At 74.1% G+C, this 55816-nt stretch carries 55 protein-coding genes and 1 pseudogene (1 of these 56 cut by a window edge); 25 read left to right on the forward strand and 31 right to left on the reverse strand.

Features of this window, described 5'->3' with window-relative positions; all coding sequences use genetic code 11:
* On the forward strand, window positions 1–957 hold a 957-nt coding region (locus tag JWP64_RS11805), incomplete at its 5' end, for a DUF58 domain-containing protein (protein ID WP_297495814.1).
* Complete coding sequence (locus tag JWP64_RS11810) at window positions 954–3221, forward strand: transglutaminaseTgpA domain-containing protein (protein WP_297495816.1); 2268 nt, start codon at window positions 954–956, stop codon at window positions 3219–3221. The genes JWP64_RS11805 and JWP64_RS11810, both read left to right, overlap by 4 nt.
* Before the next feature lie 190 nt (window positions 3222–3411).
* Here JWP64_RS11810 and JWP64_RS11815 read toward each other — a convergent pair whose 3' ends face one another.
* Together JWP64_RS11815 and JWP64_RS11820 are read right to left on the reverse strand one after the other, a co-directional pair.
* A complete protein-coding gene (locus JWP64_RS11815) occupies window positions 3412–3801 on the reverse strand; it encodes a DUF3040 domain-containing protein (RefSeq protein ID WP_297495990.1) in 390 nt (129 codons plus the stop codon).
* 528 nt (window positions 3802–4329) lie between these two features.
* A complete protein-coding gene (locus tag JWP64_RS11820) occupies window positions 4330–5091 on the reverse strand; it encodes a methyltransferase (RefSeq protein WP_297495818.1) in 762 nt (253 codons plus the stop codon).
* 43 nt (window positions 5092–5134) lie between these two features.
* On the opposite strand from JWP64_RS11820, the gene JWP64_RS11825 reads away from it, so the two are divergent.
* A complete protein-coding gene (locus tag JWP64_RS11825) occupies window positions 5135–6079 on the forward strand; it encodes a ParA family protein (protein ID WP_297495991.1) in 945 nt (314 codons plus the stop codon).
* A gap of 16 nt (window positions 6080–6095) precedes the next feature.
* Here JWP64_RS11825 and JWP64_RS11830 read toward each other — a convergent pair whose 3' ends face one another.
* Window positions 6096–6503 carry an SAV_6107 family HEPN domain-containing protein gene (locus JWP64_RS11830; protein WP_297495820.1) on the reverse strand — a complete coding sequence of 136 codons (408 nt, stop codon included), beginning with the start codon at window positions 6501–6503 and terminating at the stop codon, window positions 6096–6098.
* A 104-nt stretch (window positions 6504–6607) separates the two neighbouring features.
* Window positions 6608–6922, reverse strand: a complete 315-nt coding sequence (locus tag JWP64_RS11835) for a hypothetical protein (protein ID WP_297495821.1) — start codon at window positions 6920–6922, stop codon at window positions 6608–6610.
* Window positions 6923–7207: 285 nt separating this feature from the next.
* Here JWP64_RS11835 and JWP64_RS11840 point away from each other — a divergent pair, with 285 nt between their 5' ends.
* Window positions 7208–7795 carry a GNAT family N-acetyltransferase gene (locus JWP64_RS11840; RefSeq protein ID WP_297495822.1) on the forward strand — a complete coding sequence of 196 codons (588 nt, stop codon included), beginning with the start codon at window positions 7208–7210 and terminating at the stop codon, window positions 7793–7795.
* Window positions 7796–8093: 298 nt separating this feature from the next.
* Window positions 8094–8807: a DUF3153 domain-containing protein gene (locus tag JWP64_RS11845; protein WP_297495824.1), complete on the forward strand. Its 714-nt coding sequence runs from the start codon at window positions 8094–8096 to the stop codon at window positions 8805–8807.
* Between the two features lie 47 nt (window positions 8808–8854).
* On the opposite strand, the gene JWP64_RS11850 is transcribed toward JWP64_RS11845, so the two are convergent.
* Window positions 8855–9763 (reverse strand): methylenetetrahydrofolate reductase, encoded by a 909-nt coding sequence (locus tag JWP64_RS11850; protein WP_297495826.1) that lies wholly within the window; start codon window positions 9761–9763, stop codon window positions 8855–8857.
* 167 nt (window positions 9764–9930) lie between these two features.
* On the opposite strand from JWP64_RS11850, the gene JWP64_RS11855 reads away from it, so the two are divergent.
* From JWP64_RS11855 to JWP64_RS11870, 4 genes are read left to right on the forward strand one after another with little or no spacing between them, the layout of a single operon-like run.
* A complete protein-coding gene (locus JWP64_RS11855) occupies window positions 9931–10983 on the forward strand; it encodes a polyprenyl synthetase family protein (protein WP_297495992.1) in 1053 nt (350 codons plus the stop codon).
* Window positions 10980–12581, forward strand: coding sequence for a phytoene desaturase family protein (gene crtI / locus JWP64_RS11860; protein ID WP_297495828.1), 1602 nt, complete (start codon window positions 10980–10982; stop codon window positions 12579–12581). The genes JWP64_RS11855 and crtI overlap by 4 nt, the downstream gene beginning before the upstream one ends.
* Window positions 12578–14248: a polyprenol phosphomannose-dependent alpha 1,6 mannosyltransferase MptB gene (gene mptB, locus JWP64_RS11865; RefSeq protein WP_297495830.1), complete on the forward strand. Its 1671-nt coding sequence runs from the start codon at window positions 12578–12580 to the stop codon at window positions 14246–14248. The genes crtI and mptB overlap by 4 nt, the downstream gene beginning before the upstream one ends.
* Complete coding sequence (locus tag JWP64_RS11870; protein ID WP_297495832.1) at window positions 14229–15185, forward strand: phytoene/squalene synthase family protein; 957 nt, start codon at window positions 14229–14231, stop codon at window positions 15183–15185. Before mptB ends, JWP64_RS11870 begins: the two co-directional genes overlap by 20 nt.
* A gap of 18 nt (window positions 15186–15203) precedes the next feature.
* Here the strand turns inward: JWP64_RS11870 and JWP64_RS11875 are convergent, their stop codons facing one another.
* Window positions 15204–15575 (reverse strand): Rv2175c family DNA-binding protein, encoded by a 372-nt coding sequence (locus JWP64_RS11875; RefSeq protein ID WP_297495834.1) that lies wholly within the window; start codon window positions 15573–15575, stop codon window positions 15204–15206.
* 79 nt (window positions 15576–15654) lie between these two features.
* Here JWP64_RS11875 and pknB point away from each other — a divergent pair, with 79 nt between their 5' ends.
* Entirely contained in the window at window positions 15655–17409 is a 1755-nt protein-coding gene (pknB, locus tag JWP64_RS11880) for a Stk1 family PASTA domain-containing Ser/Thr kinase (RefSeq protein ID WP_297495835.1), read from the forward strand.
* A 6-nt stretch (window positions 17410–17415) separates the two neighbouring features.
* On the opposite strand, the gene JWP64_RS11885 is transcribed toward pknB, so the two are convergent.
* Together JWP64_RS11885 and JWP64_RS11890 are read right to left on the reverse strand one after the other, a co-directional pair.
* On the reverse strand, window positions 17416–18819 hold the full coding sequence (locus JWP64_RS11885; RefSeq protein ID WP_297495837.1) for a class II 3-deoxy-7-phosphoheptulonate synthase: 1404 nt from the start codon (window positions 18817–18819) through the stop codon (window positions 17416–17418).
* A gap of 203 nt (window positions 18820–19022) precedes the next feature.
* Complete coding sequence (locus JWP64_RS11890) at window positions 19023–19511, reverse strand: polyadenylate-specific 3'-exoribonuclease AS (RefSeq protein ID WP_297495839.1); 489 nt, start codon at window positions 19509–19511, stop codon at window positions 19023–19025.
* 390 nt (window positions 19512–19901) lie between these two features.
* On the opposite strand from JWP64_RS11890, the pseudogene JWP64_RS31480 reads away from it, so the two are divergent.
* A pseudogene (locus JWP64_RS31480) lies at window positions 19902–20612 on the forward strand (hypothetical protein); the annotation flags it as partial.
* Between the two features lie 330 nt (window positions 20613–20942).
* Here the strand turns inward: JWP64_RS31480 and JWP64_RS11905 are convergent.
* Window positions 20943–21680: a lysophospholipid acyltransferase family protein gene (locus JWP64_RS11905; RefSeq protein WP_297495843.1), complete on the reverse strand. Its 738-nt coding sequence runs from the start codon at window positions 21678–21680 to the stop codon at window positions 20943–20945.
* A 256-nt stretch (window positions 21681–21936) separates the two neighbouring features.
* Between JWP64_RS11905 and JWP64_RS11910 the strand changes: the two genes are divergently transcribed.
* The gene (locus tag JWP64_RS11910) at window positions 21937–22566 is read left to right on the forward strand and encodes a hypothetical protein (RefSeq protein ID WP_297495845.1); all 630 of its coding nucleotides are present in this window, start codon (window positions 21937–21939) and stop codon (window positions 22564–22566) included.
* A gap of 11 nt (window positions 22567–22577) precedes the next feature.
* Here JWP64_RS11910 and JWP64_RS11915 read toward each other — a convergent pair whose 3' ends face one another.
* Genes JWP64_RS11915 through JWP64_RS11940 form a run of 6 tightly spaced genes read right to left on the reverse strand, consistent with a single transcriptional unit; the run spans window position 22578 to window position 26958 of the window.
* Window positions 22578–23549: an ROK family glucokinase gene (locus JWP64_RS11915; RefSeq protein WP_297495993.1), complete on the reverse strand. Its 972-nt coding sequence runs from the start codon at window positions 23547–23549 to the stop codon at window positions 22578–22580.
* 28 nt (window positions 23550–23577) lie between these two features.
* On the reverse strand, window positions 23578–23922 hold the full coding sequence (locus JWP64_RS11920) for a hypothetical protein (RefSeq protein WP_297495847.1): 345 nt from the start codon (window positions 23920–23922) through the stop codon (window positions 23578–23580).
* A complete protein-coding gene (locus JWP64_RS11925) occupies window positions 23919–25175 on the reverse strand; it encodes an ArsA family ATPase (protein WP_297495849.1) in 1257 nt (418 codons plus the stop codon). Before JWP64_RS11925 ends, JWP64_RS11920 begins: the two co-directional genes overlap by 4 nt.
* A gap of 56 nt (window positions 25176–25231) precedes the next feature.
* Window positions 25232–25672 (reverse strand): SRPBCC family protein, encoded by a 441-nt coding sequence (locus JWP64_RS11930; RefSeq protein WP_297495851.1) that lies wholly within the window; start codon window positions 25670–25672, stop codon window positions 25232–25234.
* Between the two features lie 54 nt (window positions 25673–25726).
* Window positions 25727–26515, reverse strand: coding sequence for a metallophosphoesterase (locus JWP64_RS11935; RefSeq protein ID WP_297495852.1), 789 nt, complete (start codon window positions 26513–26515; stop codon window positions 25727–25729).
* A 26-nt stretch (window positions 26516–26541) separates the two neighbouring features.
* Window positions 26542–26958, reverse strand: coding sequence for a polyketide cyclase / dehydrase and lipid transport (locus tag JWP64_RS11940; RefSeq protein WP_297495854.1), 417 nt, complete (start codon window positions 26956–26958; stop codon window positions 26542–26544).
* A 167-nt stretch (window positions 26959–27125) separates the two neighbouring features.
* On the opposite strand from JWP64_RS11940, the gene JWP64_RS11945 reads away from it, so the two are divergent.
* Window positions 27126–28967 carry a long-chain fatty acid--CoA ligase gene (locus JWP64_RS11945; protein WP_297495856.1) on the forward strand — a complete coding sequence of 614 codons (1842 nt, stop codon included), beginning with the start codon at window positions 27126–27128 and terminating at the stop codon, window positions 28965–28967.
* Between the two features lie 63 nt (window positions 28968–29030).
* Here the strand turns inward: JWP64_RS11945 and JWP64_RS11950 are convergent, their stop codons facing one another.
* The 4 genes from JWP64_RS11950 to JWP64_RS11965 form a co-directional block, all read right to left on the reverse strand.
* Window positions 29031–30173 (reverse strand): glycosyltransferase family 4 protein, encoded by a 1143-nt coding sequence (locus tag JWP64_RS11950; protein WP_297495858.1) that lies wholly within the window; start codon window positions 30171–30173, stop codon window positions 29031–29033.
* Window positions 30174–30300: 127 nt separating this feature from the next.
* A complete protein-coding gene (locus JWP64_RS11955; RefSeq protein ID WP_297495860.1) occupies window positions 30301–31299 on the reverse strand; it encodes an NlpC/P60 family protein in 999 nt (332 codons plus the stop codon).
* Between the two features lie 454 nt (window positions 31300–31753).
* Window positions 31754–32023, reverse strand: a complete 270-nt coding sequence (locus JWP64_RS11960; RefSeq protein ID WP_297495862.1) for a hypothetical protein — start codon at window positions 32021–32023, stop codon at window positions 31754–31756.
* Window positions 32024–32148: 125 nt separating this feature from the next.
* Window positions 32149–33528 carry an NYN domain-containing protein gene (locus tag JWP64_RS11965; protein ID WP_297495863.1) on the reverse strand — a complete coding sequence of 460 codons (1380 nt, stop codon included), beginning with the start codon at window positions 33526–33528 and terminating at the stop codon, window positions 32149–32151.
* Between the two features lie 73 nt (window positions 33529–33601).
* On the opposite strand from JWP64_RS11965, the gene JWP64_RS11970 reads away from it, so the two are divergent.
* From JWP64_RS11970 to JWP64_RS11980, 3 genes are read left to right on the forward strand one after another with little or no spacing between them, the layout of a single operon-like run.
* Window positions 33602–34099 carry a hypothetical protein gene (locus JWP64_RS11970; protein ID WP_297495865.1) on the forward strand — a complete coding sequence of 166 codons (498 nt, stop codon included), beginning with the start codon at window positions 33602–33604 and terminating at the stop codon, window positions 34097–34099.
* A gap of 46 nt (window positions 34100–34145) precedes the next feature.
* The gene (locus JWP64_RS11975) at window positions 34146–35981 is read left to right on the forward strand and encodes a DEDD exonuclease domain-containing protein (protein WP_297495866.1); all 1836 of its coding nucleotides are present in this window, start codon (window positions 34146–34148) and stop codon (window positions 35979–35981) included.
* 48 nt (window positions 35982–36029) lie between these two features.
* Window positions 36030–36308, forward strand: coding sequence for an Lrp/AsnC ligand binding domain-containing protein (locus tag JWP64_RS11980; protein WP_297495868.1), 279 nt, complete (start codon window positions 36030–36032; stop codon window positions 36306–36308).
* A gap of 97 nt (window positions 36309–36405) precedes the next feature.
* Here the strand turns inward: JWP64_RS11980 and trpD are convergent, their stop codons facing one another.
* The gene (trpD, locus tag JWP64_RS11985; RefSeq protein ID WP_297495870.1) at window positions 36406–37461 is read right to left on the reverse strand and encodes an anthranilate phosphoribosyltransferase; all 1056 of its coding nucleotides are present in this window, start codon (window positions 37459–37461) and stop codon (window positions 36406–36408) included.
* Between the two features lie 2 nt (window positions 37462–37463).
* Window positions 37464–37814 carry a hypothetical protein gene (locus JWP64_RS11990; RefSeq protein WP_297495994.1) on the reverse strand — a complete coding sequence of 117 codons (351 nt, stop codon included), beginning with the start codon at window positions 37812–37814 and terminating at the stop codon, window positions 37464–37466.
* A 251-nt stretch (window positions 37815–38065) separates the two neighbouring features.
* On the opposite strand from JWP64_RS11990, the gene JWP64_RS11995 reads away from it, so the two are divergent.
* The 5 genes from JWP64_RS11995 to JWP64_RS12015 all read left to right on the forward strand — a co-directional run bounded on the left by JWP64_RS11995 (window position 38066) and on the right by JWP64_RS12015 (window position 42962).
* Window positions 38066–38668 (forward strand): heme-copper oxidase subunit III, encoded by a 603-nt coding sequence (locus tag JWP64_RS11995; RefSeq protein ID WP_297495872.1) that lies wholly within the window; start codon window positions 38066–38068, stop codon window positions 38666–38668.
* Window positions 38669–38722: 54 nt separating this feature from the next.
* A complete protein-coding gene (locus JWP64_RS12000) occupies window positions 38723–39583 on the forward strand; it encodes a cytochrome c (protein ID WP_297495874.1) in 861 nt (286 codons plus the stop codon).
* Entirely contained in the window at window positions 39580–40707 is a 1128-nt protein-coding gene (locus tag JWP64_RS12005) for a ubiquinol-cytochrome c reductase iron-sulfur subunit (protein WP_297495875.1), read from the forward strand. The genes JWP64_RS12000 and JWP64_RS12005 overlap by 4 nt, the downstream gene beginning before the upstream one ends.
* Entirely contained in the window at window positions 40704–42392 is a 1689-nt protein-coding gene (locus tag JWP64_RS12010; protein WP_297495877.1) for a cytochrome bc complex cytochrome b subunit, read from the forward strand. Before JWP64_RS12005 ends, JWP64_RS12010 begins: the two co-directional genes overlap by 4 nt.
* 291 nt (window positions 42393–42683) lie before the next feature.
* On the forward strand, window positions 42684–42962 hold the full coding sequence (locus tag JWP64_RS12015; protein ID WP_297495879.1) for a hypothetical protein: 279 nt from the start codon (window positions 42684–42686) through the stop codon (window positions 42960–42962).
* A gap of 87 nt (window positions 42963–43049) precedes the next feature.
* Here the strand turns inward: JWP64_RS12015 and JWP64_RS12020 are convergent, their stop codons facing one another.
* The 3 genes from JWP64_RS12020 to JWP64_RS12030 form a co-directional block, all read right to left on the reverse strand.
* A complete protein-coding gene (locus tag JWP64_RS12020; RefSeq protein WP_297495881.1) occupies window positions 43050–44441 on the reverse strand; it encodes an FAD-dependent oxidoreductase in 1392 nt (463 codons plus the stop codon).
* Between the two features lie 141 nt (window positions 44442–44582).
* Complete coding sequence (locus tag JWP64_RS12025) at window positions 44583–45488, reverse strand: PaaI family thioesterase (RefSeq protein ID WP_297495882.1); 906 nt, start codon at window positions 45486–45488, stop codon at window positions 44583–44585.
* A 52-nt stretch (window positions 45489–45540) separates the two neighbouring features.
* A complete protein-coding gene (locus tag JWP64_RS12030; RefSeq protein ID WP_297495884.1) occupies window positions 45541–46509 on the reverse strand; it encodes a helix-turn-helix domain-containing protein in 969 nt (322 codons plus the stop codon).
* 85 nt (window positions 46510–46594) lie between these two features.
* Here JWP64_RS12030 and JWP64_RS12035 point away from each other — a divergent pair, with 85 nt between their 5' ends.
* On the forward strand, window positions 46595–46828 hold the full coding sequence (locus JWP64_RS12035; protein WP_297495886.1) for a hypothetical protein: 234 nt from the start codon (window positions 46595–46597) through the stop codon (window positions 46826–46828).
* Window positions 46829–46973: 145 nt separating this feature from the next.
* Here JWP64_RS12035 and JWP64_RS12040 read toward each other — a convergent pair whose 3' ends face one another.
* From JWP64_RS12040 to pcaB, 6 genes are all read right to left on the reverse strand, one after another.
* A complete protein-coding gene (locus JWP64_RS12040; RefSeq protein WP_297495888.1) occupies window positions 46974–47474 on the reverse strand; it encodes a crosslink repair DNA glycosylase YcaQ family protein in 501 nt (166 codons plus the stop codon).
* Between the two features lie 34 nt (window positions 47475–47508).
* Window positions 47509–47730, reverse strand: a complete 222-nt coding sequence (locus JWP64_RS12045; protein ID WP_297495890.1) for a hypothetical protein — start codon at window positions 47728–47730, stop codon at window positions 47509–47511.
* A gap of 562 nt (window positions 47731–48292) precedes the next feature.
* Complete coding sequence (locus JWP64_RS12050) at window positions 48293–49591, reverse strand: LLM class flavin-dependent oxidoreductase (RefSeq protein ID WP_297495892.1); 1299 nt, start codon at window positions 49589–49591, stop codon at window positions 48293–48295.
* Complete coding sequence (locus tag JWP64_RS12055; protein WP_297495894.1) at window positions 49588–50739, reverse strand: LLM class flavin-dependent oxidoreductase; 1152 nt, start codon at window positions 50737–50739, stop codon at window positions 49588–49590. The genes JWP64_RS12050 and JWP64_RS12055 overlap by 4 nt, the downstream gene beginning before the upstream one ends.
* Window positions 50736–51194: a nuclear transport factor 2 family protein gene (locus JWP64_RS12060; protein WP_297495896.1), complete on the reverse strand. Its 459-nt coding sequence runs from the start codon at window positions 51192–51194 to the stop codon at window positions 50736–50738. The genes JWP64_RS12055 and JWP64_RS12060 overlap by 4 nt, the downstream gene beginning before the upstream one ends.
* Window positions 51191–52321 (reverse strand): 3-carboxy-cis,cis-muconate cycloisomerase, encoded by a 1131-nt coding sequence (gene pcaB, locus JWP64_RS12065; RefSeq protein WP_297495898.1) that lies wholly within the window; start codon window positions 52319–52321, stop codon window positions 51191–51193. The genes JWP64_RS12060 and pcaB overlap by 4 nt, the downstream gene beginning before the upstream one ends.
* Before the next feature lie 44 nt (window positions 52322–52365).
* Between pcaB and JWP64_RS12070 the strand changes: the two genes are divergently transcribed.
* From JWP64_RS12070 to JWP64_RS12080, 3 genes are all read left to right on the forward strand, one after another.
* Window positions 52366–53013, forward strand: coding sequence for an HAD hydrolase-like protein (locus JWP64_RS12070; protein WP_297495899.1), 648 nt, complete (start codon window positions 52366–52368; stop codon window positions 53011–53013).
* 108 nt (window positions 53014–53121) lie between these two features.
* A complete protein-coding gene (locus JWP64_RS12075; protein WP_297495901.1) occupies window positions 53122–53880 on the forward strand; it encodes a CoA transferase subunit A in 759 nt (252 codons plus the stop codon).
* Window positions 53881–53950: 70 nt separating this feature from the next.
* Window positions 53951–54577, forward strand: a complete 627-nt coding sequence (locus JWP64_RS12080) for a 3-oxoacid CoA-transferase subunit B (RefSeq protein ID WP_297495903.1) — start codon at window positions 53951–53953, stop codon at window positions 54575–54577.
* 76 nt (window positions 54578–54653) lie between these two features.
* Here JWP64_RS12080 and JWP64_RS12085 read toward each other — a convergent pair whose 3' ends face one another.
* Window positions 54654–55816, reverse strand: the 3' portion of a protein-coding gene (locus JWP64_RS12085) for a cytochrome P450 (RefSeq protein ID WP_297495904.1). 43 nt of this gene lie beyond the right edge of the window; the window shows 1163 of its 1206 coding nt (coding positions 44–1206); the start codon falls outside the window, past its right edge; it ends in the stop codon at window positions 54654–54656.

Genomic DNA, 55816 nt, shown 5'->3' on the forward strand with positions numbered 1-55816 from the left:
CCGGTGCCCGGGGCGCTGCGGCTCGCGGACGCGGTCCCGGACGCCGCCGGCGCGGCCCGGGGTGCCCCGCCCTGCTTCACGGTGCACCGCCTCGGCTCCGCCGGCGCCACCGTCACCTATCCCCTGCGGCCCCCGCTCCGCGGCGCGCACCGGATCGGCCCGCTGGCCTGCCGCGCCACGGACGCGCTCGGCCTCGTCGAGCTGACGAGTGAGCTCCTGCCCGCGGACCGGCTGCTCGTGCTGCCCCGGGTCGCCGTGCTGTGCGGGGTGCCCGCGGCGCTCGGCGGCGGGGAGGGCACGCCCGGGGCCGCCGTCGCCCATCAGGGCCAGGGCTCCCCGGACGTGCTGATCCGCGGCTACCGGCAGGGTGACGAGCTGCGCCGGGTGCACTGGAAGAGCACGGCCCGGCACGACGAGCTGATGGTCCGGCTCGAGGAACGCCCGTGGCGCGGCGGCATCACGGTCCTGCTGGACCGCCGGGGCGACGCGCACCGCGGGCACGGCCCGGGGTCGAGCCTGGAGTTCGCGGTCAGCATGGCGGCGAGCATCGGCGTGCACCTGATCCGCCGCGGCGAGCCGGTCGAGCTGGTCACCGAGAACGGCACGTCGCTCAAGGCGTCGGACGGCGTCGACGCGCTGCTCGACGGGCTCGCGGTCCTGCGTCCGGTCTCGTCGCCGTCGCTGGCCGGGCCGCCGCTCGCCACGGCGGACGACCTCGTCGCGATCCTGGGCGCGCTCGCGCCGGGGGACGCGCAGACCCTCGCGGAGCGCCGGCCGGCGGGCGGCTACGCGATCCTCCTGGACGTCGCGACGTGGGACCGGGGCAGCCCGACCGCCGCCGCCTCGGCGGCGGTGCTGCGCCGGATGGGCTGGCACGTCGCCGTGGTGGCCGCGGGCACCGGCGTCGAGCGGGCGTGGGACGCGGTCGTCGCCGCGGAGCGGGTGCGGGTCTCGTGACAGCCCCCACCGCCGTCCGGCCGGACGCGCCCGCACCGCCTCCGGCACCGGGGCGGCCGGCCTGGCGCTGGATCTCGCCGGTCGGCGCCGGTGCTGCCGTGCTGCTGGCCGGGGCCCCGGTGTCCGCGGTCGTGCAGGGCGGGACGTGGCTCGGGTACGCCGTCGCCGCCGTCGGCCTGGTCGTCGTGCTCGGGACCGCGGCACAGCGGCTGGCTGGGGCCGCGGTGCTGATCGCCCAGGTCCTGGGCCTGCTCGAACTGCTCACGCTGCTCTTCACGGACAGCGCGTTCCCCGGCCCCGGCGCGTTCGCCTCGGCCGGGGACCTCCTCGCCGAGGCCGGGAGCACGATCGACACCGGCACCGCGCCCGTCGCCGGGACCCCCGGGATCCTGCTCCTGACCACCGCCGCGTTCGGCCTGCTCGCCGTCGCCGTGCACGGCATCGCCGTGTCCGCGGACGCCCCCGCCGCCGGTGGCGTGCCCCTGCTCTGCGTCTTCGCGGTCCCCACCGCGCTGGCCGACCAGCTGCTCCCCTGGTGGGCGGTGATCGCGGCCGCCGCCGGGTTCGGGGTCCTGCTCGTCGCCCGGGACGGCGGGCGTCGGCACGCGCCGGCCGGGGCGGTCGTCGTCGCGGTCGCGGCCGTGGTCGCGCTCCTGGCCGGCTCGACGGTGACGCTGGTCGGCACCGGTGGCCGCTTCACCGGCAACGGAGCCGGCGGGGGCGGCGGCTCGATCGGGCTCAACCCGTTCACGTCGCTGCGCGGGCAGCTCACCCAGTCCGACCCGGTCGAGCTGTTCCGGGTCACCGGGCTCCCCGGGGCCACCTACCTGCGCGCCCTCACGCTCCGGGAGTACGTGCCGGACACCGGCTGGCAGGCGTCGGCGCCCCAGCCGGGCGTGCCGGTCGCCGGGCCCCTCTCGCCGAACGCCCCGCCCGGGGATCCCGTGACGGTCGACGTCGAGAACCTCGGTTTCCGGGACTACTGGCTGCCGGTCTACGGGACACCGCGGTCCGTGACGGGCGTCGACGAGGACCGGTGGGCCTACGACCAGAGCAGCGGCACGGCCTACAGCTCCCGCCCCCGCGAGGAGGCCTCGTGGCAGCAGCAGGCCGTGCTGCCCAGCCCGAGCGCCGAACAGCTGCGCGCCGCGTCCGGCCCCAACGTCGTCGACCGCGCGTACCTCGACACCGCCGGGGTCGACCCCCGGGTGTCGGCGCTCGCGGCGCAGGTCACCCGCGGCGCCGGGACGGAGTTCGACAAGGCCATCTCCCTCGTCGACTTCTTCACCGGCCCGGACACCCGGTTCCGCTACAGCCTGCAGACGGCCCCCGGCAGCGGGGACGACGCACTGGTGGACTTCCTGACCGTCGGCAAGGCCGGGTACTGCGAGCAGTACGCGTCCGCGATGGCCGTCATGCTGCGGGCCGTGGACGTGCCCGCGCGCGTCGCCGTCGGGTTCACGGCCGGGACCGACACCGCCGACGGCCGCACGGTGACCACGCGGGACGCGCACGCCTGGGTCGAGGCCTGGTTCCCCGGCTACGGGTGGACGCTGTTCGACCCGACGCCGCTGACGGACGGCCGCACGGTGATCCCGCCGTACGTGCAGGAGGCGCAGGACGCCCAGAACGCCGCCGCGCAGGACGGCCAGGCCCAGGAGCTGCAGGAGGATCCGCTCCCGGCGGCGTCGGACCCGGCCCGGGCGGAACCCACGCCCCCGGTCGACACGCCGACCCCGGAGCCGACGGCCGCGCAGGACACCGGCAGCGGCACGCTGGGCGCCGTCGCGCTGACACTGCTGGTGGCGCTGATCGTCCTGGGGTTGCTGGGCGGGCCGGTGCTCGCGCGGAGGGTCCTGCGGAGACGCCGTCTCGCGGCCGTGGCCGCGGGCGGTCCGGGCGCGGCGGCCGCGGCCTGGGCCGAGATCCTGGCCGGGTCCCGGGACCGGGGCTACCCGCTCCCGCGGAGCGACACGGTGCGCACCGCGGCGCGCAGGCTGGTCCGGGAGCACGAGTTCGACGACGGCGCCCAGGACTCGTTGCGCGACGTCGTCCGTGGGGTGGAGGCGAGCTGGTACGGCGGCGCGCACCCGGATGCCGGCGAGCTGACGGACGCGGTGCGGGCCGTGTGCGCGGCGATCGGCGGGACGAGGGCGAGCCTGCGGCAGCGACTCCTCCCGGCGTCCGTCCTGGAGGGGATCAAGGAGCTGGGCGCGGCGCGGCGCGCAGGGTCGCGCGAGCGGGAGACGTCGGGCGCGGGCTGAGGGCTCGCGCTTCCGCGTGGGCTGGTGCCGCCGGGCCTCGACCCGGCGGGGACCCGCCGCCGCGGGCCGTCGGACCGGCGCGTCGGCGCACGAAAGAGCCGCGGCCCCGAGGGGGCCGCGGCTCGTCCGGTCTGTCGCTGGGTGTCTGTCGCTGGGTGCCCTCGGTCTCAGCCGTTCCGGGGCAGCCCGGTCACTCCTGCTCGAAGCGCTTGCGGAAGCGCTCCTCCATCCGGCCGGTGAAACGGTTCTTGTCCGGCTCCGCCGGGGTCTCGGAGCTCGCCGACCCCTTGTCGCCCGCGCCGCGGTAGCTGATCGCGAGCATCGTCCCGCCCAGCATCAGCAGGAAGCCGATCACGCTGACGATGGGGAACGGACCGAACTCGCGCAGCGCCGTCACGGCGACGCCGACGACGAGCAGCACCAGGCCCGCGGTGAAGACCGCGAGGCCCTGGATCCGCCGGCGCCGGCTCGGTTTGCGCAGCCGTCCACCACGCACGGTGGAGGCGAACTTGGGGTCCTCGGCGTAGAGAGCACGCTCGATCTGTTCGAGCAGGCGCTGCTCGTGCTCGGAGAGGGGCATGACGTCCTCCGGCACAACGGTCACTGTGTGCCTCGCCGTCCTTGGTGCCGGAACGACGCGACGAGCGCCCGGATTGGGCGTCTGCCACGAGGATACGAGCCGAACGCCTGGTCCACTACCCGCACGCCTGATCCCGTAGGGCTGATCTTCGAACGGCCGGTGTCGCGCGACGGCCTGACGACGCCCGGACGGAGTTCCCGCGGCGGGCGCGGACGGCCGTTCGGCGCTCGTCGATCACGTCCGGGCCGCCTTCCGGGCATCGATCCGGCACCCGGAGCAACCCGGATCGACCTCTTCGGGGTCCGCGAGGGCCGTTCGTGGCCCGCCCGGCCCGCGCTCTCGTCCGAGATCGTGATCACGTGGGCGCGGTGCGACGTGACCGGACTCACCGACGCTCCGTCCAGGTCGTCCGTGGCGCACGCCGGGGACGTCGGACGGGCGCGCCCAGGACGGCGTGCGGGACGTCCTCCTCGGCGCGCCGCACGGGACCGATGACGGTACCGACCGCCGCGCCCACCACGACCGCGGTCAGCCGCCCGCGCGCCGGGCGAGGACGTGCAGCCGGGCCGCGACCTCGCGCAGCGCGGGCACCGTCGACGCGAGGTCCTCGAGCTCGTCGACCGTCCGCTGCGTGGCCGCCCCTCCGTCCTGCACGGCGCCGGGGAGGTAGCCGGTGAGGACGTCGTCGCCCTGCAGGATCTCCACCCGGAGCTCGCCGGTCGCCTCGAGGAGCGCACCCAGGGCCGGGCCGTCGAAACGGCGGCGCAGGACGTCGTCCGGCCCGAAGCGACCGTCCGGGTCCGTGAGCACCGCCCGGGCCTCGGCCAATCGGCCCAGGAGCACCCGGCCCAGCACCGCGGAGTTGCGGGAGGCCGCGAGGATCGACACGGCGGCGCCCGGAGCGGCCACCGCGATCAGCGAGGCGACGGCGCGGGCCGGGTCGTCGACCACTTCGAGCAGCCCGTGCCCGAGCACGAGGTCCGCGTCGGGGGGCACCAGGTCGGTGAGCTGGTCCACGTCGCCCTGCATCGGCGTCACCAGCGGGTGCACGCCCGCGTCCCGCGCCCGGCGTTCGAGCGCCGCCAGCGCGTTCGGGCTGGTGTCCACCACCGTGACCGCGCAGCCGGCCGCCGCGAGCGGGACCGCCCACGAGCCGCTGCCCCCGCCCACGTCCACGACGCGGGGCGGCTGCCCGGGCCGGGCCGCCCGGACCCGGGCCACCTCGGCATCCAGGACACGGTGCACCGCGCCGCCGGTCGTTCCGGACCGTTGCTCTGCCGCCGTACTCACACGCGCAGCGTAGTGCCGGGCGGGAGAAGGTAGGTTGATCGCCGTGCAGGTCGTCGCCACTCTCAGCCTCAAGGGCGGGGTCGGGAAGACCACTGTCGCGCTCGGACTCGCCGGGGCTGCCCTGCAGAACGGGTTGCGCACCCTCGTCGTCGACCTGGATCCGCAGGCCAACGCCACCATCGCGCTCGACGCCGCGCCGACCACCGCGACCATCGCCGACGTGCTCGACGAGCCGCGGATGTCCGTCCTGCGCGAGGCGATCGTGCCCAGCGCGTGGGGCGAGGGCCTCGATGTGCTCGTCGGCGCCGAGCAGAACGAGCGGCACAACCATCCGGACCCGGGGACCAAGCAGCTCGGCCGGCTGGTGCGGGCGCTCCAACGACTCGAGGAACCCGGCTGGGGCGGCATCGACGACCTGCCCGCGGAGCCCTACCAGCTGGTGATCATCGACTGCCCGCCCTCCCTCGGGCAGCTCACCCGCAGCGCGCTCACCGCGGCGGACCGGGCCATCCTGGTCACCGACCCCACGATGTTCGCGGTCTCCGGGGTCCAGCGGGCCTTCGACGCCGTGCAGACCGAGCGGGAGCGCGGCAACCCGGAACTCCAGCCGCTCGGCGTGCTGATCAACCGGGTCCGCCCGCGCAACGCCGAGCACGACTTCCGGATCAACGAGCTGCGCGAGCTCTTCGGCGCCCTCGTGTTCACCAGCGTGCTGCCGGACCGCTCGGCCGTGCAGCAGGCCCAGGGCGCGTGCCTGCCGATCCAGGCGTGGGACACGCCCGGGGCCCGGGAGGTCGCGGCGGTCTTCACCACACTGCTGGGCCGGGTGTTGCGGGCGGGGCGGCGACGTTCCGCCGAGGAGAACGGCACCGGTGGGACGGACTCCGCCGTCGATTCGGACTCCGCCGTCGATTCAGCGTTCGCTGCCGAAGCGGACGCCGGTGCCGAAGCGGACGCCGGGGCCGACGCCTCGGCCGCCGACGCCTGACAGCCCGCCGGGCCGGCTACCGGGCCGTCACCAACTCCCGCACGATGCCGACGAACTGCTCGGCCTGCCGCAGCAGGTCGTCCGCGTCCCGCCGGCTCACCAGGCGTTCGATGCCCGCCTCGGCGGCGGCCCGGGTGCTCGAGCAGGCGGCGAAGAACGCCGCCCACTCACCCAGCTCGGGCGCCACCTCGCGGAGCAGCTGCCAGACGCTGCGCGACGCCCCGCGCCGCGGCTTCGGCCGGGCGCGGACCGCCAGCACCGAGGCCCCGGCGCGCAGGGCCGCGAGGTAGGCCGCCGGGTACCGCAGCAGCGGCTCCGGGTTCCGGTGCCCCTCGGCGATGCACTCCGACGCCTGCCGCAGCAGGCCGAGCGCCGCCGGGGGAACCGGGGCGTGCAGGGTCCGTTCGGTCGCCGTGATCGTCATCCGGATCGCTCCTCCGCTCGCTTCCCGTCCACTGCCCACTCCGTTCCGTGCCGGGCACGGCCCGTCACCCGCTCTCGGTCCGGCCCGTCACCCCGTCCGGCCCGTCACTCGGCCCGGACCAGATCCCACACGCCGGGCCCGGCCCGCATTCGCAGGACGAACTCCATCGCCGGCGCCTGCGGCTCCTCGGCCGACCGCGCCACGACCCGCCAGCACCGCAGCCGATCCCCGCCGACCGGCATCGGCGACGGGAACGGCCACGGCGACTCCTCGATCCACTGGTCGCGCACGTCCGTGACCAGGTACCGCGATCCGCGTCGCGACGGCCTGCGCTCGAACTCCACCGGCTCGCCGCTCTGCCAGCGGACCTGGACCGGCGCAGGCTCACGCGGACCGAAGACGCGGGAGAAAGCACCCACCCCGACTCACCCTCCTTCCGGTCGGCCCCGGCCCGACCGTCGTCCGGCCGCTCCGGGGTCGGGGCGCTTCCCCCACCCCGACCCCGGAACAGCCTTCATCGAACGCATGTTCGATGTCTCCAGTACAGCGTGCCCCGGCCCACTCGTCAAGTCGACGCGGCACTCGTCCGGGCTGGTGGGCGGGAACACCCGAACGGACGACGGAGGCACGGGCGGCTCCCGGGCCAGGGCATGAATCGACGGATCGTGGTGTGATGGACGGGTGACGAGCCACCCGGGCCGCCGATGACCGCCGCGCCGCCGCGGCCCCGACTGGTCGCGCTGACCGCGGCCGACCTCGCCGAACGTCTCGGCGAGGCGCTCGACGTGTACGTCTCCGCCATGGGCTACCCGCCGAGCACCGCCCGCCAGCGCCGGGCGCTCTGGCTCGAGCACGCCCGGCGGCCCGGCTGGCGCGCGGTCGGCTGGCTCGGTCCCGCGGGGATCCTGATCGGCATCGGCTACGGCTACACCGGCGGACCGGGACAGTGGTGGTTCGAGGAGGTCCGGCGCGGGCTCGCGGCCCGGGGGATGTCCCGGAGCCACTTGGAGCCGGACTGGCTCGGGGACTACTTCGAGCTCACCGAACTGCACGTCCGCCCGGACGCCCAGGGCTCCCGTCTCGGGGAGGGCCTGCTGCGCGCGCTGCTGCAGGACGTCCCACACCGCCGGGTGCTGCTCTCCACACCGGAGTACGGCCACCGCCAGCCGGGCCGGGCCTGGCGCCTCTACCGCCGTCTCGGCTTCTCGGACGTCCTGCGGGACCACCGCTTCACGGGCGACACCCGCCCCTTCGCCGTCCTCGGCCGCGAGCTCCCGCTCCCCCCGGCCTGACGCTCCCCGGCCAGGCGCCGGAGATCACCGTTCTCGGCCTCCCGGCCACGGATGACCGCGACCGGGTCGCGGACGGCGATCTTGCACATCACCGGGGCCATGATCGGGTTCCGCGGTACGGGGCGGCCACTCAAGGCCGGGATGTACCGCGGTCGGTGATCACCGAGCATCGACGCGCCCCCGGTGGTCGTCGGCGCGCCCCGTTCCCCGGCACCCACCCCCCGCCGGCGCAGCCGACGCGCCACCCCGCGACCGGCGGGTGCGCGGAACCGTCGGACCCCGATGGCACGATGTGCCCATGCTCTCCCCCGCACCGTCCAGTTCGACCCGGGCAGGTACCGGCACGGCGAGCCCGGGCCGGTCGCGGCGCAGGCGGGCCGTCGCGGTGCTGCTGCTCGCGGTGACCGTCGTCGGGCTGCTCGGCGGCTGCGCCCGGGTCCGCACCGCGCTGGCGGTGCAGCCGGACGACACCGTGACGGGCGAGATCATCATCGCCACCCCGCCGAGGAACGCCGATGACAAGGGACCTCAGATCACCGTCCCGGCGGACCTGCAGAGCGAGATCGACGTCTCGGAGTACGACCAGGACAACTACGTCGGCTCCGTCCTGCGCTTCTCCGGGTTGACGTTCGACCAGGTCGCGCAGCTGCCGCAGGTCGGGGGCGCGGCGGGCGAGCGGATGACGATCTCGATGCGCCGCGCGGGCAACCGGGTGGTCGTCGACGCCACCGCGGACCTGACCACCGTCCCGGTGGACCGCGCGGACTTCCAGCTCAAGATCAGCTTTCCGGGCGAGGTCCTGGACACCAACGGCGAGAACGACTCCGGCACCGTGAGCTGGAGCTTCACGCCCGGCGAGGTGGGGGACGCCAACGCGATCGTCGCCTACGACGACCCCGGGGCCCCGTCCGTCGCGGGCTGGACCTTCGGTCTGACCCTGCTGGTCGCCGCCGCCGTCGCCGCCGTCGCCATGCTGGCGCACCGGACCCGCAACCCGCCGGTCCGGCCCTGAGCCCACCTCGCGAAAGGCGAGGCCCACAAGGGCACGAAGGGCGTGGGTCAGGCCCCCACCCGGGACGCGACGAGCCCGAGCCGGGTGACCAGCTCCGTCGTGGCCAGGGAGCGGTTCAGCGTGTAGAAGTGCAGGTTCCGCACGCCCTCGGCGAGCAGCCGCTCACAGAGCTCGTGCGTGACGTCCAGGCCGGCGGACCGGAAGTCCTTCGGATCCGTGTACGGCTCCATCCGCTCCGCGAGCCCGGGCGGCAACGGCGCGCCGGAGAGCTCCGGCCCGCGTCGCAGGGTCTTCGCGCTGAGCAGCGGCATGATCCCCGGCAGCAGCGGGGCGTCGCAGCCCGCCGCCTCGAGCCGGTCCCGCAATCGCAGGAAGCCCTCCGGCTCCCAGAACAGCTGGGTGACGGCGAAGTCCGCGCCCGCGCGCATCTTGGCCAACAGGCGTTGGAAGTCGCTGTCGAGGTCCGCGGAACGCGGGTGCCCGTACGGGAACGCCGCGACGCCCACGCAGAACGAGCCGGAGCGCTTCACGAGCCGCACCAGGTCGTCCGCGTACTCGACGCCCTCCGGGTGCTTCGTCCACTCGCCCAGCGGGTCGCCGGGAGGGTCCCCCCGGATCACCAGGACATTGCTGATGCCCGCGGCGGCGTAGTGCCCGAGGACGTGTCGCAGCTCCGCGACCGAGTGCGAGACCGCCGTGAGGTGCGCCGTCGGGACGAGCGTGGTGTCCGTCGCGATCCGCGCCGTCGTCCGCACCGTCCGGTCCCGGCTGGAGCCGCCGGCGCCGTAGGTCACCGAGACGAAGGACGGGTCGAGCGGTTCGAGGCGGCGGACCGCACGCCAGAGCTCGGCCTCGCCGACGTCGTCCTTCGGCGGGAAGAATTCGACGGAGAACGTCGGGCGGTCGGCCGCGAGCCGCCCGATGACCGATCGGGGGGCAGCAGGAGTCGCGCTCACCCGAGCAGCGTACGGTTCCCGCTCCCCGCGCCGATACGCTGCACCGCCGATAGTCTCGGGCCGTGGTCCACCCCGCACAGCAGGCCCCGACCGGCTTTCCGACCTCCGTCCCGCACCGGGACCCCCCGCACGGTGCGACCGGTCCCGACTCGGACCTGGTCGGCCACGTGGAACGGGAGCTCGCCGACTATCTGCAGCAGCGCCGCGCGGAAGCCTCCGCGATCGGCCCCGTCTTCGGCGAGGCCACGGACGCGCTGACCCGCTTCGTCCTGCAGGGCGGCAAGCGGCTGCGCCCCACGTTCGCGTGGTGGGGCTGGCGCGGCGCGGGCGGCGAGGCCACCGGCCCGACGGCGGACGCGGTGCTCCGCGCGATCAGCGCTCTCGAGCTCGTGCAGGCCTCGGCCCTCGTCCACGACGACCTCATGGACGCCTCGGCGACGCGGCGGGGCAAGCCCACCGTGCACGTCGAGTTCGCCGCCCGGCACGCCGACGCGGGGTGGAGCGGGCGCCCGGCGCGGTTCGGTGCCGCGACCGCGATCCTGCTCGGCGACCTGGCCCTGACCTGGGCGGACGACCTCTTCCACTCCTCCGGTCTGCCCTCGGCCGCGGTCGCGCGGGCCCTGGAGCCCTGGCGCGGCATGCGCACCGAGGTCCTCGGCGGGCAGTTCCTGGACGTCCACACCCAGGCGACGGGCGACGAGTCGGTGGCCGCCGCGCTGCGGATCGACCGGTACAAGACCGCGGCCTACACGGTCGAGCGGCCGCTGCACCTGGGCGCGGCGCTCGCCGGCGCGGATCCGGACCTGGTCGCCGCCTACCGCCGCTTCGGCGCGGACATCGGCGTCGCCTTCCAGCTACGGGACGACCTGCTGGGCGTCTACGGCGACCCCGCGGTCACCGGCAAACCCGCGGGGGACGACCTGCGCGAGGGCAAGCGGACCGTCCTCGTCGCGCTGGCGCTGCAGCGGGCCACGGAACGCGGAGCCGACGCGCAGCGCGACGAGATCGTCTCCGCGCTCGGCGACCCCGAGCTCGACGAGCCACGGCTCGGCCGGGTGCGCGGGCTGCTGAACGAGCTGGGCGCGGTCCAGGCCGTCGAGCAGCGGATCGCCGCGCTCACCGGCTCCGCGCTGGACGCGCTGTCCGTCGCGCAGGTCGCCGAGCCCGCGGCCGCCGCGCTCGCGGACCTCGCCGTCCGGGCGACCAGGCGGCACTCTTGAGGCTCGGACGATCGACGCGGGGCACCGTCCCCGGCCCCACCGAACACGTGGTCGTCGTCGGCGCCGGTCTCGCCGGGCTCTCGGCCGCGCTGCACCTGCGCGGCGCCGGCCACGCCGTCACGCTCGTCGAACGGGCGGACCACCCGGGCGGCCGCGCCGGGGCGCTGGACCTGGACGTCGACGGCGGGACGTACCGGGTCGACACCGGACCCACCGTCCTCACCATGCCCGAGCTGCTCGACGACGCCCTGCGCGCCGTCGGCGACTCCCTCGCCGCACGGCTGGACCTGGTGCGGCTCGATCCCGCGTACCGCTGCACCTTCGCCGACGGCAGCTCCCTCGACGTCCACACCGACGCCGAGGCGATGGAGGCCGAGGTCCGGGACGTCTGCGGGCCCGCGGCGGCGGCCGGCTACGTCGAGCTGCGCCGCTGGCTGACCGAGCTCTACGAGACCGAGATCGACACCTTCATCGGCGCCAACTTCGACTCCCCGCTCGACCTCCTCGGCGGCGACCTCCTGCGACTGGCGAGGCTCGGCGGCTTCGGCCGGCTCGGCCCGCGGATCGCCCGCTACCTGCCGGACGAGCGGCTGCGCCGGATCTTCTCGTTCCAGGCGCTCTACGCGGGCCTGCCGCCGCAGCGCGCGCTCGGGGCGTACGGCGTCATCTCCTACATGGACACGATCGCCGGCGTGTACTTCCCGCGCGGCGGGATGCGGCAGGTCGGGCGGGCGCTGGCGGACGCGGCCTCGGACGCGGGCGTCGAGGTCCTGCTGGGCCGCGAGGTCACCGGGCTGGAACGCCGGGGCGGACGGGTCACCGCGATCCGGCACACCGCACCCGGCGACGCCCCGGACAGGGGCGCCGACACGGCCCGGCTGGCCTGTGACGCCGTCGTCCTCACCCCGGATCTCCCCCTCGTGCACCGGCTGCTGGGCCGCACCCCGAAACGGGTGGTGCCGATGCGCTGGTCCCCCAGCGCCGTCGTCCTGCACGCGGGGCTGCGGCGGCCGCGGCCGGAGCTGGCGCACCACACGATCTCCTTCGGCGAGGCCTGGGAGGACACGTTCCGCGAGATCGTCGACGACGGCGCGCTGATGAGCGACCCGTCGCTGCTGCTCACCCGGCCCACGGCGACGGACCCGGGCCTCGCCCCGCCGGACCGGGACCTGCTGTTCGTCCTCGCCCCGTGCCCCAACACCGACGCCGCGCCGTTCGACTGGCAGCGCCTGGGGCCCGCCTACCGGGACGAGCTCCTCGGCGTCCTGGAGCAGCGCGGGTACGACGGCCTGACCGGGGACATCGAGGTGTCCCGGCTCGTCACGCCCGCGGACTGGGCGGCGCAGGGCCACGCCGCCGGCACCCCGTTCTCCGCGGCGCACACGTTCGCCCAGACCGGCCCGTTCCGGCCGCGCAACACCGTCCGCGACCTGGACAACGTCGTGCTGGCCGGCTGCGGGACCACCCCCGGCGTCGGCATCCCGCCCGTCCTGATCTCCGGCCGGCTGGCCGCCGAGCGGATCACCGGCCGACACCGCCGGACGGAGGGTCCCGAAAGGACCGGAAGCCCGGCCGTGCGAGCATGGTCCCCGACATGACCGCGCAGCCCTCACCTCCGGTGCCCCGGCCGGCCACGCCCGCCCGGGACGTCCCGCGCGCCGGCACGCCGGTTCCCGACGTCAGCGACCCGGATCCCGAGCCGGGCGGGGTCGTCACCGCGACGCTGCCCGCCGAGGCCGCGGACCCGCCCGCCGAGCGCCGGCCCGGCCTGGTCGAGCGGATGGGCGCCCCGCCGCGGAAGCCGCTGTTCCTGGGGCTCACCGCATCGTTACTGCTGCTGGTCGGTGGCTTCGGTGGCGGTGGCATCCTGCGCCGGGACCCGGTCCTGACGAACTCGCCGCTCGGTTTCTGGCGCTACGGCCACGGGGCGGAGCTCGCCACCGCGCTGATGTACCTCGGCGTGATCCTGATGGCGTGGGCGTGGGTGCTGCTGGGCCGGGAGGTCCTGGCCGGCCGGATCGGCGGCCGCGCGGTGCTGAGCACGTCGCTCGTGTGGATCGTGCCGGTGCTGCTCGGCCCGCCCCTGTTCACCCGGGACGTCTACAGCTACCTGGCCCAGGGTGCGCTGCCGCTGTTCGGCCTGGACCCCTACGGCGTCGGCCCGGAGGCCATGCCGGGGGTCTTCACCGACAACGTGCACTACTTCTGGCAGGACACCCCGGCACCGTACGGCCCGCTGTTCATCCTCCTGGCCAAGTCCTGGGCCTGGGTGACGCTGCAGACCGGCGGCGACATGATCGTCGGCGTGATCGGCATGCGGCTGGTCATGTGCCTCGGCCTGGTCCTGCTGGTCTGGACGCTGCCCGAGCTCACCCGCCGGCTCGGCGGGCGCCCCGCCACCGCGCTGTGGGTCGTCGTCGCGAACCCGGTCACCGTGATCCACCTGATCGGCGGCGGGCACAACGACCTGCTGGTCGTCGGGCTGCTGGCGGTCGGGTCGCTGTTCGCGCTGCGCGGCCGGCTCGTCCTGGCGATCGTGCTGGTCACCCTGGCGATGGCGACGAAGGCCTCCGCGGCCGTCGCGCTGCCCTTCCTGGTGATGATCTGGGCCGCGCGGATGGAGGGCCCGTTCAACCGGCGCCTGCTCCGCGCCGGGATGCTCGGCGTCGGGATCTTCGTCGTGACCTTCGGGGCCGTCACCCTCGCCGCGCAGGTGGACCTGGGCTGGCTGCCCGCGCTCAGCGCGCCGTCGATGATCGTGAACTGGCTGTCGCTCCCCACCGGCGTCGGCGAGTTCGTGCACACCGCGATCGGCGGGATCGCGACGCTGCCCAAGCAGCCGTTCATCAACGTCGCCCGCGTGATCGGCGGGATCGGCCTCGCCGCGATCTTCGTCGTCCAGTGGTGGCGTTCGCGCGAGGGCGGGCCGGACGCGATCCGCCGGGCCGGCATCGTGCTCGTCGCCGTCGCCCTGCTCTCCCCCGCGACGCTGCCCTGGTACCTCAGCTGGGGCATGGCCCTGCTGGCGATGACGGCGTGGAGCGCACGGGGGCTGCAGTGGCTGGTCTTCGGCTCGCTGTGGCTGGTGATCGTCTACTACCCCAACGGCGAGGCGGGCCTCTACAACTGGGGCTACCTGGCCATCTGCGCGGTGCTGGCCGCCCTGGCCTCGGTGTCCCTGCTCCGGCCGGACCCGCTCGGGCTCGGCCGCTCGCGGGCCGTCCCGGCCGAACCCGCGCCCGCGCGTGCCGACGCGGCAGGCTGAGCTCGACGCCGCCGGGATCACGGATCCGGCGCTGCGGGCCGCATACACGACCTGCCGCGAGCTGAACTCCGCCCACGGGCGCACGTACTTCCTCGCCACCCGCCTGCTGTCCCCGGACCGCCGGCCCGCGATCCACGCGTTGTACGGCTTCGCGCGGTACGCGGACGAGATCGTCGACGACCTGTCCGACGGCCGGGACGCCGAGGCGCGGGCCGACGCGCTCGACGACCTGGGCGTCGACCTCGTGGCCGCGTTCGACGGGGTGGCCGTCGAATCCCCGGTGATCACCGCCGTCGCGGACACCGTGCGCCGCTACGGGATCGACCGGACCCTCTTCGCGGCGTTCCTGACGTCGATGCGGATGGACACGCACGTCACCGGCTACCCGACCGCCGCCCACCTGGGCCGCTACGTGTACGGCTCCGCGGCGGTGATCGGCCTGCAGGTGCTCCCGGTGCTCGGGACCGTGGTCCCCCGGACGGAGGCCGAGGGCCCCGCCGCGGCCCTCGGCGTCGCTTTCCAGATGACGAACTTCCTCCGCGACGTCGGCGAGGACCTGGACCGCGGCCGCGTCTACCTGCCGGCGGACGAACTGGCGGCGTTCGGCGTGGACCGGGAGCTGTTGCTGTGGTGCCGGCGCACCCGGCGCACGGACCGCCGCGTCCGCCGGGCGCTGGCCCACCTCGTCGCGACGACGCGGGCGACCTACCGCCGGGCCGCGCCGGGTGTCGCGATGCTGCATCCGGCGTCGCGGGACTGCGTGGCCTGCGCGTTCACCCTCTACAGCGACATCCTGGACGAGATCGTGGCGGCGGACTATGCCGTGGTGAACCGTCGCGTCGTCGTGCCGAACCGGCGGCGGGCGGCTGTGGCCCTGCCCCGGCTGGTCCGCGCCTTCGGCGCCCGTGCGCGGCAGGTCGCGCCGGAGCACCACTGACCGCGCACGAGCGGCCTTCTAGAACGCCATTGCCTGCGCGCGGCGCTTGATCTCGCGGTGCCGGCCCTCCACGAGGGCGTCGATCGGCGCGCCGGGCAGCGTGTCGTCCGCCTGGAAGAGCCAGCGCAGGATGTCCGGGTCCGAGTAGCCGCCGTCGCGCAGGACGGTGATCGTGCCCGGCAGGCCTTTCACCACCTCGGTCTCGACGAGGAACGCCGCCGGGATCACCGCGGTGTCGTCCTTCTTGAACGACAGCAGCTGGCCGTCCCGCACCAGCTGGTGGACCCGGGTCACAGGGATCCCCATCGCGGCGGCGACGTCCGACACGGGGATGGTCTCGATCTCGTCGGGCAGAACCGACGCGGATGCAGATGAAGAAACCTCACTCACACCGGACAGCCTTCCACAGCACCGTATGCGACGGGAGCCACCGGGCAGGGCGAAAACCGCGCGACGGTACCGTCGAGGGGTGAACGCCCCCACCGGTTCGGCAGGAGCGCTGCTGGACGCGCGCTACCGTCTGGGCCCGGTGATCGCCCGCGGCGGCATGTCCACCGTGTACCGCGGGACGGACACCCGGCTGGACCGCCCGGTCGCGATCAAGATCATGGATCCGCGGATGGCGGCCGATCCCGCCTTCCGCACCCGGTTCGAGCGCGAGGCCCGCTCCGCCGCCCGGATCGACCACCCCTGCGTCGTCGACGTCCACGACCAGGGCCGCTTCGAGCCCCCGGGCGCCGATCCCACGCTCTTCCTCGTCATGGAGCTCGTGGAGGGCGGCACGCTGCGGGACGTGCTGCGCCGGCGCGGCGCCCTCGGCGTCCCGGCGGCCGTGGCGGTGATGGAGCCGGTCCTCGCCGGCCTCGCCCAGGCCCACCTCCTGCACATGGTGCACCGGGACGTCAAACCGGAGAACGTGCTCATCTCGCGCGCCGGCGAGGTCAAGGTCGCGGACTTCGGGCTGGTCACCGCGGCCGCGGATGCGGGCGTGAGCCACGCGGGGATGATCCTCGGGACGATGGCCTACCTCTCGCCCGAGCAGGTCGCCGCGGGCCAGGCGGACGCCCGCAGCGACGTCTACGCCGCCGGGGTGCTGTTCTACGAGCTCCTGACGGGTGCGCCGCCCTACTCCGGGGACCACGCGCTCTCCGTCGCCTACCGGCACGTGAACGACGACGTGCCGCCGCCGTCCGCGATCGCCACCGAGGTCCCGCCCGAGCTCGACGAGCTGGTCCGCCGGGCGACGTCCCGTGACCCCGCGCAGCGGCCACCGGACGCGGGGGCGTTCCTCGCCGAGCTGGGGCATGTCCGCCGGCTGCTGGCGATCCCCCGGGTGCCCGTCCCGCAGCCGCCGCCCCCGCCCGTCGAGGAGCAGGACACCGTTCCCGCGGCGTCCCCTCCTGCCGGCCCCGGGCCGGGAGGCACCCGGGCCATGAGCCGCGAGGTGCCGGCGCCGGCCGCCACCGGGACGTCGGTCGCCCCGCGCCCCGAGGCCCTCGCCGACCACCGCATCGCGCGGCGCCGCAGCCGCCGGGTGTTCGCGATCTGGGTCGTGGTCGTACTGGTCCTCGGGCTCGCCGTCGGCACGGCCGCGTGGTGGCTCGGCAGCGGCCGCTGGACGGCCATGCCGTCGGTGATCGGGCTGGACCGGACCGCGGCCGAGCAGGTGCTCGCCGAGGCGGACCTGGTCGTCTCGGTCACCGAGGAGCACCGGGACGACGTGGCCGCGGACGTCGTCGCGGAGACCACCCCCGGCGTCGCGGCCCGGTTGCTGCGGGGCAGCGCGGTCACGCTGACCGTGTCGAGCGGACGCCCGGTGGTGCCCGCCATCGCACCCGGAGTGACCGTCGCGGCCGCCGAGCAGACCGTACGGGATGCCGAGCTCACGCCCGTCCGCTCCACCACGGCCGCCGAGTTCAGCGAGACCGTGCCCGAGGGCGCCGTCGTCCGGACGGATCCGGCGGCGGGGGCCGCGCTGCCGATCGGCGGCACGGTGACGCTCGTGGTCAGCAAGGGCGTCCCGCCGCCGCCCGAGGTGCGGGTGCCCGAGGTGACCGGCGAGCGCCTCGACGACGCCCGCGCCGCCCTCGCGGACGCGGGCCTGGACGTCGAGGTGGAGCAGCGCTTCCCGTTCGGCCGCCGCAACGGGATCGTGGTGGACCAGACCCCCGGCTCGGGGGAGTCCGTCGAGCCGGGGACCACGGTCACGCTCTCGGTCTTCTGAAGCCGGTCAGCCGCGCAGCATCTCCGCCACGAGGAACGCCAGCTCCAGGCTCTGCTGGGTGTTGAGCCGCGGGTCGCAGGCCGTCTCGTAGCGGCCCGCGAGGTCGGCGTCCGAGATCTCCTGCGCGCCGCCCAGGCACTCCGTGACGTCCTCGCCCGTGACCTCGACGTGGATGCCGCCCGGGTGCGTGCCCAGGCCGTGGTGGACCTCGAAGAAGCCCTGCACCTCGTCGACGATGCGGTCGAAGTGGCGGGTCTTGTAACCCGTCGTCGATTCGTGGGTGTTGCCGTGCATCGGGTCGCACTGCCAGATGACCTTGTGCCCGGACGCCGTGACCTTCTCGACGATCGACGGCAGCGTGTCCCGGATCTTGCCGTTGCCCATCCGGCTGATCAGCGTCAGCCGGCCCGGCTCGTTGCGCGGGTCCAGGCGCTCGACGTACTCGACGGCCTGCTCGGGCGTGGTCGTCGGGCCGATCTTGAGCCCGATCGGGTTGGAGAGCAGCTCCGCGAACGCGATGTGCGCGCCGTCGAGCTGGCGGGTGCGCTCCCCGATCCACAGGAAGTGCGACGAGAGGTCGTACAGCTTCGGCGGGGTGTCGGAGGTGCGGTCCCGGTCCAGGTCCAGGCGCAGCAGGGCCCGCTCGTAGTCCAGCAGCAGGGCCTCGTGCGAGGCGTAGAACTCGACGCTGCGCAGGTTGCTGTCCACCACGCCGCAGGCGTCCATGAAGCGGACGGCCCGGTCGATCTCCGCGGCGACGGCCTCGTACCGCTCCCCCGCCGCCGACGTGCGGACGAAGTCCTTGTTCCAGTCGTGGACCCTCGTCAGGTCCGCCATGCCGGTGGCGGTCAGGCCGCGCACCAGGTTCATCGCGGCGCTCGCGTTGGCGTAGGCACGGACCATGCGCGACGGGTCCGGGATGCGCTGCTTCGGGTCTGCGGCGAGGGCGTTGACGATGTCGCCGCGGTAGGACGGGAGCCCCAGCGCGTCGACGGGCGAGCTGCGCGGCTTGGCGTACTGCCCGGCGATCCGGCCGACCTTCACCACCGGCATCGACGCGCCGTAGGTCAGCACGACGGCCATCTGCAGCAGGGTGCGGATGGTGGCGCGGATGTGCGGCTCGGTGTTGTCGACGAAGGTCTCCGCGCAGTCCCCGCCCTGAAGCAGGAACGCCCGACCCTCGGCGACGTCGGCGAGCCGCTCCTTGAGCCGGTCGACCTCCGGCGGGAGGACGACGGGCGGGACGCTCTCGAGCACGGCACGCACGTGCGCGACCTGCTCGGCGTCCGGCCACTCGGGTTGCTGGGCTGCGGGGCGGGCGAGGGCGTCGTCCAACCGGGTGCGCATGTCCGCGGGAAGCGGCGGCAGCTCGGGAAGGACGTCCACCGGGGCGTCAACGGACCAGTTCACGAGGCCCAAGGGTATGCGGTCCGGCAACGGCGCGGTCCCTCGGCCGTTCGAGAGCCTGATTCACCCCGACTCGGCCGGTCCGAGAGCGCGACTCGCGGGGCCCCAGAGCGCGACTCACGGAAGGGTGCGCCGACGACGCCCGCGAGTCGGGGTGTGGGCACGCGCGAGTCGGGGTCTGCGGACGCGCGAGTCGGGGTGTGCGGCTACGGGGTGGGGACGCTGGACTCGATCGTCTGCCAGCGGCGGAGGTTGAGGCGGGCGTCGGCGAGGGCGTCGTGGGCGTCCGACGACGGGGGCGGGAGCGTGGGCTTGCCCGCCTCCTCCCAGCGCTGGCGCAGCTCCCGGGTGAAGCGGGGCAGCGCGCGGGGCAGGGCGGGCATCGCTCCCCAGAGCTGACACAGCGCGACGTGGTCGTAGGCGGCGATCCACGCCCACAGCTCGACCTCGCCGGGGGCGGAGGTGAGGAAGCGCAGCAGGTCCCGCTTGATCGCGTCCCGGGAACGCCAGGCCGGATCGGCGGGCGACGGCAGCTTGGGCAGCACGTTGGCGCGCACCCATGCCCCGGCCCGCCCGGGGTCGAACTCCGTGGAGACCGCGTAGAACTCGCGGCCGTCCTCGCCGACGACACCGATCGACACCAGGTCGATCGTCGTACCGTCCTCGATGAACTCGGTGTCGTAGAAGAAGCGCATGCCAACCCTTTCCGACCGGCCCGGATGCTACGACGAGCTGCGGCCGGACGGCGCACCGGGCGCGCCCATGAGTGACGCAGTCGAGCCGATCGTGGGTGATCAGCAATCCCGGGGAGCTCCGGCGCGCCCTTCGCGGCCGCGCTGGTGCAGGGCGAACGCGCAGCCCTACCCGGAGGAGGCGTCACGTTCTCGCGGCCGCGGACGACTCCTTCCACGACCCGCGCCCCGCTCCCCGAAAGGCCGCCTTGCGCAGATCCCTCCGTGCCGGTGCGGTCGTGCTCGTGGGCGTGCTGGCCCTGGTCCTGGCGGCGTGCTCCCCGGCCCCGGCCGCCACCCCGACCACGACGACGGTCACCGTGCGGCTGTGGGACGACCAGATCGCCCAGGCCTATGCCGCGTCCTTCGCCGAGTCTCCCGGCGGAACCCGGACGTCACCGTCGCCCTGGACGTCGTGCCGTACGCGGACTACTTCGCGGCCCTGCCGGACACGCTCGCCGCCGGCACCGCGGACGACGTGTCCTGGCTGAACTCCTCCTACTTCGGCGAGCTCGCGGACCGCGGTGCCCTGATGAACATCGATCGGCGCGGCCGGCGTCGATCCGACTACGTTGGCCTGGGATCCCGGGACCGGCGAAGGACACGCTGCTACCGGCCGCGCGCCGGCTCACCGCTTACACCTCGGGCCGCACGGCCGACATACCGGGCTTCGACCCCGAGGCCGTCACACATCACGGCTTCAACGCCGGGCGGGATCTGCAGGCCGTCTACTTCGACTTCGTCGGCTCCAACGGCGGCCGCTTCCAGAACCCGGACGGCACGTTCGCCTTCGCCGAGCCCCGGTCCGTCGAGGCGTTCCAGTACCCCTCGAACATGATCAACCGGGACCGGGTGGCCCCGCCCGCCGCCGAGACCGACGACAACCCGGACTTCAGCCGCGACCGGTTCATCGCGGGCCGGCTGGGCCCGTTCCAGTCCGGCACCTACAACCTGAAGAACGTGGCGGACGGCGCCGGGTTCGAGTGGGGCATCGCGCCGATGGTGGCCGGGCCCGCGGGCCGGGTCAGCGTGGTGAACAGCGTGATCGCCGCCGGCAACGCCCGCACTGCGCACCCCGAAGCGGTGGCCCGGGTCCTCGCGTGGCTGGGTTCGACGGACGGTGCGGCCCCGATCGGGACGAGCGGCGCGGCGTCGCCCGCGGTGACCGACGCCCAGCAGGGCTTCTTCGACCACTGGCAGGGCCGCGGCGTCGACACGCGCTGGTTCGGCCAGGCCGGCGGTCCCGCGACGGTCGAGGCCCGACGGGCCCGCGGTTCGGCGCCGGGGCGAAGGCGTTCCAGCCCGTGCTCAGCGAGGTCTTCGCCGGCCGGACGCCCGTCGGTCCGGGCCTGCAGGCCGCTCAGGACGCCGCCGACGCGGCGATCCGGTAGGGGCTCAGCTCGCCTTGGTGTCCGGGAGTCGCGCCGCCTGCTCCGCCTTCGCGGCCTGCTCCGCCTTCGCGGCCTTCTCCTTCACCGAGGCGGCGTAGAGGTCGACGTAGGTCTGCCCGGACAGCTCCATCAGCGAGTACATGATCTCGTCCGTCATCGACCGCTCGATGAACCGGTCCCCCGCCATGCCCTCGTAGCGGCTGAAGTCCAGCGGCTCGCCGATCTTGACGTGCACGTGGTGCGGCCGCCACATCCGGGAGCCGATCGGGTTGACCTCGTCGGTCCCGATCATCGCCACCGGGATCACCGGGACGCCGGCCTCCAGAGCCATCCGGGCCACGCCCGTCTTGCCCTTGTAGAGCCGCCCATCCGGCGAGCGCGTGCCCTCCGGGTAGATCCCGAGCAGCTTGCCCTCCTTCAGCAGCCGGATCGCGGTGTCCATCGCGGCCTGCGCCGCGGACCCCCCGGACCGGTCCACCGGGACCTGCCCGATGCCGGTGAAGAAGATCTTCTTGAGCCGGCCGAGGATCCCGGGCTCGGTGAAGTACTCCCGCTTCGCCAGGAACGTGATCCGCCGCGGCACCTGCAACGGCAGGAAGAACGAGTCCGCGACGGCGAGATGGTTGCTGGCGAAGATCGCCCCACCCTGCGCGGGGACGTGCTCGAGCCCCTCGATGGTGGGGCGGCAGTAGAGCCGGAGGAGCGGGCCCAGCAGCACGAACTTGGACCACCAGTACAGCACAGTCCGCTGCCTCCTCACCGCGTGAACAGCAAGCGTACGGACGCCGCGCCCGAAGGGACAACGGGGGCGTTCGACGGCGTGCCTTCGGCCGTCCGGCGCTGGCTCGGCCCGATTCGTGAGCAAGGTCTGCCGTGGTGTGGGCCGACGTGTCAGGATGAAAGGACGCCGTCGCCGACGGCAGTTCCCCGGGAGGATCCATGCGCCTCGACGTGGCCGCGGCAGCGCTGCCGGTTACCGGACGAGTGGGGGCTGCCGGATGAGCGCCGACGAGGAACGTCGCCCCGGCGCCGGCGAGCCAGGACTCCCCGAGGACGCGTTCGACCGGATCGTCGAGCAGTGGGTGGCCGAGGGCACGGTCCCGGACTGGCCCGCCGACGCCGCCCCGGAGGACCGGGACGCCGACGACCACGAGCTCGAGCACGAGGCCCCCGAGGACGAGCCCGAGAGCCGTTGGCAGCCCGACCGGTCGCTGGTCGAGTGGTCCACCGAGGAGCTCTTCCGCGAGGAGGAGCGCCGGCGGAACCGGCCCGAACCGGAGACCCCCGCGCCGCTGCCGCCGGTGACGCACGAGTTCGTCGTCCCGGAGCCGCCACCCCGGGCCCGCGCACCGCTGCCCGCCGAGGAGGACGACCACTTCGTCCCGCCCGAGCCGCCGCCGCTGCCCCCGATGGGCCCGCCGATCGTGATCGGGCTGGTGCTGATCGTCCTGGGTCTGCTGCTGATCGTCCGGCCGACGTGGATCGGGCTCAGCTCGATCTACGGGCTGCCGCTGGGTCTGCTGTCCCTCGCCGCCGGCCTGAGCTGGCTGGTGCTGCGGCTCTGGAACGGCGGCCGGTCCGAGGAGACCGCGGACGGCGACGGCCCGGACGACGGGGCCGTCCTCTAGTCGGACGCGCCCTAACGACGCGTCGTCCGCACCGCCGCCACCTGCTCCCGGGCCAGCTCCGCCGCCCCGACCACCGCGGCGGCGTCCCCGAGCTGCGCGGTCCGGATCCGCGCGAGCGGCCGGTTCCCGGCGCCGGTGACGATCGACGCGTAGTGCTCGCGGGCCTCGTCGAGGAACAGCGGTGACGACGCGGACACCCCGCCCCCGATCACGACCAGCTCCGGGTCGAACACGTCCGCGACCAGGGCCAGGCCCTCGCCTAACCAGCGGCCCATGTCGGCCACCGCGCGCCGGGCGAGCTTGTCCCCCTCGCGCGCCGCGGACGCGACCCGCTGCCCCGTGACCCGGCCGGGATCGAGCGCGGCGTCCCGGGCCAGCACCGAGTTCGTGGCGGCGTTGGTCCCGCTCGCCAGCATCTCCATCGCGGTCGTGGCCAGCGCGGTCCCGCTGCAGTAGCGCTCCCAGCAGCCGCGCTTGCCGCACGCGCAGGGCCGTCCGTCCGGCACCAGCCGGAGGTGACCCAGCTCGGGGGCGACGCCGTGGGCGCCGCGGTAGAGCTTGCCGTCGAGGAGCAGGGCGCCGCCGATCCCGGTGCCCAGCGCCACGAAGACGACGACCCGGCCACCGGCGGCCGCGCCGTAGCGGCGCTCGGCCAGGGCGGCGGCGTTGGCGTCGTGCTCGACGACGACCGGCGTCGCCACCCGCGCGGCGATCCGCTCGGCGACGGGCGCGTCCCGCCACGAGAGGTGCGGCGCGTACCGCACGAGCCCCCGGTCCGCGTCGATGAAGCCGGCCAGCGCGAGCCCGACGGCCGCGACGGGATGCCGGCCTGCCAGCTCGCCGATGCAGCCGACGATGGCGTCCTCGAGGGCGTCGTCGCTGTGCGGGGTGGGCGCGCGGCTGGTGTCCAGCACCTCCCCGGTGGCGTCGACGAGCCCCGCCCGCACGCTCGTCCCCCCGACATCGACCCCCACGGTCAGCACCTCACACCCGGCTTCCGGCACCCGGCGATCATGCACGGGTCACCGGGATCCGCTGCACGGTGCGTCCCGGGGGCCGCGGCGGCGCGGGCTGCTCCTCCTGCTCCAGCACCGAGCGCAGCACCGTGAGCAGCCCGGACGCGTGCTCGGCCAGCCGGACGGCGAGTTCCGGCCGCTCGCCCCGCAGGGCCGCGAGCACGACGCACACCGGGCAGGTCGCGCAGCTCGCGGCCGTTCCGCCCGTCGCGCCGTCGTCCCGCAGCTTCTCGACGACGGGCTGGAGCCGGTCCAGCACGGTCAGCGCCAGCTCGCGCAGCTCGTCGCCGAGGTCACCGGAACCGAACCCGTGACCCGGGCAGCTCTCGTCCGAGGTCATCGCATCCACACCGCGGGGTCGGGCGCGAACACGACGACCAGGTCCGTCGCGTGGCCCTCGCCCTCCAGCCGTGCGGCGGTGACCGCGCAGCGGCGCAGCACCGACGGCAGGCTCACCAGCCGTCGGGTCACCCCGACCGAGACCACGAGCTCGTCGCCCACCCGGGAGAGGTCGAGCGGACCGTCCGCGGCCCCGGGCAGGCGCAGGACCAGCTCGAACTCGGAGTCCCTGGACGTGCCCTCCCCCGCGATCCGGCGCACGGTCAGCGCGGGCGGAGCGTCCCGTCCGGGGCGGGCGACGGGGTCGACGCCCGGCGGGTACAGCGCCGCGGCCAGCTCCAGCAGCGCCGGGACGCCGGTCGGCTCGGTCGCCGCGTAGGCCACCGTCTCGACGGGCACCGTCCCCGCGCACTCGGCGCGCACCTCGGCGAGGACGGCCTGCTGCTCGGCGTGCCGCTCGCGCAGCCAGCGCGCCGTCGGGCCGCGCAGGGACGGCGGTGGCGCAGGCATGACCCGGTTGGCGACCAGGCCGTCCACGCGCAGGTCGTGCAGGGCGAGCGCGGTCAGCGTGCGGCGGGTCTCGGCCGCGACCACCCGCTCGGGCGTCGTCACGAGCCGGATGCTCGTCCGGTCGCGGTCCGCGAGCAGGGCCCGCAGCCCCGTGAGCTGCGCGGCGAGCTGGTCCAGGGCATCGATCGTGCGGTCCCAGCCGGCGGCGGCCGGGCTGCCGGGCCGACCCCCGGCGAGCCCGGCGAGCATCCCGCGGACGGCGCGGCGGTGGGCGGGGAAGAGCCGTTCGAGGTACCCGGCGAGCGCCTCGGGCAGGCCGAGCAGGCGCAGGGTCTCGGCCGTGGGGCCGCAGTCCACGACCACGACGTCCCAGAGCCCGGTCTCGGCGAGCCGGCGGATCTCGGCCAGCGCCAGAAGGTCCTCGACGCCGGGCAGCACGGTCAGCTCGTCCGCCATCAGCTCGTCGACGCCGGCGCCGGCGAGCATCGTCCGCAGGTGGCCCTGCAGATCGGTCCACGCGCCGTCGACCAGGGCCCGGGTGTCGACGTGGGCGGCGAACAGGCCGCCCTCGAGCTCGTCGGGCTCACCGTCCAGGTCCGCGCCCAGCGCGTCCCCGAGGGAGTGCGCCGGATCCGTGGAGACCACCAGGGACTTGCGGCCGGCGCGCGCGAGATGGGCAGCCGTGGCCGCGGCCAGGGTCGTCTTGCCGACGCCCCCCTTGCCGGTGAACAGCACCACGCGCACCGGCGGAGCGTAGCCGTCGGAGCCGTGCGGACGGTGCAAGGACCCGCTGGCCGGGATCAGCCGCGTTCGACCCGGCGCTTGAGCCCCTTGAGCGCGGTGTCGATGATCACCTTCTCCGCCTTGCGGCGGAGCATGCCGATCATCGGGATGTTGAGGTCGACGGCGAGGCTGTAGGTCACGGTCGTCGGGCCGGCGGCACCCGCGGACTCGAGGGTGTACGAGCCGGTCTGCGCCTTCTGGATCTGGCCCTTGACCAGGACCCAGCTCACGGAGCGGTCGTCGGCTGCCCAGTCGTAGTCCAGGGTGTAGCTGTCCTTGATCGGGCCGGCGTCCATGGAGAACCTCACGCGCTCGGCCCGGCCCTTGCCGGGCTCGACGACCTCGACGGTCTTCACCTGGTCCGCCCATTCCGGGTAGGCCTCGAAGTCCGCGATCACCGCCATCACCGCCTCCGGGGCGGCGTCGATGGTGATCGAGGAGGTCGTCGCGTCGGCCATGGGCGGGAGGTTACCGTCCGATGACGTGATCACCAGCATGGATCCACGCGGGGGTCAGAGCTCCAGCACGTAGGGCCGCTCGGTCCGGCGGAAATGACCGACGTTGACGCACTCGGTCCGCCCGAGGCGCACCCGCCGGGCCAGCGGCTGGTGCACGTGCCCGAAGAACGCCTTCCGCGGCCGGTCCCGGGCGATGACGTCCAGCAACGCGTCTGCCGCGAACTCCTGCCGGCGGGACACGACGTCGTAGGCGAGGTCCGGGACGGACGGCGGCGCGTGGCTGCAGAGCAGGTCGATCTCGGTGAGCCCGGCGACGGCGTCCGCGTAGTCCTCGGCGGCCAGCAGGTGCGGGCGCCACGGCCCGCCGCTGCGGGGTGCGACCCCGGGCGGCAGCGGGACTCCCCCGACGAACCCGACACGCAGCCCGCCGATCTCCACGACCTTGCCGTCCGGCAGGTGCACGCCGGGACGGGCGTAGTCCGGCCAGAGCTCCGGGAGGTCGACGTTGCCGGGGATCGCCCACGTGGGGTCCGGCATGACCGCGAACAGCGCGGCGTACTGCTCCCGCACGGCGTCGGTGACGACGACGGCCGGGTTCTCGAACCGCCCCCAGGCCTGCTTTGCGAACGCGATCAGCTCACCCGGGCCGCCCGAGGCGCGCAGCCGGCCGAACTCGGTGCTGACGTCCGGGCCGAGGACCCGGCCGAGGATGCCGCGGGTGGGGTCGCGGTAGTCCACGAAGTCCACGAGGTCGCCGAGCACGATCATCGCGTCGCAGCCCTCGGCCGCCCTGGCCAGGGCGTCGGCGTTGCCGTGCACGTCGGACACCACATGCACGCGCATGGCCCGCACGCTACCGGGCGATCACGTCACGTTCGCGCGGCCTCGGTCACACGCGGTGGCGGTTCGCCGGGGCCGCGGCCCGCCTCGAGCCGGTCCTTCAGGCCGAACGCGATCCGCTTGGCCGCGCGTTGCCGGCGCCGGGCCTCGGCGGCGGCGCGGCGCACGGGCCAGGCGGTGGGCAGGCCGTCGTCGCCCGCGGGGTCCGCGCGGAGGAAGTAGTGCAGCACCGTGCCGTCCAGGACCGGCTCCAGCCAGACCTCCATGCTCCCGACGAGCGCGCCCGCGATCGTCCAGCGCATGCCCTGCGGGCCCCGGTCCGTGGTCGCCTCGAGCCGCAGGTCCGGCCACAGCGCGGGCCAGCGGGCGGGGTCGGCGAACTCCGGGGCGAGGATCTCCCGCGGCACGGCGAGGAATGTCTCGTCCACCACGTCGACGGTCGGCACAGGGCCACTGTGCCACGCCCGGTACCGTGCGCCGACCAGCGGTTGCTCCGATCATCCTCCCCGCGGACCGGACCAAACGGACGTGAGACAGGCGGCACCCGGACGCGCTATCTTGACTCGTCAGTAACTTCTTACGACCTGCCCATGTCGGCCAGGAGGTCTCCACCGTGCGTGAGTTCAGCGTGCCCGCCACCGACGTCGTCGGCGCGGACGACACCCTCGTCGACGCCGTCTACGCGGCCGCGTCGGGCCACCCGGACGCGATGGCGTTCCGCCGCCGGGGCGTCGACGGCTCGTGGGGCGAGGTGACGGCCGGCGAGTTCGCCGCGCAGGTCACCGCGGTCGCCCGCGGGCTCGTCAAGGCCGGCGTCGGCCCCGGGGACCGGGTCGCCCTGCTGTCCCGGACGCGCTACGAGTGGACGCTGATCGACTACGCGATCCTCGCGGCCGGCGCGGTGACCGTGCCGATCTACGAGACCTCGTCCGCCGAACAGGTCAGCTGGATCCTGTCGAACTCCGGTGCCGTCGCGATCGTCGTCGAGAACGAGGGGCACGCCGCGCTCGTCGCCCAGGTCCGGGACGACCTCGCGGACCTGCGGCTGGTCTGGCAGATCGAGCCCGCGGCGGCCTCCCCCGGAACCCCGGGCGCCGTCGAGCAGATCACCGCGCTGGGCACGGACACCCCCGACGACGAGGTGCACGCCCGCCGCCGCGCGGTGAAGGCGGACGACCTCGCCACGCTGATCTACACCTCGGGCACCACCGGGCGGCCCAAGGGCTGCGAGCTCACCCACCGCAACCTCCTCAGCGAGATCTCGGCCACCACCGCGGTGCTCGGCCAGCTGATGACGCGCGGCGGCTCGACGCTGCTGTTCCTGCCGCTGGCGCACGTGTTCGGCAAGGTCATCCAGTGTGGGTCGCTGGCGAACGGCGTGGTGATCGGGCACACCCCGGACACCTCGACGCTGCTGCCGGACCTGCAGGAGTTCCGCCCGACCTTCCTGCTCGCGGTGCCGCGGGTGTTCGAGAAGGTCTACAACGGAGCGCGGCAGAAGGCGCACGACGGTGGCAAGGGCAAGATCTTCGACGCGGCCACCGACGTGGCGATCGCGTGGAGCCGCGCCCAGGACACCGGCGGCCCGTCGTTCGCCCTGAAGGCCAAGCACGCGCTGTTCGACAAGCTCGTCTACGGCAAGCTGCGGGAGGCCGTCGGCGGCCGGGTCGTGGCCGCGGTGTCCGGCAGCGCGCCGCTGGGCGAGCGCCTCGGCCACTACTTCCGCGGCATCGGCCTGCCGATCCTCGAGGGCTACGGCCTCACCGAGACCACCGCCGGCATCACCGTGAACGCGATCGGCGCCCAGCGGGTCGGCTCCGTCGGCCGGCCGGTCCCCGGGCACTCGGTCCGGATCGCGGACGACGGCGAGATCATGCTCCGCGGCGACATCGTCTTCTCCCGGTACTGGAAGAACCCGGACGCCACCGCGGAGGCCATCACCGACGGCTGGTTCCACAGCGGGGACATCGGCGAGCTCGACGACGCCGGCTACCTCAGCATCACCGGCCGGAAGAAGGAGATCCTGGTGACCGCGGGCGGTAAGAACGTCGCCCCCGCGGTGCTGGAGGACCGGCTGCGCGCGCACCCGCTGGTGGGGCAGTGCATGGTCGTCGGGGACGGGCAGCCGTTCATCGGCGCGCTCGTGACGATCGACCCGGACGCCCTGCCGACCTGGCGGGAGCGCCACGGCAAGCCCGCCACCGGGGACCCGAGCTCGGCGGCGGACCTCGTCGACGACCCGGAGCTGCGCGGGGAGATCGCGGCCGCGGTCGAGGACGCCAACCAGGCCGTCTCGCGGGCGGAGCGGATCCGCAAGTTCCGGATCCTGCCGCACGACTTCACCGAGGCGGGCGGGGAGATGACGCCGACGCTGAAGGTCAAGCGGAACGTCGTCGCGAAGATGTACTCGGACGACATCGCGAAGATCTACGACGGCAGCAAGCAACACGCCTGAGTCGGGAGGTCAGCACCCCGCCGCTTGAGCGGCTCGAGCGTCAACCTGCGCCGCTCGAGCCACTCAAGCGTCGGCCGGGTGCCCCGTGAGCAGGCCCTGCAGGCGCTCCACCTGGGCCTTCCAGGTCCAGTCCTGCTGCATCCACGCCCGTCCCGCGGCGCCCATCTCGCGCGCCCGGGCGGGCTCGCTCAGCAACCCCGCCAGCGCGTCGACGAGGGCGGCGCCGTCCCGGCCCCCCACGACGTGCCCCGTCCGACCCTCACGCACGGTCTCCGGCGCCCCGCCCGAGTCCCCCGCGACCACCGGCACCCCGCACGCGGACGCCTCGAGGAGCACGATCCCCAGCCCCTCGACGTCCAGTCCCCCGCCGCGGGTACGGCACGGCAGGGCGAACACGTCCCCGACGGCCTGGTGCGCCGCCAGCTCGTCCGCCGGGACCGGCCCGGTGAAGACGACGTGGTCGGCCATCCCACGGTCGGCCGCGAGCCGGTGCAGGTGCCGGCGGTACGGCCCGTCGCCGACGATCAGCAGCCGCGCACCGGGCACCCGCCGGCGCAGCGCCGGCAGCGCCTCGATCAGCGAGTCCTGTCCCTTGCGCGCCACCAGCCGGGACAGGCACGTCACGACGGGGGCGTCCGCCAGCCCGTAGCGCCGCCGCAGCGACGCGCGGGCCGCCGGGTCGGGCCGGAAGACGTCCGTGTCGATGCCGGACGGCACGTGCTCCAGCGGCGCCTGCGGGCCGAACGCGGCGGCGAACCGGCCCCGGGTGTACAGCGAGATCACGGTGAGGGCGTCCGCGTCATCCCCGATGCGACGCAGCGCCTGCCGCGCGCCGGGGAGCATGGACCACCCGACCTCGTGCCCGTGCGTGCTCGCGACGACGCGGCGGATCCCGGCGTGGCGGCGCAGCCACGGGCCGAGCAGGGCGAGCGGGGCCGCCGCTCCGAACCAGACGGTCGACGCCCCGTGCCGGCGGGCGAGCGCGGCGGCGCGCCGGGCCACGTCGGGGGTCGGGAGCATCAGCGAGGTGGGGTGCCGGTGCACGGGGTAACCGAGCTCCGCGTCGAACTCCTCCGCACCCTCCCACGCCGGGGCGTAGACGGCGAGCGCGCCCGGCGGCAACCGGTCCGCCAGGGCCCGCAGGTAGTTCTGGATCCCGCCGCGCCGGGGCGGGAAGTCGTTCGTCACCAGGAGCGTGCGGGCCACCGGCCGACGGTAACGGGGCCCCGCACACGAGCGAGCGGCGGCCGGTGCCCTGCCCGCGCGGGGCGGGGAGCACGCCGACCGCCGCTCGGCCCTGGGGAGCGGACGAGGTCCGATACTGCGGGTGGTGCTAGAGCCGCCGGGCGCCGCTGAAGGCGTCCGCGGAGACCTTCTGGTACTTCACGACGTCACCGCTCTGCGGCGCGTTGATCATCTTTCCACCGCCCGCGTAGATGCCGACATGGCTGACCGGCGAGTAGTAGAAGACCAGGTCACCGGGCTGCATGTCGCTCCAGGAGACGGACCTGCCGACGGTGGCCTGCGAGCTGCTCGAGCGCGGCAGGGTGACCCCGGCCTGCTCGAACGCCCACGAGGTGAGCCCGGAGCAGTCGAAGGAGTTCGGGCCGCTCGCACCCCAGACGTACGGCTTGCCGAGCTTGGTGGCCGCCGCACGCAGGGCCTCGACGCCGGAGCCGGTGCCGACGATGTCGAGGGGGCCGTCCTCGCCCGGACCGTTGTACTCGTCCCGTTCCTCGGGGCTGAGCCGGCCGAGGAGCTTCTCGACGTCGTCGATCCGCTTGTCCGCGTCCGCCTTGCGGGCCGCGATGTCGTCCGCGGCCTTGTGGGCGTCGTCCGCGGCCGACTGGGCGCGAGCGGTGGCGTCGTCCGCGTCCGCCCTGGTGCGGTCCGCCTGCCGGACCTTCTCCAGCAGGTCGTCGAGCTGCGTCGCGTGCTCCGCGGACAGCGACTCGAGCGCGGACATCTGGTCCAGGTAGTCCTGGGGCGAGCCGCTGGCGAGGAACGCGTTGAACTGGTCCAGCTTGCCGTTCTCGACGAAGGTCAGCGCCAGCCCGTCGATCTGGGTCCGGAAGCCCTCCTCGTCCGCGCGTGCCTGGTCCGCGGCGGCCCGCGCAGGGTCCACCGCCGCGCGGAGCCGGTCCGCCTCGGCCTGTTTCGCGGTGAAGTCGTCCGTGGCCGCGTGCCACTGCTCGGTCAGCGCCTCGGCCTCGTGCTGGGCCTGCTGCAGCTGCTCGCGGGCGTCCGCGGGCGTCGGCTGCGCGGGCTGGGCCGCCGCGGGCACCGCACCGAGTGCGACGGTCAGGGCCCCGACGACCAGCAGTGGGAGCATCCGCAGGGTGAAGCGTCGTCCCGGGCCTCCGGGCCGCCACCGCCGCGACCCGCCGTCCGTTCCACCGCCTGCACCGTCGTCTTCTGTACGAGCACTGGACTGCCGGATCGTGATCCGAGGCGCCACCACGCGGACGTGACTCCCTCCTCGCGCCCGCCCACGCAGGCACGGCGCGACGGCGCACCGTGCCGGGGAGCACGGGCGGCCGGAGGACCGACACGCTTCGGGGGCGCGCCTGTGGCCTCGGGCCCGGGGCACATCGCGTCCGGGGTCCGCGGGGAGCGGTGACCCTGCGTCGCCGCTCCGGACGAGCGGCTGTCGTTCCACAAGGTCTCGCGGAGATTACGAGGAGACGGTGACGGCGTCCACAACAGGGTTCGATCACGCGACGAACGGTCCGACACACCGAAGAGTCGCCGAGTGTGACCGATATCGGTCGGATAACGAGGAATCGTCACACAGCGTCCCGGCGCGGGCCGGGGTGCGCCCCACCTTCCGTCACGTTGAGCGAGCGAGTGGACACGAGCCGCAACCGCGGGACCAGTCCTTGATCGGCCAGCACGGCCAGGGCTTGCTGTTCCGGTGCGTCGAGCTGTACCGGTGACGCGCCGGACGGCAGGGGCTCCCCTTCGGCGCGCACCTCGGGCATGCCCAGCAGCACCCCGATCACGCAGTCCCCACAGGCGTTGCCCCGGACCGCGCAGCTGTCACAGTCGACGATCATTTCCGCTCCCTCGACGACGGGTTCTTCCCTGTCGCCGCGGACGCTAGGGACACCCACCGACAATTTCCGGATCGCCGGCCGCGGAATCCCTGGAAAACGCCGCCGACCAGCCGCGGAAAGGCGGATCAGCCGCGCAGACGGGCGAGCAGCACCGACGAGGGCAGCGCGTGCGCCCCGCTGCGCCGCACCGAGGCCACCACGGCCCGGTCCGACGTCGCGACCAGCACCGGACGCCCCTCGGGCTCGGCAGCGACCAGGGCGCGGATCACGTCGTCCGCGATCACCCCGGGGTCGCTGAACAGCACCCGGACCCCGCGGGTGCCGCGGGTGGGCGCGGAGACGACGGCGGCGCCGTCGAACACCACCGTGACCTCGACGCCGGTACGCGCGGCGAGCGCGCCGAGCTGCCCGACGAGCCGGGTGCGCTGGTCCGCCAGCGGCAGCTCCGGATAGCCCGTCTTGCTGACGTTGTACCCGTCGACCACGAGGTGGGCGGCCGGCATCGCCAGCAGCGCGTCGAGCGCCGCCAGGTTGTCCACCGGGGCCCCGCTGCGCACCGCGCCGGCGCCGCGCACCAGGTCCGCGGGCCGTGGCCCCCCGCCGCCGAGGGAGAGCTCCCGGCGCAGGCCCGACAGCGCGCCGCCGAGGGTGTCCAGCAGCAGGCCGAGGCGCACCTCGTCCCCCTGCCGGGCCTCCTTGGCCGCCTGCCGGGCCGCGGCCACCTCGGCCTGGGCCCGGGTGGCGCGGCGGTGCTCGTGCTCGGCGCGCTCCCGCTCGCGGTCCCGCTCGGCGACGATCTCCGCCAACCGCTCGTCCGCGCCGCTGCGCAGCAGGGCGACGGTGCGTTCCAGCTGGCTGCGGGCCTCGGCGGCGGACCGCAGGGCACTGCCCTGCTCGGAGACCTTGCGGCGCAGCTTCTGGTACTCGGCCTCGCGGTCGGCGAGCGTGGTGCGCGTCTGTTCCCGGGCTTCCGCCAGCTCGGCGCGCATCCGCTCGAGCTCCACGGTCAGCTTGTCCACCCGGGACAGCGCCTCGTCCCGTTCCGCCCGCAGCTCGGTGGTCTCCCCACGGCGGGCGACGGCGGCGACCGCGGCGCCGGCACCGGGCGCGCCGGTGAGCACGGCCGCGGCCGCGGCCGTCAGCGGCTCGTCCGGCCCGGCGGCCAGCTCGCCCGGCCGGTGCTCGTCCCACCAGGCGACGACGGCGGACCGGAACGCCGAGGAGTCCCGCAGCTCCGCGACGAGCACGGCGCCACCGAGGCGGCCCCGCTTGGCCGGGGTGAACCTGGAGAAGCGGCGCAGGCCGGCCGGGACGTCCGTCGCGGGCATCCCCCCGAGCGCGGCCGAGGCCACCTCGGCGAGGCGGGCGCGCACGGGGTCCGGCAGCACGTCCCAGTCCGGAGCGACCTCCGGCGCCGCGCCCCGGTCGGGCGTACACGGCGCGCCGGACGCGGGCCCCGCCAAGGCGGGATCCGCGTCCGGGGAACCGGACGCCTCGGGGTACATCCGTCAAGGCTAGCCCGACTTCGCAGACCAGCCACGACGTAGCACCGCAGACGCCCGCAACGACCGTGTCCCGGTGCCGCCGGACCACCGGCCGTGGTGGGATCGGGACATGATCCGCGCCGAGCGCACCACGCTGTGGGGCCGTGACCACCTGATCACCGCGGACGGCCGCGAGGTCACCACGTTCAGCGCCTCCTGGTGGACCTCCGGGGGCCGGTTCGCGCTCGACGGCCGCGAGTACGAGGTCCGCACGAACCTGCGGGGCCGCCGCTACGGGATGACCGAGGCCGGCTCGGACGTCCCGGTGGCGACGGCGGACGGGGTCGGCCGCCGGCACTGGACGGTCGAGGCCGGCGGACGGGCGCACGAGTTCCGGCGCACGTCGCTCTGGAGCTCCGACCAGGCCCTGGTCCTCGACGGCCGCGAGGTCGGCTCGGTCCACCGGGCGAGCGCCTGGCGGGGCGGCGCGGTCGCGGACCTGCCCGGCCTCGACGTCGCGGTGCAGGTCTTCGTGGTCGCCGTCGTCCTCACGATGTGGGCCCGGGCGAGCGCGGCGGCCGCCTCCGGTTGAGCGCCGAGCGAAGAACTGTCGGCCCCCTCCCCTAGCGTCCGCCGGCGTGACGGCATCCGCTCCCCAGCTCCCGTCGGAAACACGGCTCCCGTCGGAGACCCAGCTGTCGTTCGACGAGCTCGGCACTCCCCTGCGCGAGGTCACCTTCGTCGTGCTGGACCTCGAGACCACCGGCGGCAGCGCCGAGCGCGACTCCATCACCGAGATCGGCGCGGTGAAGGTGCGCGGCGGCGAGCGGATCGGCGAGATCGGCACGCTCGTGGACCCGGGGGTCGGCATCCCGCCGAACATCGTGGCGCTCACCGGGATCACCAGCGCGATGGTCGCCCGGGCACCGCGGCTGCCCGCCGTGCTGCCGAGCGTGCTCGAGTTCCTGTCCGGCTCGGTGCTGGTGGCCCACAACGCGCCGTTCGACGCCGGTTTCCTCCGCTCCGCGTGCGAGCGGCACGGCCAGCACTGGCCCCGCCCGCCGGTCCTGTGCACCGCACGTCTCGCCCGGGCGGTCCTGTCCCGGGCCGAGGCACCGAGCGTCCGGCTCGGCGCGCTCGCCCAGCTGTTCGCCACCCGCACCACTCCGGACCACCGGGCCCTGCACGACGCGCGCGCCACCGTCGAGGTGCTGCACCACCTGCTCGAGCGCATCGGCAACCTCGGCGTGCAGAGCTTGGAGGAGCTGCTCGCGCTTGCCCGGACGTCGTCCCCGCACCGGCCCACGCAGCGCCAGCGCCAGCAGCGGCACCTCGCCGAGCGGGTCCCGTCCGCTCCGGGCGTCTACCTCTTCCGCGGCCCGCGGGACGAGGTGCTCTACGTCGGCACCAGCGGTGACCTGCGCCGGCGGGTGCGCAGCTACTTCACCGCGGGCGAGCGGCGCAGCCGGATCCGGGACATGGTGGCCCTCGCCGAACGGGTGGACTCCGTGGTGTGCGCGCACGCGCTGGAGGCCGGCGTCCGGGAGCTGCGGCTGCTCGCCGCGCACAAGCCGAAGTACAACCGGCGCTCCCGGAACCCGGACCGGGCCTGGTGGGTCGTGCCGACGGCGGAGGCCTTCCCCCGGCTGTCCGTGGTGACGAGTGCCCGCGACGACGCCCTGGGCCCCTTCCGCTCGCACCGCTCGGCCGTCGAGGCCCTCGAGACGCTGCTGGAGGCCGTGCCGCTGCGCCGCTGCACCCAGCGGATTCCCCTCCGGAACCCGTCGGCCACCCCGTGCCTGCTACACGAGCTGGGCCGGTGTGCGGCCCCGTGCGCGGGCCTGCAGTCCGCGGACGAGTACGCCCCGGCCGTCGCGGCGCTGCGGGACCTCGTCGACGGCCGGGAGGACGCCGCGCTTCGCGCGCTGGCCGGGAGCGTGGAGGAGCTGGCCGCGAAGGAGCACTACGAGCGGGCCGCGGAGCGCCGGGACCGGCTCGCCGCCCTGATCGAGGCCCTGGAGCGCCGGCAGAGCCTCGCCGCCCTCGCCGCGCAGCCCGAGCTGGTCGGCGCCCGGCCGGACGGCCGCGGGGGCTGGGAGCTGGCGGTGATCCGCTACGGGCGGCTCGCGGCCGCGGACGTCGCGCGCCGCGGCGTCGCCCCGATGCCCGTGGTCGGGGCGCTGCGGACCGGGGCGCAGACGATCCTCCCCGCGGACGGCCCGCTGCGCGGGGCCCCGGCCGAGGAGACCCGGCTGCTCTACCGCTGGCTGACCAGCGGCGGGACCCGGCTCGTGCACTGCGACCCGCCGTGGGGCGAACCCGCGCGCGGCGCCGCGGGCTGGGGGTCGTGGGCCCGACGGGCACGGGAGGGCACGGACGCCGGCCGGACCGCGGTGGCCGAGGTGTCGCCGTCGGAACGCCCGGTACCGCGCGCCGAGCCCGTGCCGTCCACGACGAGACGGTGGCTGCACTAACGTCCACCCCGGTCCTCGCGCCCGGGGACCGAGGAGGAGGGAGCCCCCGTGATCACCGCGATCGTCCTGGTCCACACCGCCGCAGACCGCATCCCGGAGACCGCCCAGGCGATCGCGAACCTGAAGGGCGTCGACGAGGTCTACTCGTGCGCCGGGGACGTCGACCTGATCGCCGTCGTGAAGGTCCGGGAGCACGAGGAGCTGGCGGAGGTCATCGCGGGCGGGGTGAGCAAGGTCGAGGGCGTCCGCCGTACGGACACCCACATCGCCTTCCGCTCCTACTCCCGCGCGGACACGGACGCGACCTTCTCCGTCGGCCAGGACTGACCCCACCGCCGACTCTCGGACCCGCGGCCCCGCCGGACGCTCGTGTCCGGGTTCCTCCGCGCGCGTCCGGACGCGCGCGGAGGCACCCGAGCGGCTCCTAGCCCTTGAGGCGGGTCGACACGCTCGCCCAGCGTGTGAGCAGCGCCGCGGCGTCCCCGGAGTCCACCGCGGCGGCGGCGCGTTCCAGGCCCTCCCCGATCGCGGACGTCAGGTCCGCGGGCGGGCCGCCGGTGATGCCGGCGTAGGCGGCGAGGGCGCCGGCGGCGTTGAGCAGCACCGCGTCCCGCACCGCATCCTTCTTCCCCGCGAGCAGCTCGTGGACCACGGTGGCGTTGGCGGCGGCGTCCCCGCCCCGCAGGTCCTCGCGGGACGCGGCCGGGATCCCGAGGGCGGCCGGGTCGAACCGCTCCGCGCGGACCTCGCCGCCGCCGGCGACCCACACCGCGCTGGTGGTCGTGGTCGTCAGCTCGTCCAGGCCGTCGTCGCCCCGGACGACCAGCACGGACTTCCCGCGCCCGGCGAACACCTCGGCCAGCACCGGCGCCAGCCGCGCGTCCGCGCACCCGACCAGGCCGGCGGGCGGCTGGGCCGGGTTTGTCAGCGGGCCGAGCAGGTTCATCGCCGTCGGGATGCCGATCTCGCGCCGCGGCGCGCCCGCGTACCGCATCGCCGGGTGGAAGACCGGGGCGAAGCAGAAGCAGATGCCGGTCTCGGCGACGCACGCCGCGACCTGGGCCGGGGACAGGTCGATGACGATCCCGAGCGCCTCCAGCACGTCCGCCGCCCCTGACGCCGAGGACGCGGCCCGGTTGCCGTGCTTCACGACGGGCACCCCCGCGGCCGCGACGACGATCGACGCCATGGTGGAGATGTTGACGGTGTTCGCCTGGTCCCCACCGGTCCCGACGACGTCCACCGACGGCCCGACGACCGTGACCCGGTTCGCGTGCCCGAGCATCGCGTCCGCCAGGCCGGAGATCTCCGCGGACGTCTCGCCCTTGGACCGCAGCGCCACCAGGAAGCCCGCGAGCTGCGCCGGTGTCGCTTCCCCGGACAGGACGCGGTCCATCACCCAGGCGGTGTCCTCCGCGCCGAGATCCGTGCGGGCGACCAGCCGGCCCAAGACCCCGGGCCAGCTGAGGGTGTCCGCCACGGTCAACGGACGACCGGGGCGTCCGCGGCCGCGGCGGCCCGGAGCACCTCCGCAACGGTCTCCGCGGCGCCGACCGGGTCCAGCGGGTGCACCAGCACGGCGTCCGCCTGCGACCAGGTGGCGAGCCACCGGTCGTCGCGGCGGCGCACGGTCACCACGATCGGGGGGCAGTCGGTGATCTCGTTCTTGAGCTGGCGGGACAGGCCCATGCCCCCGGTCGGCTGGGCCTCGCCGTCGAGGATCGCCAAGTCGACGCGGCCGGCGTCGCAGGCGGCGAGGACCTCGGCGATGCCGCCGGCCTCCTCGAACACCACCCGGCCGAGGTCCGGCGCGGGGCGACGCCCGACGGCCATGACGATGCCCTCGCGCACCTCGGGGCGGTGGCTGAAGACGAGGACCCGCCAGGTGCGGGACGGGTCGGCGGGGCCGCTGACGCTACCTGCGCTGCTCACCCGTCGGATACTAGTCACCGGGGTCACAGCGCGGGCCAGGGCCGGGAACCCGGAGCGCCTCCCGGCCGTTGGAGGCGCGAGTGACGAACCCGAAGGCGGCCGATCGGTATCCCGACAGGCTGTAGAAGTTCGCGTGGGGTCATAATGCCCGGGTGACGACAGCGGCTCCCAACATCAGCGCGCGGATCCACTCGCTGAACCGACCGAACCTGGTCAGCATCGGCACGATCGTCTGGCTCTCCAGCGAGCTGATGTTCTTCGCCGGGCTGTTCGCGATCTACTTCACCGCGCGCGCGCAGAACGTCGGTGAGTGGCCTCCGCCACCCACCGAACTGAACGTGCCCTATGCGCTGGTCGTGACGATCGTCCTGGTCGCGTCCTCGTTCACGTGTCAGTTCGGCGTGTTCGCGGCGGAGCGGGGCGACGTCTTCGGCCTGCGCCGGTGGTACCTCCTGACCCTGGCGATGGGCACGTTCTTCGTGCTCGGCCAGGTCAACGAGTACCGGAACCTGGTGACCCACGAGGGCCTCACCCTGGCGTCGAACGCGTACGGCACCGTCTTCTACATGGCCACCGGCTTCCACGGCCTGCACGTGACGGGCGGCCTGCTGGCGTTCGTCTACCTGCTGATCCGGACGAAGCTCAGCAAGTTCACCCCGGCCCAGGCCACCGCCGCGATCGTCGTGTCCTACTACTGGCACTTCGTCGACGTCGTGTGGATCGGCCTGTTCGCCGTCATCTACTTCATCCGCTAGACCCCGTTGCTTCCCGGACTTCACCGCCACGACCGTGAGGGTTAGACGCCGACCATGACGAGTCAGACGACCGAATCCAGCCCGCCACCCGCGCCCCGGAACCGGCGGCCGCACGGCAAGTTCCGCCGCCGGTTCGCGGGCGCGCTCGCCATCGGGATCGGCCTGCTCGCCGTCGGCGTCGGCTACGACGTCGTCAAGCCGGAGCCCCAGCAGGCGGTCGCGCAGGACAATGCGGCACTCGTGGCCCAGGGCCAGCAGCTGTACTACAACAACGCGTGCATCACCTGCCACGGCGCGAACCTGCAGGGCGTGGAGAACCGCGGCCCGAGCCTCGTCGGCGTCGGTGACGCGGCCACGTACTTCCAGGTCTCCTCCGGCCGCATGCCGCTGGCCCGCCAGGAGGCCCAGGCGATGCGCAAGGCGCCGCTGCCGCAGTTCGACCCGAACACCGAGGAGGGCCGGCACAACCTCGACGCCCTCGGTGCCTTCGTCGACGCCAACGGCGGCGGCCCGCAGGTCCCGGCCCAGACCGGCGTCGCCCTGCGCGGCGACGACCCGGCCCGCGGCGGCCAGCTCTTCCGGCTCAACTGCTCGTCCTGCCACAACTTCGTCGGGGTGGGCGGCGCGCTGTCCTCGGGCAAGTACGCCCCCTCGCTCGACCCGGCGTCGGAGGAGCAGATCTACACCGCGATGCTCACCGGCCCGCAGAACATGCCGAAGTTCGCGGACCGGCAGCTCACGCCGGGCGAGAAGAAGGACATCATCGCCTACGTCAAGTCGGTGACGAACGGCAACAACAACCCGGGCGGCAACCCGCTCGGAGGCCTCGGCCCGACGTCCGAAGGAGTCATCATCTTCGTCGTCGGTCTGACCGCGGTCATCGGTTTCGCAATGTGGTTGGGAGCGAAGAATTGAGCGCCTCGAGCGACACCGGGCCCCGCACCCCCTCCCAGGAGGAACTGGATGCGATGACGCCGGAGCAGCTCGCCCGCCTGGCGGCTGAGCTCGACGACGTCGACGTCGTCCACAACGGGGACAAATGGCCCATCAAGGGCACCCGGGCGGAGAAGCGGGCCGAGCGGGCCGTCGCCGCCTGGTTCGTGCTGTCGGCGCTGGCGGGCCTCGGCTTCGTCGTCGCGTTCATCGCGTGGCCGCACCAGTACGTCAGCCCGTACGAGCCCGGCTACACGATGTACTCGCTGTACACCCCGGTCGTCGGGTTCCTGTTCGGCCTCGCCGTGCTCGCGCTGGGCATCGGCGTCGTCGCGTACGTCAAGAAGTTCTTCCCGGACGAGGTGTCGGTCCAGCAGCGGCACGACGGCCGCTCCCCCGAGGTGGACCGGCGCACCGTGATGGCGCAGATCACCGCGGCGGGCAAGGACACCGGTATCGCCCGGCGCAAGCTCATCACCCGCTCCGCGGGCGCGGCGGCCGGCCTGTTCGGCCTCGGGCTCGGCGTCGCGGCCCTGGGCCCGATGATCCGCAACCCGTGGAAGGGCGGCAACGACGCGGCGCTGTGGGTCACCCCCTGGCGGCCCGAGAACGGCGAGACCGTCTACCTGCGCCGGGACACCGGGATCCTGACCGAGATCTCCCGGGTCCGCCCCGAGGACATGGAACCGGGCTCGATGGAGACCGTGTTCCCGTACCGCGAGTCGGAGCGGGGCAACGAGGAGGCTCTGCTGCACGCACAGCGCGCCTCGGACGCCCCGGTCATGCTGATCCGCCTGCGCCCCGGCACGCCGACCGTCAAGCGGGCTGGCCAGGAGGACTTCAACTACGGGGACTTCTACGCGTTCTCGAAGATCTGTACGCACCTCGGCTGCCCGGCGTCGCTGTACCAGTCGCAGGACAACCGCATCCTGTGTCCCTGCCACCAGTCGCAGTTCCTCGCCGCCGAGTACGCCCGCCCGGTCTTCGGGCCGGCCACCCGCGCGCTCCCGCAGCTACCGATCACGGTGGACTCCCAGGGGTACTTCGTGGCGCGTAATGACTTTTCTGAAGCAGTCGGCCCGGCATTCTGGGAGCGGAGGCCATGAGCGCCCTCACCACATCCACCACGTCCTCGGGCGGGTTCGCCGGCAAGGCCGCCGTCGGACTCGACGAGCTGGACCAGCGGCTGCACCCCGCCGCCGGCCTGCGCAAGCAGTTCAACAAGGTCTTCCCGACGCACTGGTCGTTCATGCTCGGGGAGGTCGCGCTCTACAGCTTCATCATCCTGCTGGTCTCGGGCACGTACCTCGCGCTGTTCTTCGACCCCTCGATGGTCGAGGTCGTCTACGACGGCCCGTTCGACAACCTCCGCGGCGTGCACATGTCGCGGGCGTACGAGAGCGCGCTGAACATCTCCTTCGAGGTCCGCGGCGGGCTCTTCGTCCGCCAGGTGCACCACTGGGCGGCGCTGCTGTTCGTCGCCTCGATGGTCGCCCACATGTTCCGGACGTTCTTCACCGGCGCGTTCCGCAAGCCGCGCGAGACGAACTGGATCATCGGCATCCTGCTGATCTTCATGGGCATGATGGAGGGCTTCACCGGCTACTCGCTGCCGGACGACCTGCTCTCGGGCATCGGCCTGCGGATCGCCTCGGGCTTCATCCTGTCGATCCCGGTCATCGGCACCTGGGCGCACTGGCTGCTCTTCGGCGGCGAGTTCCCGGGCATGGAGATCATTCCGCGGCTCTACATCGTCCACGTGTTCCTGCTGCCGGGCATCCTGCTCGCGCTGATCGGCGTGCACCTGGGCCTGGTCTGGTACCAGAAGCACACCCAGTACCCCGGGCCCGGTCGCACCGAGAACAACGTGGTCGGCGTCCGGATCCTCCCGGCGTTCGCGGCCAAGGGCGGTGCGTTCTTCGCCGTCACCGCCGGTGTGGTCGCGATGCTGGGTGGCCTCTTCCAGATCAACGGCATCTGGAACCTCGGCCCCTACGACGCGTCGCACGTCTCGGCGGGTTCGCAGCCGGACTGGTACATGCTCTTCAGCGAGGGCATGGCGCGCATCTTCCCGCCGTGGGAGATCTACCTGTTCGGCCGCTACACGATCCCGGCGGCGTTCTGGGCCACGGTCGCGTTCCTCCCGGTGCTGTTCGTCGTCGCGGGCTTCTACCCGTCGATCGAGCGGAAGATGACCGGGGACAACGCGCTGCACAACCTGCTGCAGCGCCCGCGTGACGTCCCGGTGCGGACCTCGCTCGGCGTCATGGCCATCACCTTCTACACCTGGCTGGTGCTCTGCGGCATCAACGACTGGATCGCGTACTTCTTCCACGTCTCGCTCAACGCGACGACGTGGGCGGGCCGCATCGGGATCCTGGTGCTGCCGCCGCTCGCCTACTGGGTGACCTACCGGCTCTGCATCGGTCTGCAGAAGGCGGACCGCGCGGTCCTGGAGCACGGCATCGAGACGGGTGTCATCAAGCGGCTGCCGCACGGCGAGTTCATCGAGGTGCACCAGCCCCTCGGTGGCGTCGACGAGCACGGGCACGCGATCCCGCTCGAGTACCAGGGCGCCCCGGTGCCCAAGCGGATGAACCAGCTCGGTTCCGGCGGCACACCCGTCGTGGGCTCCCTGGTCGGGCCGGACCCGCTGGAGGAGACCGAGGCGCTGGCGAAGGCCCGCGCCGAGGCCCACCACGAGGAGCTCGAGGCGCTCAAGACGCGCCAGGAACGGCTCGAGCTGGCCGGCCGCCCGGAGGCGGGCCGCCCGAAGGACAGCACGGACTGACGCTCCCACCCGAGCGGAGAAGGGCCCCACCGGCAGCGCCGGTGGGGCCCTTCTCGTCCCGGCGCGTGCTTCCTACCCGCTGGTACCCGCTCCGGAGTGATCGCTGCTACAGTCGGACGCGTGCGACGTCGTGAGCTTCTCCTTGCGCGTGCCGGGGCGGTAGTAGCCCGGCGCGCCGGTTGAGCCAGGCCACCGTCGCGCCCGTCGCCCTCCCCGAGGCGGCCATCACCACCTTTCGAGACCTGGCTCGCGAGCCCTTTCGCACCCGAGCCCTTCTGGAGCACTCCCGCCATGAGCATCACCCTGGACCAGCCCCGCACGAGCGACATCGCCGCGCGGATCCTGCGCCGGCACACCATCATCGCCTCGGACGGCATGAACGGCGCCCTCTGCGTCGCCGCGGAGCTGCAGAGCTGCGGACACCTGGTCCGTGAGTTCGCCGTCGACGTCCGGGAGGGCGTCACCTACAGCACGGTCACCTGCACGGTCTCGATGACGGCGTTCGAGGCGGACGCGTTCGCCTCCCAGCTCCGCGCGCTCGCGCCGGTCGTCTCGGTCGACCCGTACTAGATCGTCCCCCACACCTCGGCATCCGCCGTACCCACCGGAGCCCCCGCCCGGCTCGACCTGGCGGGGGTTCCGCGTGTCCGGGTCGCTCTAGCGGACCGCAGCGCTCCGGCACGCGTCGAGCATCGCGTCGAGCCCGGCGACCTTGACCCGCTCCGCTCCCCCGCGCACCTCGCCGAGCCGGATCTCCTCCGCGTCGAGATTGAGCCAGTCGTCCCAGGTCACGGGCTCGACGCCGTACTCGGCGAACCGCTCGAAGATCGCGTCCCGGTCCGGGTACCGGGCCTCGGGCAGCTCCGCCAGGTCCTCCAGCAGCTTCTCGACGGTCTCGAGGGCGTCGTGCTTGTTGGTCCCGATCACCCCGGTCGGCCCACGCTTGATCCACCCCGTGACGTAGGACCCCGGCACCGGGACCCCGTCCCGGACGACCCGGCCGCCGTCGTTGGGCACGACCCCGTTCTCCTGGTCGAAGGGCAGGCCCGGGATGGGCTCGCCGCTGTAGCCGATGGCGCGGACGACGAGGCCGGCGTCGACCGTCTCCTGCTCGCCGGTGCCGAGGACCTTCCCGTCGCGGACCTCGTTGCGCTCCAGGACGACGTGCTCGACCCGGCCGCCCGCGCCCTCCAGCCGCACGGGCGAGCGCAGGAAGTGCAGGTGGATGCGGCGGCTCGCGGTCCCGGGCTCGTTCCCGGCCCACGCCGTCAGCATCTCCAGGTTCTGCTTCTGCCGGCGGTCCTCGGGCTCCTCGACCCCGGCCGCGAGGAGGCCGTCGTCGTGCACCAGGACGTCGACGTCGTCGAGCTCGCCGATCTGCCGGAGCTCGGCCGGGGTGAAGCGCACGTGCTGCGGGCCGCGGCGGACCACCACGTGCACGTCGCGGACGGCGCTGCGCCGGAGCGTGGCGAGCACGTGCTCGGGGACGTCCGTGGTGGCCATCTCGGCGGGCGCGCGGGCCAGCACCCGTGCGATGTCCAGGGCCACGTTGCCCGCGCCCACCACGACCACGCCCGGGCTGTCCAGCAGCGGCTCCAGCACCGTGGCGTCGGGGTGGCCGCAGTACCAGCTGACGAACGCGCCGGAGCCGTGGCTGCCCGCGAGCTCCTCCCCCGGGATGCCGAGGTCCCGGTCCAGCGAGCTCCCCGTGGCGTGGACGACCGCGTGATAGTGCTCGCGCAGGACGTCCAGCGGGATGCCGTTCTCACCCACCGCGACGTTCCCGAGGAACCGGACCCTGGACCCGTCGGCGAAGGGCCGCTGCAGCACCCGGATCACGGACTTCATCTTCACGTGGTCGGGCGCGACGCCGTAGCGGACCAGGCCGTACGGCGCGGGCAGGCGGTCGAGCACGTCGACGTCGACCGGGGTGACGTCCGAGGCGAGCAGCGCCGCGGCCGCGTAGAGGCCGGAGGGTCCCGCGCCGATCACCGCCACCCGGGGGCGTTCGGGCGGGGCGTTCGGGATCGGGGGCAGAGATGACGTCAATTGTCGCTCCTCACGTCGCGTGACGTGCGTGCCGCGAGGGCCGGCCTCAGGGGTGTCGACCTGCTTCGCGGCGGTGGTGGTGGGTGCGCGTCGGTCTGTTCTGCTGTGGTGTCTCCTGCGGGGGCGATTATCACCCGCCGATCAGTCGTTCGGGAGTACCACGACCGTTCCGGTGGCCGTGGCGGCGATCTTCCCGTCGTCGCGGACCAGCTCCGTGCGGACCGTCCGGAAGCGCCGGCCGTCCCGGACGACGGTCGAGCGACAGGTCAGCTCGCCGCTCAGCGGAACCGGGCGCAGGTAGTCGACGGTGGTCGTCAGCGGGCGGGACGGGGCCGGGTGGGCGGCCGCGAGGCGCGCCTGGGCCGCGTGGGCGATCGCCATGACCATGCCGCCGTGCACGTCGCCGCGCAGGTTCGCGATCGACGGGCTGAGCGGGAGGCGTAGCTCGGCCGGGTCCGTGCTGGTGGTGGTGCCGTCCAGGCCGGGCGGGAGGGCCGTGAGATCGAGTTTCGGAACGCCGGTGAAGTCCTTCCAGAACCCGCGGTGCTGCCCGATCGACAACGGGTCGACGACCATCGTGCCGGCGGCGTGCGCGATGAGGGTGCCGAGATCGTCCCGGACCGAGACGTGGCCGACGCCGCAGGTCCGGTCCTCGTGGACGCCGACGCCCTCGACGAGCAGGCAGCTCGCCCCGGCCGCGGGCGGCGCGTGGTGGTCGACGCGCAGTTCCACGGTGGGCCCGCCGGACCGCGTCGAGGTGAACGTGTGCACGGCGATGCCGAGCGCGGTGTCGACGGCGACCGAGGTCACCAGGGCGCTGACGCGGCCGGTCGAGTCGAGCGTGCCGGGGCCGAGCGGGACCCGGAGCAGGACCCGGCCGCGGTCGATCTCGACCGCGGACAGTCCCGTGCCGCCCTCGACGGGCGAGCGGGCGAACCGCGACGAGAGCAGCGGGACGTCGTCGAAGCCGTCGCGCGCAGAGGCGGTCGGCTCGTCGAGCGCGGCGTGAGGGGCCGGCGGCAGTGCCGTCCCGACGTCGGGTTCCATCCGGCCATCCTGCGACACCGCGCCCCACGAGCCGGGCGCGACGTGCCGCGCGTCACGCCGGGAGTGCGTCCCGTTCGTTGCTGCGGAAGGTGCGCCGGTAGCCCGCCGGCGCGACGCCGACGACCTTGCGGAAGTGGTGGCGCAGCAAGGTCGCCGAGCCGAACCCGCAGCGTGCGGCGACGGCGTCGACCCCGAGATCGGTGTCCTCCAGCAGCCGACGGGCATGCAGGACGCGCTGGCGGGTGAGCCAGCGGTGCGGCGTCGTGCCGGTCTCGGTGGTGAAGCGACGGGCGAAGGTCCGCTCGGACATCGCGGCGCGGCGGGCGAGGTCCGCGACGGAGTGCTCGACGTCGAGGTGGGTGAGCATCCAGTCCAGGACCGGGCCGAGGGAGTCCGCCGAGCACTCCGGGAGCGGGCGCTCGATGAACTGCCGCTGCCCGCCCTCGCGCTGGGGCGGGACGACCATCCTGCGGGCGATCCCGTTCACCACCGCACTGCCGAGCTCGCGGCGGACGAGGTGCAGGCACGCGTCGATACCCGCGGCCGTGCCGGCACTGGTGATCAGGTTGCCGTCGTCGACGTAGAGGACGTCCGGGTCGACGGTGACCTGCGGGTACCGGGCGCGAAGCTCCTCGACGCTGTGCCAGTGCGCAGCGCAGTTGCGGCCGTCCAGGATGCCCGCCGCGGCCAGTACGAAGACGCCGGAGCAGACCGTGAGCAGTGTCGCGCCGTCCGCCTCGGCCTGCCGCAGCGCGTCGAGGACCTCCTCGGGGAACTCGCGCATCCGGGTGGCCGGGATGGCGACGAGATCGGCCCCGCGCAGCCCGTCGAGCCCGTACTTCGGCGTGACGTCGACACCGGCCGTGGTGCCGATCGGCTCGTCGGCGACCTGCCCGCACACCCGGAAGTCCAGGACCGGGAGGCCGTCGTCCGAGCGGTCCAGGCCGAAGACCTCGCACAGCACACCGAACTCGAACACGGCGAGCTCGGGCAGGACGAGAACGGCGACGCTCCGCAGCATGGCGCCAGCATACTGGCAGCATCTTTTCGTAGAGTGACTTCTCCGCCACTTCTGGCAGGAAGTAGATGAGCAGAAACTTACTGCCATGACCGCAACAATTCTCGCCCTCGCCGCCGTCGCCCTGCTCGTCTTCCTCGCCGTCAGGGGTCACCGCACCGGTCGCCGCCCCTTCCGCCTCGACCAGTTCCGTCCAGCGGCGTCCCTCGGAGGCGTGTTCGCCGGACCGGCGCCCGTCGACATGGACCGGGAACGCCTGGTCGCGGACCTGCGGGCGCTGCCCGACTCGCCGGCCGACGTCGAGTACCGACTGCGCGTGTAGCCCTGTGTGCGTAAAACATCGCTAGAACGAGATCCCACGCGCACGACCCGGCGTGAGCTGCGGAGACGCGGCCAGGCCTACCCGCCCGACTGCCCGCGCGGGAGCAGCGCATGCCGGGCCGGCGCTCACGTGTCGTAGAAGGCCGTCAGGCGCTCCGCCTCCTCGTCGATTTCCCGGCGCACCGGCCCCGGGAGGTCGTCGAACGGCTCGGGCACGACCTGGCCGTCCGTGTACCGCCAGGTGCGGCCACCCGGCCGTCGACCAGGAAGGTCGGTACGGACTGCGGCATGCGGGTGTGGAAGACCTTCTCCCGGTGTTCCGCCGGCAGGATCCGGGCGCGGGTGGCGTGCCCGAGCAGGAGCGCGGCGTCGAAGGTGGACAGGAACCGGACGGGCGCCGGGGTGTCCGCCGCCGGGAGGGGGCGCGCGGCAGGTCGAGCAGCTCGCCGCCGTCCGGATCCCGGAACCGGCGCAGCGTCATCCGCTGCAGTGCGGCGCGGGGCCTCGCCGATCGTCCAGCCCGCGTACCGGGAGACGCCCTTCGCCGACACCGGCCCGAACCCGCGCAGGCAGCGGGTGACCAGCAGCTCCTGGGCCGGCTCGAGCGCGACCGGGCGCGTCAGCCGGCCACCGGCCAGCCCGTACACGTGCGCCCGCGGGAGGGGACGATCGTGCCGCCGGTCAGCGCAGCCGTGAAGTCCGCACGCCGGAAGCGGCGAGTCGGGACCACAGCCCCACGTAGCCGGACGGCGCGTACTGCGTCTGCAGCCCGCCGACCCGCTCCACGGCCTTGGCCGGCGCGAGCTCGGATCGTTCCAGCAGGAGCTGCCGGGCCAGCAGCGCCCGGTTCAGCTCGCCCCACGACAACACCCGCTCCACCACGCGGACATCCTGCCGCGTCACCACAGCCGTTCCCGCGGGATTGTGCCCCGGGCCCCCGCGAGTCGCGCCCCACGACGCCGCGAGTCGCGCTCTGCGTACGCGCGAGTCGCGCTCTACGTACGCGCGAGTCGCGCTCCAAGACCCGCGAGTCGTGCTCCAGGGCCTGCGAGTCGTGCTCCAGGGCCTGCGAGTCGCGGCCCCGTGCCCGCGAGTCCCGCTCCTGGTGCATCCGAGTCGCGGCCTACCTGCGTGGCGAGCAGCGCCGCTACAACACGCAGGTCCGGCGCGCGCCATGATCGCCACGCCGACCGAAATCAGCCGTGCACGGCTGAAATCGGTCCGCCGTGGTGATCATGTCGAGGCGATCCGGACGCGGACGTCGCGCTCCACGTGTGCACGAGTCGTGCGCTCAGCCGCACGGCGGCGTCGCTCGCCGTACCGCCCGCCGTAGCCAGCCGCGCCGCCATTTGACCACCTCCGGGCCACGGTCCGCGGCTACCGGGCGGCTCCCCGTCGGCGAGCGTCGAGGCCTCGGGTGCCGCGATCCGCGACTCGGCGAACCAGGAGCGCCGACTCGCGGGGATCAGGTGGGGTACGGGAGGGCGAGGTGGTCCCGCAGGGTGGGACCGGTGTACTCGGTGCGGTAGCTGCCGCGGTCCTGGAGCTCCGGGATCACCCTGTCCACGAACGCGTCCATGCCCGTCGGGACGAGGTGCGGGATCAGGATGAAGCCGTCGCTCGCGTCCGCCTGGACCGCCTCGTCGATCTGCTCCGCCACCTGCTTCGGCGTCCCGACGAACGAGTGCCGCGCCGTCGTCTCGACGATCAGCTCGCGGATCGAGAGGTTCTTGGACCCGGCCAGCTCCCGCCACTCCCGCGCGAGCTTCGCCGTGTCCCGCTCGTGCCGGACCCGGCCGCGGGTGATGTTCACGTTCTCCGGGTCCGGGTCGACGTCCGGGAGCGGGCCGTCCGGGTCGTAGGCCGAGAGGTCCCGGCCCCAGACCTGCTCGAGGAACGCGATCGCCGTCTGAGGGGACACCTGCTCGTGCCGGATCCGCTCGGCGTTCTCCGCGGCGTCCGCCGGGGTGTCCCCCAGCACGAACGTGGCGGCGGGCAGGATCGTCAGGTCGGTGTCGACGCGGCCGTAGCGCGGCAGCCGGTCCTTCATGTTCCGGTAGAACTCCTGGCCGGCCTCGACGGTGCTGTGCCGGGAGAAGATCGCGTCCGCGGTGGCGGCGCCGAACTCGCGGCCCTGCTCCGAGTCCCCGGACTGGATCAGCACCGGATGCCCCTGCGGGCTGCGCGGCACGGAGAACCGGCCTCGGAAGGAGAACTGGCTGCTCGCGTACCCGACGACCGGCGCCTCGCTCCCGACCTCGGGGGCGCGGCTGAGCCACAACGCCTTCGCGGCCTCGAGCATCTCCCCCGCCCGCTCGTAGCGCTGCTCGGGCTTCAGGAACCCGCCGCGGCGGAAGTTCTCCCCGGTGAACGCGTCCGAGCTGGTCACGAGGTTCCACGCGGAGCGGCCGCCGGAGAGGTGGTCCAGCGAGGCGAACTGACGGGCCAGCTCGTAGGGCTCGTTGAACGTCGTGTTGATCGTCCCGGCGAGCCCGACCCGCTCGGTGACGGCGGCGAGCGCGTTGAGCACGGTGAGCGTGTCCGGCCGCCCGACGACGTCGAGATCGTGGATCCTCCCGCGGTGCTCGCGCAGCCGGAGGCCCTCGGCGAGGAACACGAAGTCGAACAGGCCGCGTTCGGAGGCCTGCGCGAAGTGCACGAACGAGGCGAAGTCCGTCTGGCTGCCGGACGCCGGGTCGCTCCAGACGGTGGTGTTGTTGACGCCCGGGAAGTGGGCGGCGAGATGGACCTGCTTGCGGCTCATGCCCGCACCTCCCCGGCATGGCGGCCGGCCGGCCGGCGCAGCCCGAATCGTTCCCGCAGTGTGCCGGAACTCGGCGTCCCGGGCCGCGCGCCCGCCCCGACCAGCAGCGGGACCACCCCGTCGACGATCGCGTCCAGGCCGCTCGGCAGGGCCAGCGGCACGAAGGTCACGCCGTCCGCAGCGTGCGCCCGCACGACCTCCCCGATCAGCGCGGCCAGTCCCCCGGGGGTCCCGACGTGCCTGATCCCCTCCGGATCGGGCCCCGGCGTAAGCGCCTCCAGCCGGGCGAGCTCCTTCCGGGCCTCGGCGTCCGTCTCCCCGAGCAGGACCTCGACGTCCAGCAACACGGTGATCCCCGACGGGTCCCGGCCCGCCTCGGCGGCCGCGGCCTGGACGTCGAGGCGGGCGGTGGTGGCCTGCGCGATGCCCGGCGCCGAGATCCGCACGACGTCCGCGTGCCGCGCCGCGACGACCAGGGCCTCCGGATCGTCCGCCCGCACGACGACCAGCGGCTGGCCCTGCGGCGAGCGCGGCGTGATCGACGGGCCCCTCACGGAGAAGAACTCGCCCTCGAAGTCCACGTAGTGCAGCTTGTCCCGGTCCACGTAACGACCGGTGGCCGCGTCGCGGATCACCGCGTCGTCCTCCCACGAGTCCCACAGCAGCCGGACGGCCTCGATCACCTCGGCCGCCTCGAGCCACAGCTCGGACACCGGCGCGGCACTCCGGCGGCCGAACAGATCGGCCTCCTCGGGTGTCCGGGAGACGGCGACCTCCCAGCCCGCGCGGCCGGACGACACGAGGTCCAGCGTCGCGATCGCCTTCTGCACGTGGAAGGGCTCGGTGTGGGTGACCGTGACGGCCGGGACCAGCCCGATTCCCGGGACGACCGGGGCGACCCGCGCGGCGATCGCCACCGCGTCGAGCGAGTCCCCCAGCTCGTCCGGGTCCCCCGAGGGCGGGACGAACGAGTCCCTGATCGCGACCAGGTCCAGCCCGCCCCGGGCCGCCGTCCGGACGAGCCGGACGTGGGGCGCGGCGTCGACCAGGCCCGGCACGTCCGCGCCGGGCAGCCGCCACGCCCCGGGATGACGGCCCGCCCCGCCGATCTCGGCCGCGAGGTGAAGGGGGGTCTCGGGGCTGCTCACGAGCTTCCGTCGGCGGGGTGCAGGGCGCTGCGTTCGGATCCGCTCACCGAGTACCCCCGTTCGGCGTAGGGGAAGCCGTCGAGCTCGGTCGTCCCCGGACGTTGCTGATAGTAGGAGCGGATCTCGTGGATCAGCCCGTCGGAGAAGGTGAACCACTCGGCGCCGCGCGTCGCGACCCGCTCCGCGGATCCCTCGGGCCGCCAGAACATCGTCCACTCGATCACGGCCTCGGCCGGGCCGGTGAGCGCATGGTCGACCACCCATCGGGCGTCGATCCTCGCCTGGACCTTCCGCCAGTACCGGGCGAGGTGCTCGCCCCCGTGGACCGGTGCGGAGCCGAGGTTCGGCGCGAGGAACCAGTGCACGACCTCCGGATGCAGCGTGGACATCAGCAGATCGACGTCCCCGGCGCTGCAGCCGTCGTAGTACCGGATGATCACGTCCAGCTCGTTCACCGCGCCTCCAGGACCCGGTCCACCAGCTCGCCCGCGTGGTGCGGCGCCTCCGCCGGCGACGTCAACGCCAGGTTCCGCGCCATCGCGTCGGGATGCACGGCCAGCCCCTCCAGACAGACCCGCAGCCGCGAGGCCGCGCCACCGGTGGCGCGCAGCAGGTCCGTGAGCGTCTGCCACTCCGCGTGCCACGGCCCGGCGGCCCGCTGGTGCTCGTGGTCCATCGCGGCCAGCAGCGTCGCGACCAGCCCCGGCGCCCGCCGCGCGGACGCCCGCGCCGTCACCGCCGCGATCGGGTTCCGCTTGTGCGGCATGGACGACGAGTCCCCCGGCGCCGCCTCGGACACCTCCCCCAGCTCGGTCCCGGCCAGCAGCACGACGTCCGTCGCAGGCTTCGCGCACGCCCCCGCCGCGACGCCGAGCGCCCCGGCCAGCTCCCCGACCCGGGTGCGTTCGGTGTGCCACGGGACGCCCTGCCGGGCCAGGCCGAGCGCGTCCGCCAGGGAGTCCGCGACGGCCGGTCCGTGCGGGTGCAGCGCCGCGAGCGTGCCGGCGGCCCCGCCGAACTGCACCGGCAGCACGTCGACGACCGCGCGCAACCGCACCCGGGCCCGGTCCAACCCGGCGCACCACCCGGCCGCGACCAGGCCGAACGTGCTCGGCAACGCCTGCTGGCCCAGCGTGCGCGCGATCATCGGGGTGTCCCGGTGCGCGGCGGCGAGCCGGGCGGCGGCGTCGGCGGCGGCGCGGAGGTCCTCCAGCACGACCTCCGACGCCCGGCGGACGAGCAGCACCAGCGCGGTGTCCATGACGTCCTGGCTGGTGGCGCCCGGGTGCACGGCCTTCGCCACGTCCCCTCCGGTAGCGGACCGCAGGAGCCGGACCAGGGGGATCACCGGGTTCCCGCCCTCGACGGCGGCCGCGCCCAGCTCGTCGACGTCGATCTTGAGGTCCTCGGCCGCCGCGGCGATCACCTCGGCGTGCGCGGGCGGGACCACCCCGTGCCCGGCGGCGGCCCGGGACAGCGCGACCTCGACTTCGAGCAGCGCCCGGATCCAGGCCGCGTCGTCGAGGGTCCGGTCGACCCGGGCCGCACCGTAGAGCGGCCCGAAGAGGGTGGTGCTGGTCATGGAAGGACCGTACGACACCGGTCCGGCGGTCCTGTTCCGGGAGAATGCCCTCCGTGACAAGAACTGTCTTCCTCGACCTCGACGGCACCCTCGTCGACTCCGCCCCCGGCATCCTCGGCACCCTCGAGGAGTCCTTCGACGAGCTCGGCCTCACCTGGCCCGGCGACGCGATCGGCACGAAGCTCCTGGGCCCGCCCCTCTACGAGTCCCTCCCGCCGATCGTCGGCGAGGAGGCGGCCGCGCGGGTCCTGCCCGTCTACCGGCAGCGCTACCGCGAGCACGGCCTCCTGAAGTCCACCCCCTATCCCGGCATCGACGAGTTGCTCCGCGCGCTGGTCGCCGCGGGCACGCGGCTGGCGCTGGCCACCAGCAAGGCCGAGCCGGCCGCCCGCGCCATCCTCGAGAACCAGGGCTGGACCGAGCTCTTCGAGACGATCACCGGGGACACCGTGGACGCGCAGCGCCCCTCCAAGGCCGCGGTGGTCGGCGAGGCGCTGCGCCGGCTCGGCGGGGCGTCCCCCGACGCGGTGATGGTGGGCGACCGGCTGCACGACGTCGTGGGGTCCCGCGCGCACGGGCTCTCCTGCCTCGGCGCGGGCTGGGGCTACGGCGAGCCGGGTGAGCTGATCGGCGCAGGCGCGGCGGCCGTCTACGACACTCCGGGTGACCTGCGGGCTGCCCTGCTCGGGTGACACGGGGACGTCGCTCACATGGCCTCCCGTCTGGCTCACCATTCGTTGTCCCGCGCCGACCGCCCCCGTAGCCTCGGTGCGAATTCAGCCCCGGAGTGTGGAGCGGCGATGATGGACAAGGTTGTGGCGTCGGCCGCCGAGGCCGTCGCGGACATCGGCGACGGGAAGTCGCTCGCCGTCGGCGGTTTCGGCATGGTGGGTGTGCCCACGGTACTGATCGACGCGTTGATCGCGCAGGGCGCGACGGATCTCGAGACGATCAGCAACAACCTGGGCGTCGACGGGTTCGGCCTCGGCAAGCTGCTCGAGGCGGGGCGGATCCGCCGGACGATCGGCTCCTACGTGGGCAACAACAAGGAGTTCGCGCGGCAGTACTTCGCCGGCGAGATCGAGCTGGAGCTGGCGCCGCAGGGCACCCTGGCCGAGCGGCTGCGCGCCGGCGGCGCGGGCATCCCGGCCTTCTACACCCCGGCCGGCGTCGGCACGCTGATCGCGGAGGGCGGGCTCCCGTGGCGTTACGGCCCCGGCGGCGAGGTCCTCGTCGAGTCCCCGGCGAAGGAGGTACGCGAGTTCGACGGCGTGCAGTACGTCCTCGAGGCCGCGCTGACCCCGGACTACGCGCTCGTCCACGCCTGGAAGGGCGACCGGCACGGCAACCTCGTCTACCGCAGCAGCGCGCGGAACTTCAACCCCGCCTGCGCCGCCGCCGGGCGGATCACCATCGCCCAGGTCGAGCACCTGGTGGAGCCGGGCGAGATCGACCCGGACGCCGTGCACACCCCCGGTATCCACGTCCAGCGCGTCGTGCACGTCCCGGACGTCGAGAAGCCCGTCGAGTTCCGGACCGTGAAGGAGAACAAGGCGTGAGCGAGCTTGCGAGCGAACCATTGACACAGCGCCCGAGCGAAGCGTCGAGCTCGCGAAGCGAGGGAGTGCGATGAGCTTGACGCGTGATCAGCTCGCCAAGCGGGTCGCCGACGAGCTGCCCGACGGTTCCTACGTCAACCTCGGCATCGGCATGCCGACCCTGGTCCCCGGGCACATCCCGGCGGACCGCACGGTCGTCCTGCACTCCGAGAACGGCATCCTCGGCGTCGGGCCCTACCCGGACGCCGACAAGGTCGACCCGGACCTGATCAACGCCGGCAAGGAGACCGTCACGGTCCTCCCCGGCTCGAGCTACTTCGACTCCTCGGACAGCTTCGGCATGATCCGCGGCGCCCACCTGGACGTCGCTGTGCTGGGCGCGATGGAGGTCAGCGCCACTGGCGACCTGGCGAACTGGGCCATCCCCGGCAAGATGATCAAGGGGATGGGCGGCGCGATGGACCTCGTGCACGGCGCCCGCAAGGTGATCGTGATGATGGACCACGTGTCCAAGGACGGCACGCCCAAGATCGTCGAGAAGTGCTCGCTGCCGATCACGGGCCTGGGTTGCGTCACCCGGATCATCACCGACCTCGCGGTCATCGACGTGACGGAGGACGGCCTCAAGCTCGTCGAGACCGCCCCCGACGTCACCGAGGACGAGGTCCGCGAGAAGACCGGCGCGCCCCTCGCCTGAGATGGTCGATCTTCACGAACGGCACTTTCGCTCATACCTGATGAGCGAAAGTGCCGTTCGTGCGTAGGGGGGCGCCTCAGGCGCGGGGGCCCAGGTCCACCGGGAGTTGCGTCAGGCCTCGCACCAGGATGCTCGTGCGATGGGTCAGCTCCGCCGGCTCCACCGCGAGGGCCAGCTCCGGGCGCTCCGCGAGCAGCGCACCGATCGCGACCTCGCCCTCGGTCCGCGCGAGCTGGGCGCCCAGGCAGTGGTGCAGGCCGTAACCGAACGCGACGTGCCCGCCCGCGTCCCGCGTGACGTCGAGCGTGTCCGGCTCCGGGTACCTCTCCCCGTCCCGGTTCGCCGCGGACAGCCCGAGCATGACGACAGCGCCCTCGGGAATCGTCACGCCTCCGATCTCGACGTCCTCCGCCGCGAACCGCACGGGTGCGGTCTGCACGGGCGAGTCCCAGCGCAGGAACTCCTCGACGGCGTTGCCGATCAGCTCGGGCTTCTCCCGCAGCGTCGCCAGCTGGTCGGGGTGGGTGAGCAGGCCCAGGACGCCGTTGCCGATCAGGTTCACCGTGGTCTCGTGCCCGGCGATGAGCAGCAGCATCGCCATCGCGACCAGCTCCTCCTGGGAGAGCCGGTCCCCGTCGTCCTCCGCCACCTGGCTCAGGGCGCTGAGCAGCGCGTCGTCCGGCGCGACGCGCTTGCGCCCGATCAGCTCGGCGAGGTAGCCGCCGAGCTTGGCGCTCGCCTCCAGCTTGGCCTCCTGCGGGGACTCGTCGATCATGATCGAGGACCAGGCGCTGAAGTCGTCGCGGTCGGCGCTCGGGACGCCCAGCAGCTCGCAGATGACCTGCACGGGCAGCAGGAAGGCGTACCGGGACATGAGGTCGACGGTGCCGTCGTCGGGCAGCACGGCGAGCAGCTCCCGGGCGATCTCCTCGACCCGCGGCTTCAGCTCGGCCATCCGCCGCACGGTGAACGAGCGGCTGACCAGCTTGCGCAGCCGGGTGTGGTCCGGCGGGTCCATCAGCAGCATCATCGGCGTCGGCGCGGCCGGCATGGCGTCGCGCTGCTCGGCCGGCAGCGTGTAGCGCCAGTCCTTGCTCAGCCTCGGGTCGACGAACGCCGCGCGGACGTCGTCGTACCGGCTGATCAGCCACATCGGGCCGTCCGGCAGGTCGAGCCGGCGCACCGGCTCGTCGGCGCGGAGCTCCGCGTAGGCGGGATGGGGGTCGCTCCAGAACGCCC

The sequence above is a fragment of the Pseudonocardia sp. genome (assembly GCF_025465255.1).
Taxonomy (GTDB): domain Bacteria; phylum Actinomycetota; class Actinomycetes; order Mycobacteriales; family Pseudonocardiaceae; genus Pseudonocardia.

What these genes read in the sequence shown, in the direction of transcription:
- JWP64_RS11815 (WP_297495990.1), bottom strand. Translation starts at nt 3,801, where the DNA reads ATGCCCCTCTCCGAGCACGAGCAGCGCCTGCTCGAACAGATCGAGCGT.
- JWP64_RS11830 (WP_297495820.1), bottom strand. Translation starts at nt 6,503, where the DNA reads ATGACGATCACGGCGACCGAACGGACCCTGCACGCCCCGGTTCCCCCG.
- JWP64_RS11840 (WP_297495822.1), top strand. Translation starts at nt 7,208, where the DNA reads ATGACCGCCGCGCCGCCGCGGCCCCGACTGGTCGCGCTGACCGCGGCC.
- JWP64_RS11845 (WP_297495824.1), top strand. Translation starts at nt 8,094, where the DNA reads ATGCTCTCCCCCGCACCGTCCAGTTCGACCCGGGCAGGTACCGGCACG.
- mptB (WP_297495830.1), top strand. Translation starts at nt 12,578, where the DNA reads ATGACCGCGCAGCCCTCACCTCCGGTGCCCCGGCCGGCCACGCCCGCC.
- JWP64_RS11890 (WP_297495839.1), bottom strand. Translation starts at nt 19,511, where the DNA reads ATGCGCTTCTTCTACGACACCGAGTTCATCGAGGACGGTACGACGATC.
- JWP64_RS11910 (WP_297495845.1), top strand. Translation starts at nt 21,937, where the DNA reads ATGAGCGCCGACGAGGAACGTCGCCCCGGCGCCGGCGAGCCAGGACTC.
- JWP64_RS11920 (WP_297495847.1), bottom strand. Translation starts at nt 23,922, where the DNA reads ATGACCTCGGACGAGAGCTGCCCGGGTCACGGGTTCGGTTCCGGTGAC.
- JWP64_RS11930 (WP_297495851.1), bottom strand. Translation starts at nt 25,672, where the DNA reads ATGGCCGACGCGACGACCTCCTCGATCACCATCGACGCCGCCCCGGAG.
- JWP64_RS11935 (WP_297495852.1), bottom strand. Translation starts at nt 26,515, where the DNA reads ATGCGCGTGCATGTGGTGTCCGACGTGCACGGCAACGCCGACGCCCTG.
- JWP64_RS11955 (WP_297495860.1), bottom strand. Translation starts at nt 31,299, where the DNA reads ATGCTCCCACTGCTGGTCGTCGGGGCCCTGACCGTCGCACTCGGTGCG.
- JWP64_RS11960 (WP_297495862.1), bottom strand. Translation starts at nt 32,023, where the DNA reads ATGATCGTCGACTGTGACAGCTGCGCGGTCCGGGGCAACGCCTGTGGG.
- JWP64_RS11965 (WP_297495863.1), bottom strand. Translation starts at nt 33,528, where the DNA reads ATGTACCCCGAGGCGTCCGGTTCCCCGGACGCGGATCCCGCCTTGGCG.
- JWP64_RS11990 (WP_297495994.1), bottom strand. Translation starts at nt 37,814, where the DNA reads ATGGCCGTCGGGCGTCGCCCCGCGCCGGACCTCGGCCGGGTGGTGTTC.
- JWP64_RS12000 (WP_297495874.1), top strand. Translation starts at nt 38,723, where the DNA reads ATGACGAGTCAGACGACCGAATCCAGCCCGCCACCCGCGCCCCGGAAC.
- JWP64_RS12010 (WP_297495877.1), top strand. Translation starts at nt 40,704, where the DNA reads ATGAGCGCCCTCACCACATCCACCACGTCCTCGGGCGGGTTCGCCGGC.
- JWP64_RS12015 (WP_297495879.1), top strand. Translation starts at nt 42,684, where the DNA reads ATGAGCATCACCCTGGACCAGCCCCGCACGAGCGACATCGCCGCGCGG.
- JWP64_RS12025 (WP_297495882.1), bottom strand. Translation starts at nt 45,488, where the DNA reads ATGGAACCCGACGTCGGGACGGCACTGCCGCCGGCCCCTCACGCCGCG.
- JWP64_RS12030 (WP_297495884.1), bottom strand. Translation starts at nt 46,509, where the DNA reads ATGCTGCGGAGCGTCGCCGTTCTCGTCCTGCCCGAGCTCGCCGTGTTC.
- JWP64_RS12035 (WP_297495886.1), top strand. Translation starts at nt 46,595, where the DNA reads ATGACCGCAACAATTCTCGCCCTCGCCGCCGTCGCCCTGCTCGTCTTC.
- JWP64_RS12050 (WP_297495892.1), bottom strand. Translation starts at nt 49,591, where the DNA reads ATGAGCCGCAAGCAGGTCCATCTCGCCGCCCACTTCCCGGGCGTCAAC.
- pcaB (WP_297495898.1), bottom strand. Translation starts at nt 52,321, where the DNA reads ATGACCAGCACCACCCTCTTCGGGCCGCTCTACGGTGCGGCCCGGGTC.
- JWP64_RS12070 (WP_297495899.1), top strand. Translation starts at nt 52,366, where the DNA reads ATGCCCTCCGTGACAAGAACTGTCTTCCTCGACCTCGACGGCACCCTC.
- JWP64_RS12075 (WP_297495901.1), top strand. Translation starts at nt 53,122, where the DNA reads ATGATGGACAAGGTTGTGGCGTCGGCCGCCGAGGCCGTCGCGGACATC.
- JWP64_RS12080 (WP_297495903.1), top strand. Translation starts at nt 53,951, where the DNA reads ATGAGCTTGACGCGTGATCAGCTCGCCAAGCGGGTCGCCGACGAGCTG.